51 protein-coding genes and 1 pseudogene are annotated in these 56,127 nt (G+C 74.0%); 23 read left to right on the plus strand and 29 right to left on the minus strand.

Annotated features, from left to right (window positions below):
• Positions 1-381: helix-turn-helix domain-containing protein (locus tag AB0K34_RS21075; RefSeq protein WP_364550379.1), on the plus strand; the 381-nt coding region annotated here is incomplete at its 5' end.
• A gap of 15 nt (positions 382-396) precedes the next feature.
• Here AB0K34_RS21075 and AB0K34_RS21080 read toward each other — a convergent pair.
• The 4 genes from AB0K34_RS21080 to iolB all read right to left on the minus strand — a co-directional run bounded on the left by AB0K34_RS21080 (position 397) and on the right by iolB (position 4,239).
• Entirely contained in the window at positions 397-1,212 is an 816-nt protein-coding gene (locus AB0K34_RS21080) for an ATP-binding cassette domain-containing protein (RefSeq protein WP_138637948.1), read from the minus strand.
• Positions 1,209-2,270, minus strand: a complete 1,062-nt coding sequence (locus AB0K34_RS21085; RefSeq protein WP_364550381.1) for an ABC transporter permease — start codon at positions 2,268-2,270, stop codon at positions 1,209-1,211. The genes AB0K34_RS21080 and AB0K34_RS21085 overlap by 4 nt, the downstream gene beginning before the upstream one ends.
• A complete protein-coding gene (locus AB0K34_RS21090) occupies positions 2,267-3,256 on the minus strand; it encodes a sugar ABC transporter substrate-binding protein (protein ID WP_138637946.1) in 990 nt (329 codons plus the stop codon). The genes AB0K34_RS21085 and AB0K34_RS21090 overlap by 4 nt, the downstream gene beginning before the upstream one ends.
• Positions 3,257-3,381: 125 nt before the next feature.
• Entirely contained in the window at positions 3,382-4,239 is an 858-nt protein-coding gene (gene iolB / locus AB0K34_RS21095) for a 5-deoxy-glucuronate isomerase (RefSeq protein ID WP_364550384.1), read from the minus strand.
• Positions 4,240-4,349: 110 nt separating this feature from the next.
• Between iolB and AB0K34_RS21100 the strand changes: the two genes are divergently transcribed.
• Positions 4,350-5,549: a transposase gene (locus AB0K34_RS21100; RefSeq protein WP_364550386.1), complete on the plus strand. Its 1,200-nt coding sequence runs from the start codon at positions 4,350-4,352 to the stop codon at positions 5,547-5,549.
• Between the two features lie 41 nt (positions 5,550-5,590).
• On the opposite strand, the gene iolC is transcribed toward AB0K34_RS21100, so the two are convergent.
• Positions 5,591-6,559, minus strand: a complete 969-nt coding sequence (gene iolC / locus AB0K34_RS21105; protein ID WP_364550388.1) for a 5-dehydro-2-deoxygluconokinase — start codon at positions 6,557-6,559, stop codon at positions 5,591-5,593.
• Complete coding sequence (locus tag AB0K34_RS21110; RefSeq protein WP_301177784.1) at positions 6,556-7,560, minus strand: Gfo/Idh/MocA family oxidoreductase; 1,005 nt, start codon at positions 7,558-7,560, stop codon at positions 6,556-6,558. The genes iolC and AB0K34_RS21110 overlap by 4 nt, the downstream gene beginning before the upstream one ends.
• A 178-nt stretch (positions 7,561-7,738) precedes the next feature.
• On the opposite strand from AB0K34_RS21110, the gene AB0K34_RS21115 reads away from it, so the two are divergent.
• A complete protein-coding gene (locus AB0K34_RS21115; protein WP_301177785.1) occupies positions 7,739-9,253 on the plus strand; it encodes a nitroreductase family deazaflavin-dependent oxidoreductase in 1,515 nt (504 codons plus the stop codon).
• Between the two features lie 138 nt (positions 9,254-9,391).
• On the opposite strand, the gene AB0K34_RS21120 is transcribed toward AB0K34_RS21115, so the two are convergent.
• Positions 9,392-9,865 carry a VanZ family protein gene (locus tag AB0K34_RS21120; RefSeq protein WP_364550390.1) on the minus strand — a complete coding sequence of 158 codons (474 nt, stop codon included), beginning with the start codon at positions 9,863-9,865 and terminating at the stop codon, positions 9,392-9,394.
• Positions 9,866-10,029: 164 nt separating this feature from the next.
• Positions 10,030-12,426, minus strand: a complete 2,397-nt coding sequence (gene lon / locus AB0K34_RS21125) for an endopeptidase La (RefSeq protein WP_301177787.1) — start codon at positions 12,424-12,426, stop codon at positions 10,030-10,032.
• 194 nt (positions 12,427-12,620) lie between these two features.
• On the opposite strand from lon, the gene AB0K34_RS21130 reads away from it, so the two are divergent.
• Positions 12,621-13,253, plus strand: a complete 633-nt coding sequence (locus AB0K34_RS21130) for a TetR/AcrR family transcriptional regulator (RefSeq protein WP_364550392.1) — start codon at positions 12,621-12,623, stop codon at positions 13,251-13,253.
• On the plus strand, positions 13,250-13,825 hold the full coding sequence (locus AB0K34_RS21135; RefSeq protein WP_364550394.1) for an SRPBCC domain-containing protein: 576 nt from the start codon (positions 13,250-13,252) through the stop codon (positions 13,823-13,825). Before AB0K34_RS21130 ends, AB0K34_RS21135 begins: the two co-directional genes overlap by 4 nt.
• Positions 13,826-13,835: 10 nt before the next feature.
• Here the strand turns inward: AB0K34_RS21135 and AB0K34_RS21140 are convergent, their stop codons facing one another.
• The 5 genes and pseudogenes from AB0K34_RS21140 to AB0K34_RS21160 all read right to left on the minus strand — a co-directional run bounded on the left by AB0K34_RS21140 (position 13,836) and on the right by AB0K34_RS21160 (position 17,840).
• Positions 13,836-14,609 carry a protein phosphatase 2C domain-containing protein gene (locus AB0K34_RS21140; RefSeq protein WP_364550396.1) on the minus strand — a complete coding sequence of 258 codons (774 nt, stop codon included), beginning with the start codon at positions 14,607-14,609 and terminating at the stop codon, positions 13,836-13,838.
• 665 nt (positions 14,610-15,274) lie between these two features.
• Positions 15,275-16,198 carry a helix-turn-helix domain-containing GNAT family N-acetyltransferase gene (locus tag AB0K34_RS21145; protein ID WP_364550398.1) on the minus strand — a complete coding sequence of 308 codons (924 nt, stop codon included), beginning with the start codon at positions 16,196-16,198 and terminating at the stop codon, positions 15,275-15,277.
• Positions 16,199-16,273: 75 nt separating this feature from the next.
• Positions 16,274-16,603, minus strand: a complete 330-nt coding sequence (locus AB0K34_RS21150) for a DUF3817 domain-containing protein (protein WP_138641226.1) — start codon at positions 16,601-16,603, stop codon at positions 16,274-16,276.
• Between the two features lie 64 nt (positions 16,604-16,667).
• Positions 16,668-17,027, minus strand: coding sequence for a hypothetical protein (locus AB0K34_RS21155; RefSeq protein WP_138641225.1), 360 nt, complete (start codon positions 17,025-17,027; stop codon positions 16,668-16,670).
• 48 nt (positions 17,028-17,075) lie between these two features.
• Positions 17,076-17,840: pseudogene (locus tag AB0K34_RS21160) on the minus strand (citrate/2-methylcitrate synthase).
• Between AB0K34_RS21160 and AB0K34_RS21165 the strand changes: the two are divergent.
• From AB0K34_RS21165 to AB0K34_RS21185, 5 genes are all read left to right on the plus strand, one after another.
• On the plus strand, positions 17,824-17,991 hold the full coding sequence (locus AB0K34_RS21165; RefSeq protein WP_364550400.1) for a hypothetical protein: 168 nt from the start codon (positions 17,824-17,826) through the stop codon (positions 17,989-17,991). The pseudogene AB0K34_RS21160 and the gene AB0K34_RS21165 sit on opposite strands and share 17 nt — an antisense overlap.
• A gap of 47 nt (positions 17,992-18,038) precedes the next feature.
• Positions 18,039-19,430, plus strand: a complete 1,392-nt coding sequence (locus AB0K34_RS21170; protein ID WP_364550402.1) for an SWIM zinc finger family protein — start codon at positions 18,039-18,041, stop codon at positions 19,428-19,430.
• Entirely contained in the window at positions 19,427-22,063 is a 2,637-nt protein-coding gene (locus AB0K34_RS21175) for a DUF6493 family protein (RefSeq protein WP_364550403.1), read from the plus strand. The genes AB0K34_RS21170 and AB0K34_RS21175 overlap by 4 nt, the downstream gene beginning before the upstream one ends.
• 123 nt (positions 22,064-22,186) lie before the next feature.
• Positions 22,187-22,729, plus strand: a complete 543-nt coding sequence (locus AB0K34_RS21180; RefSeq protein WP_301177730.1) for a methylated-DNA--[protein]-cysteine S-methyltransferase — start codon at positions 22,187-22,189, stop codon at positions 22,727-22,729.
• Between the two features lie 38 nt (positions 22,730-22,767).
• Positions 22,768-23,343: a TetR/AcrR family transcriptional regulator gene (locus AB0K34_RS21185; RefSeq protein ID WP_301177729.1), complete on the plus strand. Its 576-nt coding sequence runs from the start codon at positions 22,768-22,770 to the stop codon at positions 23,341-23,343.
• A 4-nt stretch (positions 23,344-23,347) separates the two neighbouring features.
• Here the strand turns inward: AB0K34_RS21185 and AB0K34_RS21190 are convergent, their stop codons facing one another.
• The 6 genes from AB0K34_RS21190 to AB0K34_RS21215 all read right to left on the minus strand — a co-directional run bounded on the left by AB0K34_RS21190 (position 23,348) and on the right by AB0K34_RS21215 (position 26,979).
• Complete coding sequence (locus AB0K34_RS21190) at positions 23,348-24,259, minus strand: oxidoreductase (protein ID WP_364550432.1); 912 nt, start codon at positions 24,257-24,259, stop codon at positions 23,348-23,350.
• A gap of 170 nt (positions 24,260-24,429) precedes the next feature.
• Positions 24,430-24,918, minus strand: coding sequence for a glutathione peroxidase (locus tag AB0K34_RS21195; RefSeq protein ID WP_138639461.1), 489 nt, complete (start codon positions 24,916-24,918; stop codon positions 24,430-24,432).
• A 51-nt stretch (positions 24,919-24,969) separates the two neighbouring features.
• On the minus strand, positions 24,970-25,125 hold the full coding sequence (locus tag AB0K34_RS21200) for a hypothetical protein (protein ID WP_171069267.1): 156 nt from the start codon (positions 25,123-25,125) through the stop codon (positions 24,970-24,972).
• Positions 25,126-25,293: 168 nt separating this feature from the next.
• Positions 25,294-25,452 carry a hypothetical protein gene (locus AB0K34_RS21205; RefSeq protein WP_171069266.1) on the minus strand — a complete coding sequence of 53 codons (159 nt, stop codon included), beginning with the start codon at positions 25,450-25,452 and terminating at the stop codon, positions 25,294-25,296.
• A gap of 85 nt (positions 25,453-25,537) precedes the next feature.
• On the minus strand, positions 25,538-25,831 hold the full coding sequence (locus tag AB0K34_RS21210) for a hypothetical protein (protein ID WP_138639460.1): 294 nt from the start codon (positions 25,829-25,831) through the stop codon (positions 25,538-25,540).
• A 41-nt stretch (positions 25,832-25,872) separates the two neighbouring features.
• Positions 25,873-26,979 carry an LCP family protein gene (locus AB0K34_RS21215; RefSeq protein ID WP_301177726.1) on the minus strand — a complete coding sequence of 369 codons (1,107 nt, stop codon included), beginning with the start codon at positions 26,977-26,979 and terminating at the stop codon, positions 25,873-25,875.
• Positions 26,980-27,239: 260 nt separating this feature from the next.
• Between AB0K34_RS21215 and AB0K34_RS21220 the strand changes: the two genes are divergently transcribed.
• Entirely contained in the window at positions 27,240-29,174 is a 1,935-nt protein-coding gene (locus AB0K34_RS21220; protein ID WP_301177725.1) for an ABC transporter ATP-binding protein, read from the plus strand.
• On the opposite strand, the gene AB0K34_RS21225 is transcribed toward AB0K34_RS21220, so the two are convergent.
• The gene (locus AB0K34_RS21225) at positions 29,171-32,737 is read right to left on the minus strand and encodes an AAA family ATPase (protein ID WP_364550405.1); all 3,567 of its coding nucleotides are present in this window, start codon (positions 32,735-32,737) and stop codon (positions 29,171-29,173) included. The genes AB0K34_RS21220 and AB0K34_RS21225 overlap by 4 nt on opposite strands.
• Before the next feature lie 200 nt (positions 32,738-32,937).
• On the opposite strand from AB0K34_RS21225, the gene AB0K34_RS21230 reads away from it, so the two are divergent.
• Entirely contained in the window at positions 32,938-33,261 is a 324-nt protein-coding gene (locus tag AB0K34_RS21230) for an STAS domain-containing protein (RefSeq protein ID WP_301178201.1), read from the plus strand.
• Between the two features lie 31 nt (positions 33,262-33,292).
• Here AB0K34_RS21230 and AB0K34_RS21235 read toward each other — a convergent pair whose 3' ends face one another.
• The 5 genes from AB0K34_RS21235 to AB0K34_RS21255 all read right to left on the minus strand — a co-directional run bounded on the left by AB0K34_RS21235 (position 33,293) and on the right by AB0K34_RS21255 (position 38,996).
• Positions 33,293-34,066 carry an SGNH/GDSL hydrolase family protein gene (locus AB0K34_RS21235; protein WP_138639455.1) on the minus strand — a complete coding sequence of 258 codons (774 nt, stop codon included), beginning with the start codon at positions 34,064-34,066 and terminating at the stop codon, positions 33,293-33,295.
• A 115-nt stretch (positions 34,067-34,181) separates the two neighbouring features.
• Entirely contained in the window at positions 34,182-34,781 is a 600-nt protein-coding gene (locus tag AB0K34_RS21240; RefSeq protein ID WP_138639463.1) for an ATP/GTP-binding protein, read from the minus strand.
• A gap of 40 nt (positions 34,782-34,821) precedes the next feature.
• The gene (locus AB0K34_RS21245) at positions 34,822-35,280 is read right to left on the minus strand and encodes a DUF742 domain-containing protein (protein ID WP_138639454.1); all 459 of its coding nucleotides are present in this window, start codon (positions 35,278-35,280) and stop codon (positions 34,822-34,824) included.
• A 30-nt stretch (positions 35,281-35,310) separates the two neighbouring features.
• Positions 35,311-35,760, minus strand: coding sequence for a roadblock/LC7 domain-containing protein (locus AB0K34_RS21250; protein ID WP_138639453.1), 450 nt, complete (start codon positions 35,758-35,760; stop codon positions 35,311-35,313).
• Complete coding sequence (locus tag AB0K34_RS21255; protein WP_364550408.1) at positions 35,757-38,996, minus strand: nitrate- and nitrite sensing domain-containing protein; 3,240 nt, start codon at positions 38,994-38,996, stop codon at positions 35,757-35,759. Before AB0K34_RS21255 ends, AB0K34_RS21250 begins: the two co-directional genes overlap by 4 nt.
• An 862-nt stretch (positions 38,997-39,858) precedes the next feature.
• Between AB0K34_RS21255 and AB0K34_RS21260 the strand changes: the two genes are divergently transcribed.
• From AB0K34_RS21260 to AB0K34_RS21300, 9 genes are read left to right on the plus strand one after another with little or no spacing between them, the layout of a single operon-like run.
• Entirely contained in the window at positions 39,859-40,842 is a 984-nt protein-coding gene (locus AB0K34_RS21260; RefSeq protein WP_138641604.1) for an ABC transporter substrate-binding protein, read from the plus strand.
• A 21-nt stretch (positions 40,843-40,863) separates the two neighbouring features.
• Positions 40,864-41,673, plus strand: coding sequence for an ABC transporter permease subunit (locus tag AB0K34_RS21265; protein WP_138641603.1), 810 nt, complete (start codon positions 40,864-40,866; stop codon positions 41,671-41,673).
• A complete protein-coding gene (locus tag AB0K34_RS21270) occupies positions 41,670-42,518 on the plus strand; it encodes an ABC transporter permease (protein ID WP_301178061.1) in 849 nt (282 codons plus the stop codon). The genes AB0K34_RS21265 and AB0K34_RS21270 overlap by 4 nt, the downstream gene beginning before the upstream one ends.
• Positions 42,515-44,116, plus strand: coding sequence for a benzoylformate decarboxylase (mdlC, locus tag AB0K34_RS21275; protein ID WP_301178060.1), 1,602 nt, complete (start codon positions 42,515-42,517; stop codon positions 44,114-44,116). Before AB0K34_RS21270 ends, mdlC begins: the two co-directional genes overlap by 4 nt.
• Positions 44,117-44,154: 38 nt before the next feature.
• Positions 44,155-45,141, plus strand: coding sequence for an ABC transporter substrate-binding protein (locus AB0K34_RS21280; protein ID WP_138640671.1), 987 nt, complete (start codon positions 44,155-44,157; stop codon positions 45,139-45,141).
• The gene (locus tag AB0K34_RS21285; protein WP_364550412.1) at positions 45,138-45,914 is read left to right on the plus strand and encodes an ABC transporter permease subunit; all 777 of its coding nucleotides are present in this window, start codon (positions 45,138-45,140) and stop codon (positions 45,912-45,914) included. The genes AB0K34_RS21280 and AB0K34_RS21285 overlap by 4 nt, the downstream gene beginning before the upstream one ends.
• Positions 45,911-46,768 carry an ABC transporter permease gene (locus AB0K34_RS21290; RefSeq protein WP_364550414.1) on the plus strand — a complete coding sequence of 286 codons (858 nt, stop codon included), beginning with the start codon at positions 45,911-45,913 and terminating at the stop codon, positions 46,766-46,768. Before AB0K34_RS21285 ends, AB0K34_RS21290 begins: the two co-directional genes overlap by 4 nt.
• 53 nt (positions 46,769-46,821) lie before the next feature.
• Positions 46,822-47,703: an ABC transporter ATP-binding protein gene (locus AB0K34_RS21295; protein WP_138640674.1), complete on the plus strand. Its 882-nt coding sequence runs from the start codon at positions 46,822-46,824 to the stop codon at positions 47,701-47,703.
• Between the two features lie 16 nt (positions 47,704-47,719).
• Positions 47,720-48,982 (plus strand): flavin-dependent oxidoreductase, encoded by a 1,263-nt coding sequence (locus tag AB0K34_RS21300; RefSeq protein WP_301174565.1) that lies wholly within the window; start codon positions 47,720-47,722, stop codon positions 48,980-48,982.
• Here the strand turns inward: AB0K34_RS21300 and AB0K34_RS21305 are convergent.
• The gene (locus tag AB0K34_RS21305; protein ID WP_301174564.1) at positions 48,948-49,580 is read right to left on the minus strand and encodes a TetR/AcrR family transcriptional regulator; all 633 of its coding nucleotides are present in this window, start codon (positions 49,578-49,580) and stop codon (positions 48,948-48,950) included. The genes AB0K34_RS21300 and AB0K34_RS21305 overlap by 35 nt on opposite strands.
• A gap of 113 nt (positions 49,581-49,693) precedes the next feature.
• Here AB0K34_RS21305 and AB0K34_RS21310 point away from each other — a divergent pair, with 113 nt between their 5' ends.
• Both AB0K34_RS21310 and AB0K34_RS21315 read left to right on the plus strand, forming a co-directional pair.
• On the plus strand, positions 49,694-51,094 hold the full coding sequence (locus AB0K34_RS21310) for an MFS transporter (RefSeq protein WP_301174563.1): 1,401 nt from the start codon (positions 49,694-49,696) through the stop codon (positions 51,092-51,094).
• Positions 51,091-51,777, plus strand: a complete 687-nt coding sequence (locus tag AB0K34_RS21315) for an SGNH/GDSL hydrolase family protein (RefSeq protein WP_240808442.1) — start codon at positions 51,091-51,093, stop codon at positions 51,775-51,777. The genes AB0K34_RS21310 and AB0K34_RS21315 overlap by 4 nt, the downstream gene beginning before the upstream one ends.
• Here AB0K34_RS21315 and AB0K34_RS21320 read toward each other — a convergent pair.
• The 3 genes from AB0K34_RS21320 to AB0K34_RS21330 form a co-directional block, all read right to left on the minus strand.
• A complete protein-coding gene (locus tag AB0K34_RS21320; protein WP_301174561.1) occupies positions 51,759-53,504 on the minus strand; it encodes a bifunctional 3'-5' exonuclease/DNA polymerase in 1,746 nt (581 codons plus the stop codon). The genes AB0K34_RS21315 and AB0K34_RS21320 overlap by 19 nt on opposite strands.
• A 143-nt stretch (positions 53,505-53,647) precedes the next feature.
• Positions 53,648-54,151, minus strand: coding sequence for a DUF4234 domain-containing protein (locus tag AB0K34_RS21325; protein ID WP_138641239.1), 504 nt, complete (start codon positions 54,149-54,151; stop codon positions 53,648-53,650).
• 160 nt (positions 54,152-54,311) lie between these two features.
• Positions 54,312-55,817, minus strand: coding sequence for a metallophosphoesterase (locus AB0K34_RS21330; protein ID WP_301174560.1), 1,506 nt, complete (start codon positions 55,815-55,817; stop codon positions 54,312-54,314).
• Positions 55,818-56,127 lie beyond the last annotated feature (310 nt).

Here is a 56,127-nt window from a genome sequence, read left to right on the forward strand (position 1 = left end):
CTGGCCGCCGCGCGCCGCCTCGCCGTCTCCGCGCTCGCCGCCGCCGAGGCGACCGGGCGGACCGGGGTGGTGCACATCGCCGAGGTGGCCGTGGTCGCGGCGGCGGCCGACCGCACCGACCTCGCCTCCGCGCTGCTCGACCGGTACCGGGTGGCCCGCGCGGACCTCGGCGCGAGCGCCGGGCCGGTCGCCCGCGCGGTGTGCGCCTGGCTGGAGGCGGGCCGCGACGTGACCGCCGCCGCGGAGGCCCTGTTCGTGCACCCCAACACGGTGCGGAACAGGGTCCGGCGGTTCGCGGAGGCCACCGGCATCGACACGTCCGACACCTTCGGCGGCGTCAACGCCTGGTGGCTGTGCCGCGCCTGGCTCGCCCCCGCCTGACCCTCGCGCCGTCCGCTAGGCGTCGGCCTCGGAGGGCGGGGAGGCCGGGGAGGCCGCCGCGTCCAGTTCGTGGGCCAGCTCCTCCAGTTCGGCGCCGCCCGCCATGAGGCCGGTCAGCTCCTCCCGGGTGATCGCGTCCTTGGTGCGGTAGCCGATGCTGCGGCCCCGGTTGAGGATCAGGAAGCGGTCCCCGACCGGGTAGGCGTGGTGCGGGTTGTGGGTGATGAACACGACCGCGAGGCCCCGCTCGCGCGCCTGGAGGACGTAGCGCAGCACCACCCCGGCCTGCTTCACGCCGAGCGCGGCGGTCGGCTCGTCCAGGACGAGGGCCTTGGCGCCGAAGTAGACGGCGCGGGCGATCGCGACGCACTGGCGCTCGCCGCCCGACAGCGTCCCGATGGGCTGGTCGACGTCGCGCAGGTCGATGCCCATCGCGGCCATCTCGGCGTGGGCGGTCCTGCGCATGAACCCGATGTCCAGCCGGCCGAAGCCCTTGCGCTTCTCCGAGCCGAGGAAGAAGTTCCGCCAGACCGGCATCAGCGGGACGACCGCGAGGTCCTGGTAGACGGTCGCGATGCCCCGGTCGAGGGCGTCGCGGGGCGAGCCGAAGGAGACCTCCTCGCCCTGCACCTCGTACGTCCCGGCGTCGTGCCGGTGCAGGCCCGCGACCACCTTGATGAGCGTGGACTTGCCCGCCCCGTTGTCGCCCAGCACGCAGGTGACCTCGCCCGCGGACACCTCCATGTCGACGTCCCGCAGCGCGATGACGTTGCCGTAGTTCTTGCCGACGCCGGCCAGCCGGAGCAGCGGCGCCGCCTTCGCGTCCGTCATGACGACCGCTCCACTCTGCGCCGCACGATCAGGTTCACCACGGTCGCGATCAGCAGCATCGCGCCGAGGAAGAACCGGAACCAGTCGGGGTTCCACTCGGCGTACACGATGCCCTTGTTCGTCATGCCGAAGATGAACGCGCCGATGGCCGCGCCGATCGCCGACCCGTAGCCGCCGGTCAGCAGGCAGCCGCCGATGACCGCGCAGATGATGTACAGGAACTCGTTGCCGATGCCCTCGCCGGACTGGACGGTCGCGAACGCGAACACCAGGTGCATCCCGGAGAACCAGGCGCAGAACGCGACCCCCATGAACAGGCCGATCTTGACCCGGTCGACCGGGACGCCGACCGCGCGGGCGCTGGCCGCCGCGCCGCCCGCCGCGAAGATCCAGTTGCCGGCGCGGGTGCGCAGCAGCAGCCAGGTCGCGATCGCGGTGAACAGCAGCCACCAGAACACGGTGATCTTCACGTTGACGCCGAGGACGTCCACGTCGGAGGCGAACACCGCGCGGGCGGAGCCGAAGCCGTCCATGTCGCGGACGGAGTCGCTGGCGACGTTGCCGGTGAGCGCCTTCGTCACGCCGAGGTTCAGCCCGGCGAGCATGAAGAACGTGGCCAGCGTGATGATGAAGCTCGGCAGCCTGGTCTTGATGTAGAGGATGCCGTTGACCATGCCGAGCGCCAGCGTCACCACGAGCGAGATCGCGACGCCGGCCCACACGTTCAGCGTGAGCTGGTAGGAGGTCAGCGCCGCGATGAGCGCCGACGACGTCACCATCACCCCGGCCGACAGGTCGAACTCGCCGCCGATCATCAGCAGCGACACCCCGACCGCCATGATCCCGAACGTGGAGCTGGCGTACAGCACGGTCGAGAACGACCCGGCGCGCAGGAACGCGTCCGCGACCGCCGAGAAGAACACGAACAGCGCGACGGCGCCGAGCAGCGCGCCGAGCTCCGGGCGGCCCAGCAGCCGCCGGAGCGGCGACCGCCGGGCCAGGCGCTCGTCGGAGCCGGGGCCGGCCACCGGGGGCGGCTCGGCGACCGCCTGCGTCATCGCGTCCCCCGGTTCGCGAACGCCTCCAGGTCGCCCGCGTTCTGCTTCGTGACGATCGCGGGGCCGGTCAGCACCGGGCGCCCGCCGCCGAGGACGTTGCCGTTGTTCTTCAGCAGCCACAGCTGGTCGACGGCCTCGTAGCCCTGCAGGTACGGCTGCTGGTCGACGGCGAACTCGATGGACCCCGCCTTGAGCGAGGCGATGAGGTCCTTGTTCAGGTCGAACGTGCCGATCTTGGCCTTGCTCCCGGTCTCCTTCACCGAGTCGACGGCGGTCGCGGCGAACGGCGCGCCGAGCGTCAGGATCCCGTCGATGGCCTTGTCCGACTGGAGCTTGGCGGTGATGGACGACTTGACGTCCGGCATGTTCGTGCCCTGGACGAACAGGTTCTCCAGGTCGCCGCCGAACGTCTTCTTCGCGCCGGCGCAGCGGGCCTCCAGCCCCACGTTGCCCTGCTCGTGGATGACGCACAGCGCCTTCTTCGCGCCGATCTCGCCGAGCTCGGTGCCGGCCGCCTCACCGGCGATCGACTCGTCCTGCCCGAAGTGCGCGACCGCGCCGAGCTTCACCGACTCCGCCGCGCCGGAGTTGATCGACACGACCGGGATCTTCGCGGCGGCGGCGCGCGCCAGCGCGTCCTTCATCGCGTCGGGCTTGGCGAGCGTGACGATGATCCCGTCGACCTTCTTGTCGATCGCCGCCTGGACGAGCTGCGCCTGCTTGCCGCCGTCCGGGTCCGCCGAGTAGAGGAACTCGACGTTGTCCTTGGCGGCGGCCGCCTTCGCGCCCTTCTGCACGATGTCCCAGAACGTGTCGCCGGCGCCCGAGTGGGTCACCATCGCGATCTTCAGCCGGGGGCCGGCGCCCTCGGGGGCCTCCTCGGACTTCTTCCCGCCCGAGCTGCTGCAGGCGCTCAGCGCCAGCAGCCCAGCGGCGGCCAGGACCGCGAGCCTCCGGGTCGACCCGCGCGCGACAACGCCTCTCATCGGCTGCTCTCCGTTTCTCCCCGAATGTGTCGGTGTGAGGAGTTGATCACAGATGAGGGCGGGCGTGCGCGCGATCCCGCTCACAATTCGGCACCGTCCGGGGGCCGCGGCGCGCGCCCGCCGCGTCAGCGGCGCCCGTCCGCCGAGGTCAGCGGGAGCCGCGGATCGGTCTCCTGCCCGGACCAGGTGTCGCGGATCCACGCGTGCGCGGGGTCGTCGCAGATCCGCCAGGCCCGCTCCGGGGACGGGCCGGCCATCACGTTCAGGTAGTAGAGGTCGTGGCCGGGCGGCGCCATCGACGGCCCGTGCCAGCCGTGCGGGATCAGCACCGCGTCCCCGGTGCGGACCTCGGCGAGCACGTCGATGGGACGCTCCGCCGTGCCGTAGACGCGCTGGTAGCCCATGCCGTCCCCGGCGACCTCGAAGTAGTAGATCTCCTCCAGCACCGACTCGCCGGGCCGGTCCTCGTCGTGCTTGTGCGGCGGGAAGGACGACCAGCACCCGCCCGGCGTGAGCACCTCGCAGGCGATCAGCTTCTCGGCGAACGGGAAGCCGTCCGGCGTGCCGAAGTTGTTGACCTGGCGGCTCGCCGCGCCCGCGCCGCGCAGCTCCAACGGCACCTTCTCGGCCGGGCCGTAGCGGGGCTCCAGCCGGTTCTCGCAGCGGGCGCCGGCCAGCGCGAACCGGCCGCTCCCCCGCACCGTGACCCGGGCGTCGCGCGGCACGTAGGCGAAGTCGCTGACCCGGCTGAACACGTCGTCGCGGCCCGCCAGCTCGAACCGCGCGCCGTCGCACTCCACCGTGCACGACCCGGCCAGCGGCAGCACGATCGTCTCGAACGCGCCGGTGCCGAAGGTGTGCTCGCCGCCGCCGGAGAGGTCGAGGACGCGCAGCGCGGAGTACGTCCAGCCGGCCGACTCGGGCGTGACGACGAGCCCGTAGGGGCCTTCTCCGGCGGTGCCGGCGGGCAGATGGTGGTTCATCGGATTCCTGCAGCGTGGGAACCCCGTCCTTCAGGGCGGGGAGGAAACGCGGAACGATGCGGCACAATGACTCTCCGGGTTGTGTCGGTGGCGGTCGGTATGGTGCGGGCATGTCCCGGTACCGGTTGTGCCCGACCCCCGCCCAAGAGGCGGGGCTGCTGGAGCACTGCTCGCACGCCCGATTTGTGTGGAACCTGGCCGTGGAGCAGCAGGCGTGGTGGACGCCGCGGCGGGGCCCGGCTCCGGGGTATGCCGCGCAGGCCCGGCAGTTGACCGAGGCGCGGGCTGCGTTCGGGTGGCTGGCGGCGGGGTCGCAGACGGTGCAGCAGCAGACGCTGAAGGACTTCGCGCAGGCGATGGCGAACTTCTTCGCGGGCACGCACCGGCGCCCCACCTGGCGCAAGGCGGGGGTGCATGAGGGGTTCCGGATTGTCGGTGCCCGCGGGCGTGCCTGGGATGTGCGGCGGTTGTCGCGCCGTACCGGTGAGGTGCGGGTGCCGAAGGTGGGGTGGGTGCGGTTCCGCTGGTCCCGGCCCGTCCCACCGGGGGTGAAGTCGTTCCGGGTGACCCGCGACCGCACCGGGCGCTGGCATGTCGCGTTCGCCGCCGTCCCCGACCCCATCCCCGCGCCCGGCAATGGTGCGGCGGTCGGTGTGGACCGGGGCGTGGTGGTGTCGGCCGCGCTGTCCACGGGCGAGACCAGCAGCGTGCCGGGCCTGACGGCCGGTGAGGCCGAGCGGTTGAGGCGGCTGCTGCGGCGCTTGGCACGCGCGCGCCGGGGGGCGAACAGGCGTGCCCGGGTCAAGGCCGCCATCGCCCGGTTGAAAGCGCGTGAGGCCGACCGCCGCAGGGACTGGGTGGAGAAGACCTCGACGGATCTGCCGCGCCGGTTCGACGTCATCGCCGTCGAGGATCTGAACATCGCCGCCATGACCCGGTCGGCGCGCGGCACCGTCGAGGCACCCGGCACGGGTGTGCGCGCCAAGGCCGCGCTCAACCGGGGCATCCTGGCCAACGGGTGGGGACAACTGGTCACCCGCCTGGAGCACAAGGCACCCGGGCGCCTGGTCCGGGTCGACCCGGCGTACACGTCGCAGACCTGCAACGCCTGCGGGCACCGCGCCCCGGACAACCGCGAGAGCCAAGCGGTGTTCCGATGCGTCGCCTGCGGGCACCGGGCCAACGCCGACATCAACGCCGCACGCAACATCAAAGACACCGCCGTGGGACGCACGGTGGCCGCGCGGGGAGGCTGGGCCCTGGCCCGGCCGGCGAACCGCGAACCTCAACCCACTCTCCTCTCTCCGTAGGGGACGGATTGGAATCCCTCGCCTTCAGGCGGGGGAGGACGTCAACCGGTCTCCTTGAGCAGTGCTTCGACCTCGTCCTGCGCGGGCATGGCGGCCGAGCAGGCGATGCGGGACGCGACGATCGCGCCGGCCGCGCCCGCGAACTCCACGAGCCGCCGCAGGTCCCAGCCGGCGAGGAGGCCGTGGCAGACGGCGCCGCCGAACGCGTCCCCGGCGCCGAGCCCGTTGGCGACCTCGACCTCGACCGGCGGGACCCGCACGCTCTCCTCCGCCGTCGCGGCGAGGACGCCGTCCGGGCCCATCTTCACGATGGCGAGTTCCGGGCCGCGTTCGAGGATGGCGCGGGCGGCGGCGTCCGGCTCCCGCTCCCCCACCGCGACCTCGCACTCGTCCAGGTTGCCGACGGCGACCTTCGCGTGCTCCAGGGCGCGGCCTGCCCAGTGCGGGGCCTCGGCGGGGTCGTCCCACAGCATCGGCCTGTAGTCGAGGTCAATGACGGTCTGCCCGGGGTGCTCGGCCAGCGCCGCCAGGGTCGCCTCACGGCTGGGCTCCTGGGAGAGGCCCGTGACGGTGCCCCACACGATGCGCGCCCGGCGGATCGTCTCCAGGTCCAGCTCGTCGCGGCGGATCTCCAGGTCGGGCGCCTTCGGATAGCGGTAGAAGTACAGCGGGAAGTCGTCCGGCGGGAAGATCTCGCAGAAGGCCAGTGGGGTCGGCAGGCCGGGGACGGCCGTGACGTACCGGTCGTCTACGCCGTAACCCTGGAGCGCCTTGTGGACGAACCGTCCGAACGGGTCGTCGCCAGTGCGCGTGATGACGGCGGTGCTACGGCCGTACCTGGCCGCCGCTACGGCGACGTTGGTGGGGCTGCCGCCGAGGTACTTGCCGAAGGACTCGACGTCCTCCAGCGGGACGCCGACCTGGTCGGGGTAGACGTCGACGCTCACCCGCCCCATCGTGATGAGGTCGAAGACCGTGGCGGGGTCGCCCGTGGTGGAGCTGAGGGTCATCGGCGCACTTCCTCGGTGCCGACGATCCTGCCCTCGCGCATCGACATCTCGCACGCCTCGGCGAGGTAGAACGCCTCCAGGGCGTCCTCGGGCGGGCACGGGTTGGTGCGGCGGCCGGCGACCATGTCCACGAACGCCTGGATCTCGGCGTCGTAGGCGTCGGAGAAGCGCTCCATGAAGCCGCTGTAGGCGGGCCTGGGCTCGGCGTCCTGTTCGGGCAGCGGAGTGGCGGGCGTACGGTCGTCCAGGCCGGCGACGATGCTGTCCTTGGAGCCGAACAGCTCCAGCCGCGCGTCGTAGCCCGCGGCGTTGTAGCGGGTGGCGGAGACGACGCCGAGCGTCCCGTCGTCGAGGACGAGCAGCGCCGAACCGGTGTCGATGTCGCCGCACTCGCGGAAGAAGTCGTCGCCGCGGTTGGCGCCCGCGGCCATCACCCGGACGACCTCGCGCCCGGTGACGAACCGGATGAGGTCCAGGTCGTGGATGACGCAGTCGCGGAACAGCCCGCCGGACGACGGGACGTACTCGGCGGGCGGCGGCGACGGGTCGAAGCTGCACGACCGGACGGTGTGCAGCCAGCCGAGCCGCCCGGACGCGAGCGCCTCCCGGGCCGCCGCGTTCCCGGCGTCGAAGCGGCGCTGGAACCCGACCTGCACCGACACCCCGGCGGCGGCCGCCGCCCGGACGGTCTGGAACGTTCCATCAACGTCCGCGGCGAGCGGCTTCTCGCAGAAGACGGGAGTTCGCGCGGCCACGGCCCGCGCCACCAGGGCCGCGTGCGCGTCGGTGGCGGCCGCGACGACCAGGCCGTCCAGCCCGGCCTCGAACAGCTCCCCGACGGTGTCCAGCGCCCGCGCCGGGGACGCGAGGCGGGCCGCGAGGTCGCGCGCGCGGGCGGCGTCCGCGTCGGCGATGAGCAGGGCGTCCACCTCGGGCAGTGCGCGGAGAGCGGCGGCGTGGCGCGCGCCGATGCGCCCCGCGCCGGCCAGTCCGATCCTCATCGATCCCCTCCCGGTCGGCGGTCAGGTGCGTCACGAGTGTGGCTGGACCGTTCCAGCGGCGTCAACGGCGGACCGTCCCCCGGCCGGTAATGAAGGTGTCCGAAAATACCGGCGCTACGCTGACCGGACGCCGCGAACGGGCTGTCGCCCAGGTCGGACCAAGCGCTAGTTTGTCCCCATGCGGATCTTCGTCACCGGCGCCTCGGGGTTCGTCGGTTCCCACACCGTCCGCGCCCTCCTCGCCGCCGGGCACCGCCCGCGCGCGCTCGTGCGCGACCCCGGCAAGGCGGCCGGGGTGCTCCGGACGGTCGGCGTCGCGGTCGAGGACGTGGAACTCGTCCAGGGCGACATGCTGGACGCGGACGCGGTGTCCGAAGCCCTCACCGGCTGCGACGCCGCCGTCCACGCCGCCGCCGCGATCGGCGTGACCGGCGGCGCCGGCGACCTGGTCGAGGTCAACGTCCGGGGCACCCGCAACGTGGTCGGCGGCGCCGTCGCCCAGGGCCTGTCCCCCGTGATCCACGTGTCCACGATCGGGGTGTTCGTCCCTCCGTCCGGCACGGTCATCACCGCGAGCGACGCGCTGGCGAACCCCCGCACCGACTACGGCAGGTCCAAGCTGGCGGCCGAGCGCTACGTGCGCGGCCTCCAGGAGGACGGCGCACCGGTGACGATCGTCTACCCGGGCGGCGTCTGCGGCCCCGACCAGCCCTCGCTCGACGCCCTGATGGAGGGGCTCGCCGCCGCGCTCGGCAAGGTGTGGCCGCTGCCAGGCGGCGGCGTCTCCGTCATCGACGTCCGCGACCTCGGCGAGGCGCTGGCACGTTCCGTCGAGGCGCGCCAGGGCCCGAGCCGCTGGGTCCTGGGCGGGCACTACCTGACCTGGCCGCAGTACGCCGACCTGTGCGACCGCCTCACCGGGGTGAAGTGCCGCCGTGTACGCGTCCCGTCCCGCGCCATGCTCGCGCTGGGCTCGGCGCTGGACGCGGCCAAGCGCGTCCGCCACTTCGACTACCCGCTCACCCGCGACGCGGCCGAGTTCATGGTCACGCTCGTCCCGACCGACGACCGCCCCATCCTGGAGGCGCTCGACCTCACGCTGCGCCCCGTCGAGGAGACCGTCGCCGACGGGCTGCGGTGGCTGGCGCGCAGCGGCCATCTGAACCCGCGCCGGGCCGGACGGCTCGCCGCCGCCGAGGAGAAGCCGATGCCGACCCTGATCCAGCGCACCTTCGGGCCCGTCTTCCACCGGGTCTCGGGCGCCGAATGGTTCGCCAAGGTGGGCCCGAAGGTCGTCCCGCCCGTGGACCGGGCCCTGCACAGGGCGACGGGCGGCCGGCTGATGCTCGGCCAGCTCCTCGTCCCGAGCCTCGTCCTCACCGCGACCGGCGCCAAGAGCGGCCTCCCCCGCCGGACGCCGCTCGCCTGCCTGCCCGACCCGGCGGGCGGCTGGTACGTCGTCGGCTCCAACTTCGGCCGCGAGAAGCACCCCGCCTGGACGGGCAACCTCCTCAAGAACCCCGCCGCCGAGGTCAGCTTCCAGGGCCGCACCGTCCCCGTCACCGCCCACCTCCTGGACGACAGGGAGCGCAAGGAGGTCTGGCCCCGCCTCACCGCCGTCTGGCCCGTCTACAACGACTACGTGGAACGCGCCCAACGCGAACTACGGGTCTTCCACCTGATCCCCGGCTGAGCCGAGGCCGGGCGCGGGCCGCCCTTCACGGCTGGGGGCGGGGGTCCAGGCGCATCTCGCGGCGCAGGTAGGCGAACGCGGCACTGGTCTTGCCTCCGACCAGGATCAGGATGCGGATCAGGCCGAGGACGAGAATTGCTAGGCGCCGCGGAGGGCCTTGGATAGGCGGCGGCCCAGGAAGAGGTAGGCCAGGACCACGCCGGACACGTTCAGGATGACGTCGTCTATGTCGAAGGCGCGTCCCACCACCAGGGCGCCCTGGATGGCCTCGATGGTCAGGGAGAGCACTCCGGTCAGGAGGGCCAGGCGTATGGGGCCGCGCAGTGTCGTCCAGACGATGGGCAGCAGGACGCCGAGCGGGGCCAGGAGCGCCAGGTTGCCGCCTATCTGGAAGACGGCCTCCTTGGTGGGGCGGTCCAGGTAGAAGCGCAGTGAGCGGCCGGGATCGGTGTTGCCGCCGGCCTGGCCGTTGTCTTGGACGGGCGTGAGCGTGAGCCTGAACGCGAAGTAGAAGAAGACGCCGAGAAGGCCCAGCGCCACCAGGACGACGAGGACGCGCAAGGCGACGATGTACCACGGGACCCGTTCGCCCGGCGTCGCGGGCTGCCACATTTCCACCAACACCCGGCGGCTGGTCCCCGCCCCGTCCCGGAGTATGCGCGGCCCCGGGTTACGGCCGGGACCGAATCCCGGCATGCGAACGCCCGCGCCGGATCGGCGCGGGCGTTCGGCCGTGCGTCAGGCGGTCGCCGTGCGTCGGGGGCGTCCGCCGTGCGTCAGGCCGCCACCGCGGTGGTGGCCGGCTCCAGGGCCAGGTCCAGCACCTCGCGGACGTCGCTGACGGTGAAGACCGTCATGTTCTCCAGCACCTCGGCCGGGACGTCCTCGAGGTCGGGCTCGTTCCGCTTCGGCACGATCGCGGTGGTGATGCCGAGCCGGGACGCGGCGAGCAGCTTCTGCTTCAGGCCGCCGATCGGCAGCACCCGCCCGGTCAGCGACACCTCGCCGGTCATCGCGACGTCCGCGCGGACCGGCCGCCCCGACAGCAGGGAGGCCAGGGCCGTCGTCATCGTGATGCCCGCGCTCGGGCCGTCCTTCGGGATCGCGCCGGCGGGCACGTGGACGTGGACGCCGCGGTCCTTCAGGTCGCCGACCGGCAGCTCCAGCTCCGCGCCGCGCGAGCGCAGGTAGGACAGCGCGATCCGGGCCGACTCCTTCATGACGTCGCCGAGCTGTCCGGTGAGCGTCACGCCGGTGTCGCCGGTCTCCTTGTCGGCCAGCGACGCCTCGATGTAGAGCACGTCGCCGCCCGCGCCGGTGACCGCGAGGCCCGTCGCCACGCCCGGCACGCCGGTGCGGCGCTCGCCCCGGCTCAGCTCGACCTCCGGGGTGAACCTGGGCCGGCCCAGGTAGTCCTTGAGGTCGGCCGCACCGATCGCGACCGGGAGCGCCGCCTTCTCCAGCGCCACGTTCGCGGCGACCTTCCGCAGCACCCGCGCGATCGAGCGGTCCAGGGACCGGACGCCGGCCTCGCGGGTGTACTCGGCCGCCAACAGCCGCAGCGCGTCGTCGCCGAACGCCACCTCCGACGCCTCCAGCCCCGCCTTGTCGAGCTGGCGCGGCAGCAGGTGGTCGCGGGCGATGGTGACCTTCTCGTGCTCGGTGTAGCCGTCCAGCTCCACCAGCTCCATCCGGTCGAGCAGCGGCCCGGGGATGGCCTCGACCACGTTCGCCGTGGCGAGGAACAGCACGTCGCTCAGGTCGAGCTCCACCTCCAGGTAGTGGTCCCGGAAGGTGTGGTTCTGCTCGGGGTCGAGGACCTCCAGCAGCGCCGCCGTCGGGTCGCCCCGGTAGTCGGCGCCGACCTTGTCGACCTCGTCCAGCAGGACGACCGGGTTCATCGAGCCGGCCTCGCGGATCGCCCGGACGATGCGGCCGGGAAGCGCGCCCACGTACGTGCGGCGGTGGCCGCGGATCTCGGCCTCGTCCCGGACGCCGCCCAGGGCGACCCGGACGAACTTGCGGCCCATGGCCCGCGCGACGGACTCGCCCAGCGAGGTCTTGCCCACGCCGGGAGGACCGGTCAGCGCCAGCACGGCGCCGCTTCTGCGGCCGCCCACGACGCCGAGGCCGCGGTCCTCGCGCCGCTTGCGCACGGCCAGGTACTCGACGATGCGCTCCTTCACGTCGTCCAGCCCGGCGTGGTCGGCGTCCAGGATCTCGCGGGCGCCCGCGATGTCGTAGGCGTCCTCGGTGCGCTCGTTCCACGGGATGTCGAGGACGGTGTCGAGCCAGGTGCGGATCCAGCCGCCCTCGGGCGAGGCGTCGGACGACCGCTCCAGCTTGTCGACCTCCTTCAGCGCCGCCTCGCGCACCTTCTCGGGGAGGTTCGCGGCCTCGATCCGGGCCCGGTAGTCGTCCTCCTCGTCGGCGGGGTCGCCGTTCAGCTCGGCCAGCTCCTTGCGGATGGCCTCCTGCTGCTGCCGCAGCAGGAACTCGCGCTGCGTCTTCTCCATGCCCTCCTGGACGTCCTTGCGGATCGTCTCCGCCACGTCCAGCTCGGCGAGGTGGTCGCGGGTCCAGCCGATGAGCAGCTCCAGCCGCTCGACCACGTCGACGGTCTCCAGGACCTCGATCTTCTGCTCGTCGGTCAGGTAGGGCGCGTATCCGGCGTTGTCGGCCAGCGTGGACGGGTCGTCGATCTGCTGCACCACGTCCACGACCTGCCAGGCGCCGCGCTTCTGCAGGATCGCGCCGACCAGGCCCTTGTACTCCTTGGCCAGCTCCTGCGCCCGCCCGGACGCCGGCGGCGCCTCGATCACGGTGCCCTCGACCCACAGCGCCGCGCCGGGGCCGGTCGTCCCGGTCCCGATCCGCACCCGGGACACGCCGCGGACGACCGCGCCCGGCTCGCCGCCCGGCAGCCGCCCCTCCTGCTCGACCACCCCGAGGGTGCCGACGTCGGAGTACCGTCCGTTCAGTCTGGGCACCAGCAGCACCCGCGGCTTGGCCGCCGACCGGATGCCCGGGCCCTTGGACTGCGACACCGCCCGCGCGGCTTCGATGGCCGCCCGGACCTCGCCGTTCTCGGAGAGGTCCAGAGGGACCACCATGCCGGGCAGAACGACCCCGTCTTCCAGGGGCAGCACCGGCAGCGTCAGGGTTTCGCTCATGCTCAGCTCCAAGTCCGTCATCGACCCAACCTCAAGTTGAGTCATACACACTCAAGAAAACGGAGCTGCATTTTGTTTCCGCAGCAACGTTCGCTCTGAGCGATCAAGTCCGAGTTTCGATACGGGCGTTGCGTAATCACGTCCCGCCGGGCTACCGTGGAATTACGAAACGCCCGTATCGAAAGGAGGGCCGGATGCCTCCCGCACGGCCGCGCCGCGGCCGACCCCGCGACCCGGGCGCCGACGAGCAGATCCTGCGGGCCGCCGAGGAGCAGCTCCTGGCGCACGGCTACGCCGCCTTCGCCGTGGACCAGGTGGCCCGCGCGGCGGCGGTCGCCAAGACGACGCTGTACCGGCGCTGGCCCACCAAGGACCACCTCGCCATCGCCGTCATCGCCCGGATGCAGGACGAGGTGCCGGTGCCCGACACCGGCGACCTCCGCGCCGACCTCGCCGACTACCTGGAGCAGATCGCGCTCGGCCTGAACCGGACGCGGAGCGCCGGCCCCGGGCACCCGCCCGGCGACCCCTCGTCCGGCCTCGTGGGCGAGCTGGTCGCCGCCGCCGCGCGGCACCCCGACATCGGAGCGCTCGTCCGCGCCGTGTTCGAGCAGCGCAACGCGCTGGCCATCGGGCTGATCGACCGGGCCCGGCGGCGCGGCGACCTGCGGCCCGACACCGACCCGGCGCTGCTGTTCGACCAGCTCGCCGGCGCCCTGTACTACCGGCTCCTGATCACCGGCCTGCCCATCGACCGCGCCTACGCCGAACACCTGGTCGACGCCGCCCTCCGCGGCGTCCTGCCCGTGAAGGAGAACCCGGCATGACCATCGCTCCGTCCATTCCCGCCCGCCCGGACCACGGCGAGCGGGCACCGCGCCGGAGACGGCGGCGCCTCCTGGCCGCACTCGCCGTCGTCGCCGCCCTGCTCGCGGGCTACACGGCCTGGACGAACCTGCGCCCCTTCACGCTGCGCACCTCGATCGAGCTGGACGCCACGCCCGAGCAGGTGTGGACGGTCCTGGCCGACCTGCCCGCCTACGCGCAGTGGAACCCGTTCATCGTCTCCTCCGAGGGCAGGCTGGAGAAGGGCGCCACCCTGCGCAATGTCCTGCGCGACCCGGGCGGCGACACCACCTTCACCCCGACCGTCCTCGCGGCCGACCCCGGCCGCGAGCTCCGCTGGATCGGCAAGATCGGCCCCGGCGGGCTCTTCGACGGGGAGCACCGGTTCCGCATCGAGCCCATCGCGCCGGGCCGCGTCAGGCTCGTCCAGAGCGAGGAGTTCAGCGGCGTCGCGGTGCCCTTCGTCCGAGGCCAGCTGACCGACCGGACGCTGCCCCAGTTCCACGCGATGAACAAGGCCCTCGCGCAGCGGCTCAAGGACGTCCGCTCCTGACCACGCTCGTTCAGCGCTGAGCCCGCTCTACGCGGATGACGAGAGCGGTGGTGTTGTCGCGGGTGCCCTCGTCCAAGGCGTACTGGACGAGGGCACGTGCGCCGTCGAGCGGGGCGTGGCCGCGCAAGTGCGCGCGCAGGGCGGCGGGGTCGGACACGTGACGCCACAGGCCGTCGGTGCACAGGAGCACGTGTCCCGCGCCCTGCGGACGGTAGCTGCGGGTCCGGGGGTGCGGGTCGCCGGCGTCGGCGCCCAGCCAGGCCGTCAGGACTTCCTGCGCGTCAACGTCGTCCTCGGTCAGGGCCATTCCCGGGCCCTCGTCGGGGAGCCAGTAGGCGCGGCTGTCGCCGACCCAGCTCGCCCAGACGCCGTCCGGACCGGTGACGGCCGCGACATAGGTGCAGGCGGGAGCCGCGTGGACCGAGGCGGCGAGAGCGGCCACGGCGCGGGAGGCGCGGAGAGCGGCCTCGTCCAGGGCGTGCTCGGGAAGGGCTCCCGGCAGGCGCGCGGCCAGGACGGCGGCGGCGGTGTCGGCGGCGACGCGCGCCGCGCGGTCGGCGCGGGGCGACATCGAGACCCCGTCGCAGACGGCGGCGATCGTCCACGGGCCCGCGGCGGCGAGGGCCGCGGCGTCGGCGTTGACGGCGCGGCCGGCGCGGTCGGTGACGGCGGCGGCGGTGGGGGTGGCGGTCTCCAGGTGGGCGCGGTAGGCGGGCTGGCGGGTGCCGCAGTCCCAGCAGTGGCCGTCCGGGGCGACCGTCCCGCCGCACGAGGTGCAAGGCATGACGCAAAGGATGCCGGAAGGCCGCCCCGGGCAATGCGGAGGCAAAGACCACTTCGCGATCTTGATTCTTTGCACGGAGCGCGTTTACGCGCACATGACGGCCGGGTACCTAACGCAACGAGATCGTGACACACGGTGAACGAAAGATCCTCGGGGCGGCAAAGTCCCAGGTCGGGAACCAGGAGGAGTCGAGATGCGACGCACCGGGCGGCCCCTTCCCGCGTTCCCCCTCCCCGGCGGCCCGGCCCGTACGGCCGAGGGCGTTCGCGGCGCGCTCCACGCCGGCGCGCGGCGACACACCTCGGGTTCTCGGCCGTACCCGGCCGGCTCCGCGCAGCGGCCTTCCCCGGGCCCCGGTGCCGCACGCCCCCGCGGCACCGGCACCCCCCGGCGACCGGGCCGGCGGCCACGTCCCACCGCGGCGCCGGCCCGGTCTCAGTCACCCGGGCGCCCTTCGGCGCCCTCCCCCCTTCGCCGGACGGGCCGTCACGCCCCCGGCCGGCGCGAGCGGAAGGGAGGTGAGAGCCAGCCCCCAGAAAGACCGGCACCACGCCGGTAGCACAGGCGGCCGGAACTCCGTCCGACCCCCGTCCCGGCCGCCGCCGCAGTTAGGGATCGCTGCGAGAACCGGGCCCGCGGAGGCGCGTCGCCTCCGCGGGCCCGGGTCACAGCTTCTTGCGCCACACCTGCCCGTGGACCACGTCGCCGAAGCGCTCCACGGGCGGCTCCTCGTCCTCGAGGACGAACCCGGCCCGCGCGTAGAGGCGGTGCGCCGGGCGCTGCAGCGCCGTCGTCCACAGCATGATCTCCCGGTAGCCGGCCTCGGCGGCGAAGTGCACGCAGGCGTCGACGAGCGCCGCGCCGACCCCCAGGCCCCGGGCGTCCGGCTCGACGTGCAGCAGCCGCAGCTGCGCGACGTCCTCGGCGCGCTTGACGCAGAACACCCCGCCGACCCGGACGCCGTCCGACTCGGCGATCCACGCGTTCTCCCGCTCCGGGTCGTGGTCGCGCACGTAGTCGGCCACCACCGAGGCGACGAGGGCCTCGTAGGTGCGGTCCCAGCCGCATTCCACGTCGTACAGCGCGCCGTTGCGCTCCACCACCCAGCCGAGGTCGCCGGGGCGCAGCGGGCGCAGAACGACGTCCTCCGCGCGCGGCCGGCCGCCGAGGACGCCCTGGACGGTGCGCATCGCGGCGAGCAGCCGGCGGCGGTCGCCGGCGTCGAGGCCGTCCAGCAGCCCGCGGATCTCGGCGATGGTCCGCTCGTCCAGCATGGCGAACACCTCGCGGCCCCGCGGGGTGAGCCGGACGACCTGGCGGCGGGCGTCGCCGGGCGCGCGCTCGCGCAGCACGAGCCCGTCGGCCTCGAACCGGGCCAGCATCCGGCTGAGGTAGCCGGCGTCGAGGTCGAGGGCGCGGCGCAGCGCGAGCACCTCGGTGTCCTCCCGCTGGGCCAGCTCGAAGATCACCCGCGCCTCGGTCAGCGAGTACGGCGACCGGACGAGCCCCTCGCCGAGCACCCCGATGACACCGGTGTAGAAGCGGTTGAACGCGCGGACCGTGCCGACGTCCTCCTCGGTCACCTCCATGGCGCCTCCAAACGTTTGACTGAGTCAAACGTTAGGCGATGAAGGGCCGCGGGCACCAGCCCCGGAGGGTGATCGTCAGGCGCTCGCGCCGGCCTCGGCCTTGGCGGCGGGCAGCGCACGCGCCTCGCGGACGATCTTGCGCTCCACGAAGAAGGTCATCAGCGGCACGACGCCGCCGAGCACGATCAGCACCATCTTGCCGATCGGCCAGCCCGTGCGCCGCCACATGTCGAAGGCGAACGCCACGTAGACCATGTAGAAGAGGCCGTGGATCGGCGACACGATGCCCGCCATCTCCGGCATGTCGGTCGGCCCGTACTTGAGGACCATCCCGATCGCCAGCAGCACCAGCAGGGTGCCGACGATCAGCGCCAGGATCCGGTACCTGGTGACCGCGCCTTCCACAGGAAACACACCTTTCGTTCGGCGGACGGGGGGCGCCACCGCGCCGCGCGCCCGCACGCGGGGGTCAGCGGCGGCCGCGCGCGTTCTCGGAGTTGAGTCGCGCGAGGTAGCGGTTGTAGGCCGCGAGGGCGGGGTCCTCTTCCTCGTGCTGCTTGATGAGCTCCCGCTTGACCTCGGCCTCCGCGGGCTCCTCGATGACCGTGGGCGCGGGCTTCACACCGGCCCGCTCGTCCCGGATCATCTTGATCCACATCACGATCACGAAGATCGCGAAGATCGGCCATTCGAACGTGTACGCCCAGCTGCGGTCGTTGCCGGACTGGGCGCGGTCGAACTGCCACCAGCCGAACCCGAGGAACGCGCCGCACAGCACGATCGCGAGCGCGTGCAGCCCGAGCCAGCCTGGGGTGAGGAACCGTCGCACGTCACCGAGCCTACCCCCGGTTCGGCGAGGTGCCGCCGCGACCCCGCCTCAGCGGACCGGCGGGCCGGTGTAGACGGCGCGGGGCCGCAGCGGGCCGCGCCGCGCGTACTCCTCCAGCGCGTGCGCGAGCCATCCGGCCGTGCGGGCGACGGCGAACACCGCCTCCCCGGCCCCCGGCACGAGACCGGCGACCGCGCCGAGCGCCGCCAGCGCGAAGTCGATGTCGGGCGCGGGCAGGCGTCGCCGCTCGGCCTCGGCGAGGACGGCGGTGGCGGCGGCGAGCCGCTCGTGGTCCGGCGCGGCGGCCCTGACGAGGTCCATCAGCAGGACGGCGCGACCGTCGCCCGCCTTTTAGACGCTGTGCCCGAACCCCGGGACGCGCTCGCCGCCGCGCAGCCGCTCCCCCAGCACCCGGGACGCGGACGCCGGGTCGGCGACCTCGGCGAGGAGCCGCTCCGCCCCGTAGGACGCGCCGCCGTGCAGCGGGCCGCTCAGCACGCCGAGCCCGGACGCGACGACCGCGTACGGGTCGGCGCGCACGGACGCGGCGACCCGGGCGGCGACCGTGGACGCCGCCAGCTCGTGGTCGGCCAGCAGGATCATGGCGCCCTCGAACGCGCGCAGCAGGCCGTCCGGCTCGGGCGGGCGCGGGCACAGCCGGCTCCAGAGCCGCTCGGCGAGCCGCCCCGCCGACGCGGGGCCGCCGGCGGACGGGAGCGCCTCGACGAGGCCGGCGATCAGTGACCGCCCGGTCGCGATGACGCCCTCGTGGTCGAGGTGGTGCCGCAGGGGGTCGGTGGCGGCGAGCGCCACCGCGATCAGCTGGAGCCGGTCGAGCGGGAGCAGATCGGCGGGCAGTCCGGACTGGGCGGCGACGGCCGCCGCGACGCCGTCCGCGCGGGCCTCCCACGTCCCGGCGTCGCCGTCGTCGCGGCTGCTCCTCTTCCCCGGCCAGCTCGGCTGACCCGGGAATCGGAGGATTTGTCCGAGGCGGACTCTACGTTCTCGGGCATGGCGAGCAGGACAGTGGCGGCCGGAGCCGCGCAGTCGTACACGTACACGCGGCCCTCGGGGCTGGACGCGGGGCTTCTCGGCCTGTCGACGTCCGGCGGGACGACGAGCAGCGGGCCGAGCGCGCACCCGCACTTCTTCAGCGGCGTGCTCACCCAGGCGGCGCCGGCCGCGGCGGCGCTGCTCGCCCTGGCCGACGTCGCCCAGACCCGCTACTTCCAGCCGCGCCCGACGTCCTTCCGCGACCCGGTCGTCACCTGCAACGGTGACCGGATCCGGATGGAGTCGTTCTCCGCGTGCGGCGGCGTGTACGCCCGGCTGGACGTGCTGGAGCCCGCGCTGGACGGCGACGTCCACGAACGGGGCACGACCAACGTGGACGTCAACGGCCCCCTGCGGGAGGCCCTCGCCCGCGTCGGCGGGTCCGATCCGCTGCACCTGGCGGTCGGCGCCGAGGAACTGGCCGTCACCACGATGGACGGCGCGGTCGTGGAGAAGAAGGTGCCGCTGCCCGACCGGTGGCTGCGGGGGTTCGCCGAGGTGCAGGTCATCACGGCCGGGTTCGACCCGCGCGGCGAGCTGGACGGGCCGAGCGCCGTGCGGTTCCTGCGCACCCTGCCGCGCGCGCAGCGCGAACCCCTGTGGGCCGTGCCCGCCGGGAGGACGCTGCGGGTCACGTCCCGTCCGGCGCCCGGCGCGGTGTGCCTGGCGGGCCCGGACCGCCTGCGGACGATGCTGCCGCTGCTCCGCTTCGCCCGGGCCCTGCGCGTCTACGGGCCGCCCGTCACCCATGGCGGCGGGCCCGTGTCGAGCGTGTGGGAGCTGGAGCTTCCCGGTATGAGGTACGTCCTCACCCTGTCCCCCCGGCATTCGCGCGGCTTCTCCGGTGAGGGCGCCGTGCTGGAGGACATCGCGACCGACGAGGCCGCCGGGGACGCCGACCTGCTCGGCGCGCTGCTGTCCTTCGAGCCGCGCGTCGAACCCGGCCTGCTCGCCGAGCGGTCCGGCCTCGACCTCGCCCGGACGCGGGCCGCGCTGACCCAGCTCGGCACGTCGGGACGCGTCGGCTTCGACGCCGCCGAGGCCGCCTTCTTCCACCGCGAACTCCCCTACGACCCGGCGCGCGTGGCCGGCCTCAACCCGCGGCTGCGGTCGGCGCGGGCGCTCGTCGAGGACGGCACCGTGCGGTTCACCTCCGCGGGCACGGCGATCGTGCTGAGCGGCGGCGGTGAGCGGGAGGTCCGCTTCGACGGCGACCGCGCCGCCTGCACGTGCCCCTGGTGGTTCGACCATCGGGGCGAACGCGGGCCGTGCAAGCACGTCCTCGCGGCGCGCATCGCCCTCCGCGCGGCCGAGGAGACGGCCGAGGAGACGGCGGAGGCCGGGCGATGAGCACCTGGACCGAGCTCCGGAAGGCGATCGAGGCGGGCGGCATGGAGGCGACGGCGCGCGCCGTCAGGGGCCTGGACGAGGCCGAGCGCCGCACCGCCGCCGCCGAACTCCCCGGGCTGCTGAAGGAGCTGCGCGCCCGGACGCGGTACGGGTTCCTCGACAACGAGGGGATCAGCCGCCTGCTCATCGCCGGCGCCGGCGTGATCGGCGGCCCGGCGGCGGCCGCGACCTGGCTGTGCCGCACCGACCTGCGGCTCTGGTCGTGGAGCGAGTACACCACCCGGCTGCTGGTCGAGGTGACGGCGGACCGCCCCGCGGAATGGCGCGCCGAGGTCGCGCGCCGGATCGGCGACCGGCTGCGGGTCTCCGACGAGGAGTGGTCGCGCTGGCACACCGCGGCGGCGCTCGCCACGTCGGCCGGTGCCGCGCCCCCGGTGACGGACGGCTTCGTGGTCGGCTGGGTCACCGGCGCGGGCAACGCGGACGGGCTCGCCGACGACCCCTTCCTGGACACCCTCCTCCCGAGGCTGTTCGAGGCGGACGGCGTGGGCGCCGCCCTCGCCAACGACGCGAACTGGGTCCAGTGGGACAAGGCCCGCAAGAGCACCTGGGCCGACTCCCTGACCGGCCTGGCCCGTACCGGACGCGTCGAACGCGAACTCCTCCTGGACGGGTGCGTCAGCCGCTTCCTGCGCGGCGGCACCGCGCACACCCTGCGCTGGTTCGTCCAGCTCCACGACGCGCTCGCGCCCACCGACGACGAGACCACCGCCCGCGTCCACGACTACGTGCGGCTCCTGCCCGCCGCGCCGCCGACGGTCGCCGACCTCGCGCTGCGGCAGGTGCGCCGCGCCGACGACCTCGGCCGGCTCGACGCGGCACTGTTCGCCGAGGCGGCGGACGCCGTGCTGTTCCGGCCCGAGCGCAAGCTCGTCCGGGCCGCGCTGACCTGGCTCGACCGGACGGCCCGCAAGCGCGGCCGGGTCGAGGCCACGCTGCGCGCCCTCACCGCGGTGTTCCCGTCCGACGCGGTCGACCTGCGCGAGCGCGCCGTGAAGATCGCGGCCAAGCACGCCGCCCACGCGGGCGAGAGCGTCCGAGCGGAGGTCCGGGACGCGGCCGCGGTCCTGCCCGCCGGGCCGCGTGCGGTGATCGCCGACGCGTTCGGCGCGGTCGAGGCCGTCCCCGAGCCCGCACCGCCGGGCCCGCCGCCCTACGTCCCCCGGTCGATGCCCGCGCCCGTCGGCTCCCTCGCCGAACTCGCGGACGAGTTCGCCGTCCGGCTGCGCTCCGACGAGGAGTGGGCCCCGGCGGAGCGGTTCCTGGCCGCGCTCATGGAGTCCGCCCACCGCGACCCCGACGGGACCCGGGAGGCGCTCCGGAAGGTCGCCGGCGACATCGCGCCGTGGATCACCAAGCCGGACGACCGCTCGTACATGCGCAACCTCGTCCGGGAGAGCTGGATCGCGCTCCCGGCGCAGAACCTGCTGCTCCAGCGCCGGTCGCGCGCGGCCGGCCTCCGCGCCGCCCTGACCCTGCGGCGCCTCCGTCCCGCCGCGGAGGCGTCCGGGCCGCCGCTGGCACGGTTCCTGGCGTGGCGGCTCCAGGAGATCGCCGCCGCCGTCGGGACGGTGCCGCTCCTGCTCGCGGCCCCGACCGAGGCGAGCGGGCACATCGACCCGGACGTCCTCGTCGGCCGCCTCGAACGCCTGGAGGAGGCGGGCGCCGCGCCGGGACGGGCCGAGCTCGCGCAGGCGATGCTCCGCGTCCCGCGCGAGATCGACCCGGCGGCCGCGGCGCGGGCGAAGGGGCTGGCGTCCGAGGCGGGCCGGGCCGTCGCGTCCTGGCTCGCCGCGGGCGGGCTCCCCGACCCCGTGGTCACCTGCACGGTCCTCGGCCGGCCGGGCGCGGCCGCCGAGCGCCCGGCGTGGCGCGCCCCGTCCCCGGTGCGCGCCACGGTGGCCATGACCGGCGACACCGATATCGACCACGCGTGCGCCCTCCCCGCGACGGGCGGGCGCAACGGGGAGTCCTGGCGCTTCCTGGAGCGGATCGGCCACTGGCCGGCCGTCCTGCCGTCCCACCGCGAGGTCGCCGCCGCGCACCTCGTCCGCTACGTGGCCGGAATGGGGGACGACGGATGGCAACCGGGCGCCGCCATGCTCGGCGTCGCCGAGGCCGACGGGCCCGCGGGGGTCGCCACCGGCACCCTCCTCGCCTGCACGCTGGCCGACAAGGACCAGCGCGACAGGTCGAACGCCGTCGACGCGCTGGTCACGCTCAGCTCGCGGGGCGCCCTCCCGGCGGAGGAGACGGGCGCCGCGCTCGGCCGACTCGCCGCGCTGGGCCGCATCCCGCTGCCGCGCACCCTCAAGGCCCTCACGGCCGCCGCCGACGCGGGCGCCCACGCCGGCGTCTGGACGATCCTGGCGACCGCGCTCCCGCGCCTCCTCCCCGCGCCGGGCGAACGCGCGCCCTCCGGCCTCCCCTCGCTGGTCGCCCAGGCCACCCGGTTGGCCGAGCTCACCGGCGCCAAGGGCCCCATCCTGGAGGTCGCCGAAGCGGCCTCACGCGCCGGCTCCGGCCGCCTGGTCACCGAATGCGCCCGCCTCCACAGCACGCTCGCAACCTGAAGCCACGTCCCGGTGTTGAAGGAGAAAGGACCAGCACCGGCACGTGGACCCTGCGAACCCAGCACGGGTGGGGGTGTCGGTGGGGCGTGGGAGGCTGGGGGCACCGGGAAGGAGCATCGCACGATGACCGAGACCCTCGCGTTCGGCACGGTCGAGACCGTGCTCGGGCGCCTGCTCGTCGCCGAGACCGGGACGGGGGTCGCCGCGCTGCACTTCCGCGACACCCCCGCGGCCCGTGCGCGGACCGCCAAGGCCGCCGGGCTGCCGGTCGTGGACGCCCCCGGCCGGGTCGCCCCGGTCCTCGCGGCGCTGCGCGACTACTTCGCCGGCGACCTGAAGGAGTTCGAGGTGCCGATCGACTGGCGCCTCACCTCCGACGCCCAGCGGCAGGTGCTCACGACCCTGTACGAGTCCGTCCCCTACGGGAGGACCGTCACCTACGGCGAGCTGGGCGACCGCAGCGGCACCGGCGTGCACGCCCAGGTCATCGGGCAGATCATGGGGAGCAACCCGATCCCGCTGATCGTGCCGTGCCACCGGGTCGTCGCCTCGACCGGGCTGGGCGGCTACAGCGGCGGGTCCGGCGTCGAGGTCAAGCGCTGGCTGCTCACGCTGGAGGGCGCCCTCCCCGCGACCCTCGACTGGGACATCGGCCGGGCCCCGTGAACATACCGACGAGGAGTCGGGAAGCCTAGAATGTGCGGGTGCCGAAGATCAGTGAGGCGACCGTCGCGGAGCACCGGGCCCGGCAGCTGCGGAACCTGCTGGACGGGGCGCGGGCGCTGGTGGCCGAGGAGGGCATCGAGGCGCTGACGCTGGCGGCGCTGGCGCGGCGGGTCGGGCTGTCCCGGCCGGGCCTGTACGAGTACTTCCGGTCGAAGGACGACCTCGTCGCCGCGATCCTGGACGAGGAGCTGCCGCGCTGGGCGGCGCTCGTGGAGCGCGCCCTCGGCGGTGCGGACGGCCTGGACGGCAAGGTCGCCGCCTACGTCCGCTGCCAGCTGGAGGTCATGACGGACGGCCGGCACGCCGCCGCCGTCGCGCTGGCCGAGCACGCCCTCGCCCAGCCGGCCCTCGACCGCATCCGGGCCGGGCACGCGCAGCTGCTGCGGCCGCTCGCCGCCGCGCTGGAGGCGGGCGGCGTCCCGGAGCCGGAGCTGCGGGCCGAACTGATCCAGGGGCTGGTCGACGCGGCCGCGCGGCTCGCGCAGCGGCGGCCGTCCGGTGCCGGGGCCGTCGTCGACGCGACGGTGGCGCAGGCGGTGCGGGGGCTGTCCTAGCGGGTCAGGTCCGCGCGTGCTCGTAGGTGACGCCCGTGAGGGACTCGGAGACCTCCCAGAGGCGCTCCCCGAGGCCGGGGCGGTTCGCCTGCGGGGGCGTGACCACCTTGGCGGGGGCCCCGCGGTACTGGAGCAGCCGGGGGCCGTAGCAGGCGCCGCCCTCGACGTCCGCCGTCGCGGCGTACAGGGACGGCAGCGCGCCCGCCGCGGCGGACTGGGCGATCAGCGCGTTCCCGATGCCGGTGGCCTTCTCCATGAGCGTGTTGCCCTGCATCCTCGGCCCGGTCTGCTGGAGGTTCGTCGCGGCGTAGCCGGGGTGGGCGGCGACGCTCGTCAGCTCCGGGAAGCGCCGGTCCAGCTCCTTGGCGAAGAGGAGGTTGGCGAGCTTGGCCTGGCTGTAGGCCGCCCACTTGCGGTACCGGCGCTCGCCCTGCAGGTCGTCGAAGTCCAGCCGGCCCGTCCAGGCGAAGCCGGAGGTGACGGTGACGACGCGGGCGGACGGGGCGGAGCGCAGCGCGGGCAGCAGCAGGCCGGTGAGCGCGAAATGGCCGAGGTGGTTGGTGCCGAACTGCATCTCGAAGCCGTCGGCGGTGGCGCGGCGCGGGATCGCCATGACGCCCGCGTTGTTGACGAGGACGTCGAGGGGCTCGGCGCCGTGCCGGTCCGCGAACGCCCGGACGGACGCCAGGTCGGCGAGGTCGAGCGAGCCGAGCGCGAGGTCGGCGCCGGGCGCGGCGGCCCGGATCCGGTCGAAGGCGGCCTGGCCGCGTTCGGCGCTGCGGCAGGCCAGCACGACGGACGCGCCGTGCCGGGCGAGCTGGAGCGCGGTGTGGTAGCCGATGCCGCTGTTGGCGCCGGTGACGACCGCCCGCCGCCCGGACAGGCCGGGGATGTCGTTCGCCGTCCATCCGCGCATGGGCACCTCCACGTCGTCGCGCGGGACTCGCGTCGCCGCGCGGGACTGCCAAGTTAGACGGGTCATCGAATAGAGGGCAACCAGGCCGCGGTGTGGCGCGATTCACACCGCCCGCGTCGCCCCCGCCCCGCGCCGGCGCGCCCTCCGGAGCGCGGAGGGCGCGTCCGGGATCAGGCGGGCAGGTTCTTCTCGATGGCGCCGGTGACCTCGTCGGTCTCCGGCTCGGTCTGCGGCGCGAACCGCGCGGCGACCGCGCCGTCCGGGGCGATGAGGAACTTCTCGAAGTTCCACCGGATGTCGCCGGCGTACCCCTCGGCGTCGGGGACGTCGACGAGGCCCTGGTACAGCGGGTGCCGGCCGTCCCCGTTGACCTCGACCTTCTCGGTCATCGGGAAGGTGACGCCGTACGTCGCCGAGCAGAACTCGGCGATCTCGTCGGCGGTGCCGGGCTCCTGGCCCATGAACTGGTTGCAGGGCACGCCGAGGACGGTGAAGCCGCGTTCCGCGTAGCGCTCCTGCAGCCGCTCCAGGCCGGAGTACTGCGGGGTGAGGCCGCACTTGGACGCGACGTTGACGACGAGCACGGCCTTGCCCCGGTACTGCGCGAGGTCCGCGGAGCCGCCCCGCAGACCGTCGATCTCTACGTCGAAGACAGACATGAGGCCGATCTTAGGAGATGCCTCCCCCGACCGGCCCCGGCCGTCGTCGTCCTAGCCCAAGGCGTTCACGAAGGCGGCGAGCTGGTTGCCCGCGTTGCCCAGCTCGTCGAGGGCGTTGTTGACCACGCCCGCGGCGTCCGTCGGGGAGCTCAGCAAGTAGAAGATGACGAAGGCGATCGCCACATAGCGCAAGTTCTTCTTGTTCATTACGCCCGTCCCTGGTTGTAGCGCGCGACACAACTGACCCGATCCAATTGTGCCCAGCGGCGTCTGCCCGCAAAGCGGGATTTTACTGTGACGCGCGCGCCACCGCTTGGTCGCCCGGACGCGAAGAAGCCCCGCACCGCCGGGGGTACGGGGCCCGGGAGCCGTCGGTCAGCTCGGGATGGCGCTCATGAACTGCGACAACGACTCCGCCGCGCTCCCGAGGCCGCTCAGGGCGTTGTTCACCAGAGTCGCCGCCCCCTGGGGCCTGCTGATGACGTACCACGCCACGAAGGCGATGGCGGCGATCTTCATATGCTTCTTGTTCACTTCAACCACCCTCTGCGGTCGCTTGCCTACGCAGAGTGATTCCCAGGGGCGGCGGAACAGAGATCAAGAGAGGGCAAAGAGACGGTCAGGTCCGGTTGGCGTGCTCGGCGAGGTAGCCGATGTAGAGCGGCCGGAGCGCCTCGCCGACCTCGCCCTCCCCCGCGTGCGTGAACTCCTCCAGCAGCGACAGGCCGTGGAACAGGTCGAACTCGGCGCGGTCGACCTCGCCCGTCGCCGCCGCGGCGGCCGGGATCGCGCGCAGCAGCTCCCACAGGAAGCCGACGTCCCGCCGCCGCCTGGCCAGGTCCATCGCCCGCTCGTACAGCTCCTTGGAGGACAGCTCGTCCAGGTCCGCGCCGTCCGGGGTCACATCGGCCATAATCCGACTGTAGCCAAGGAGCGCCGGCGGGCGGCTCCCCGTCACTTGGTGATGACGTCCTGCGGGATGGGCTGGTCCTGCTTGAGGGCGTCGAACAGCTTGGACGCCTTGGCCCTGTCCCAGGTGATGTACGAGCCGGCCGCCGCCGAGCTGCCGCTGCCGCCGATCGGGACCGTCGTGGTCACGCCGCTGCCGCCGCTCACGCCCTTCATCGCCCACATCATGCGGACCAGGTCGTACAGGTGGTCGTTCTCGTCCACCAGGAAGTTGCTGGTGGCGTTCATCGCCAGCGGGACGCCGCGGAACGGGTTGAGCATCGTCCCCGGGCTCGTGGCCTTCTTCATCAGCGCGGCGAAGAACTGGCGCTGGTGCTCCACGCGCTCCAGGTCGGCGCGGGCGAACTTGCGGGTCCGCACGTAGCCGAGCGCCTGGCCGCCGTCGAGCGTCTGGCAGCCGGCCTTGAGGTCGAGCCCCGCCTTGGGGTCCTTGATGTCGTCCTTGACGCAGATGTCCACGCCGCCGACGGCGTCGACCACGCCCACGAAGCCGCCGAAGCCGATCTCCGCGTAGTGGTCGACGCGGAGGCCGGTGGCCTTCTCCACGGTCTGCACGAGCAGCTTGGGGCCGCCGAACGCGAAGGCCGCGTTGAGCTTGTTCGACCCGTGCCCCGGGATCGGGACGTAGGAGTCGCGCGGCAGGCTGATCAGGGACGTCCCGCCGGAGCCGTAGTGCAGCAGCATCATCGAGTCGGTGCGGCGGCCGCCGGCGAACCCGGTCGCGAGCCGCTTCTGGTCGTCCTTCGACAGGCCCTCGCGGCTGTCGGAGCCGACGACCAGCCAGGTCGTGCCCGGGGTGTCGGCGACGCGGCCGGGGTAGTCGACCAGCACCGACTCGCGCTTGAGCCGCGAGTCCATGTAGAAGTAGCCGCCCACGACGACCAGCAGCAGCACGACCGCGACGGCGCCGAGCACCCGCGGCCAGCGCCGCCGCCGGCGGCGCCGGACCGGCGCGCCGTCGTACGGCCCGCCCCGGTCGTGCCGCCCACCGGCGAGCTGGTCACCCGCGTACGGGTCGTCGTACGGGTCGTAGCGGTCCCCGTACGGGTCCCGTCCGTAGGCGGCTTGCTGGTGCGACCGGCCGTCGTTCATGCGTAGACCTTAGACAACCCGGAGGGTGCGGCGCGTCCCTCCGCCGCATGATTGTCCACTTGAACAAATCACCGCGCTCTGTGACGAATGAAGCGGACACCATCCCCCTTAAGGCGCACACTGCCCCCGGCGGGGAGTAATCCGGCGGGACGCGCGGAGGGCGGCGCATGGGTGCGGGACGGCGTTTATCCAGGCGGTTCACGCTGCGCGGGAGGAACCGGCGCCGCCGGGCGGCCCCCGCCGACCCGGGGCTTCCGGAGGTGATCCTCACCTGGCACGCGCGTGACAAGGAACTCACCGAGACGGGGCTGGGCACGATCGCGCGGCGGTTCCCGGCCACGCTCGCGCAGGCGGCGCGGCTCGCGTGGCGGGCGAGCCGGGCCGACACGATCACCACGGTCTCGCTCAACGTCGCCGCCGGGTTCTTCACCGCGTTCTGGCTGCTGGCCACGACCGGGGTGCTCACCGCCCTGTTCAGCGCGGCGCCGACGCCGTCCCGGGTCCGCGACGCGCTGCCGTCGCTGGCGCTCGTCGCGGGCGCGGTGGCGCTGCGGGCCGCGCTCCAGGCCGGCGCCGGATGGGCGCAGGCGCGGCTGGAGCCGCAGGTCGAGCGGCTGGTCGAGCTGCGCCTCTACGAGGCGACGACCGCGGTGGACATGACCGCGCTGGACGACTCCGACTTCCTGGACGACCTGAAGCGCGCCCAGGGGCGCGGCATGGTGTCGGCGCCCATGGTCGTCCAGCACGCCGTGGACGTGCTCACCGGCGCCATCGGCATGGTCGCCGCCGCCGGGACGCTCGGCGTGCTGCACCCGCTGCTGCTGCCGCTGCTCCTGCTGACCGCCGTCCCGGAGGGGTGGGCGTCCCTGCGCAGCGCGCGGATGCGGTACGTGATGATGCTGTCCCTCATCGGGGTGACGCGGCGCAAGTGGATCCTGTCGGAGCTGATGGTCGACCGGCAGCACGCCGCCGAGGTGCGGTCGTTCACGATGCGCGGCTTCCTGCTGGACCAGTACGACAGGTCGGCGTCCTACCAGCGGAGCGTGGAGCTGGACGTGGCGCGCCGCCAGCTGGTCGTGAAGGTCACCGGCGACATGCTGAAGGGCGCCGCGACGGCGCTCGTCTACGTCGCGCTGGGGTTCATGCTGTGGAAGGGCGCGGTGCCGCTGGCGGTCGCGGGCACGGCGGTGCTCGCGATCCGGACGGGCCAGTCGTCCCTGGCCAACCTGGTGTTCGCCGTCAACCGGTGCTACGAGGAGGGCCTGTACTTCGGCGACTACGTCGCGTTCTGCGCCGCCGCCGAGCGGCGGATCCCGCACCGCGCCCTCGCGCCCGCCCCGGCGGAGGAGCGGCGGCGGCCGCCGGACGACTTCGCGCACATCCGCGTCCGCGACGTCGTGTTCACCTACCCGGGCGCGGACGCGCCGTCCCTCAACGGCGTCTCGCTGGACCTGCGCAGGGGCGAGGTGGTCGCGCTCGTCGGCGAGAACGGCTCCGGCAAGACGACCCTCGCCAAGATCATGGCGGGCCTGTACGACCCGGACTCCGGCGAGGTGCGGTGGGACGACGTGCCGCTGACCGACGTCCCCCCGCAGGACGTCTGGGAGCGCATCGCCGTCATCGCGCAGGACTACACGCACTGGCCGATGACCGCCCGCCAGAACATCACCATGGGCCGGGGCCGCGACCGCGCCGCGAACGGGGGCGGCGAGAACGGCGAGGACGGCGGCGGCGAGGACCCCGCGATGCTCGCCGCCGCCCGCGCGTCCGGCGCCGACGAGGTCGTCGCGGAGCTCGCCCGCGGCTACGGGACGCTGCTGGACCGCCGGTTCAAGGGCGGCGCCGACCTGTCCGGCGGGCAGTGGCAGCGGCTCGCGGTCGCCCGCGGCTTCTTCCGGGACGCGCCGCTGCTGATCTGCGACGAGCCGACCGCGGCGCTGGACGCGCGGGCCGAGCACCAGCTGTTCGAGCGGATCCGCACGCACGCCGACGGCCGGACCGTGCTGCTGATCACGCACCGGCTCGCCAGCGTCCGCCACGCCGACCGGATCTACGTCCTGGAGCGCGGCGAGGTGAGCGAGGAGGGCGACCACGCCGCGCTGATGGCCCGCGGCGGCCTCTACGCCGACCTGTACTCGCTGCAGGCCGCCGCCTACGGCGCCGGCGGCCCGCAGGAGACCGCGCAGGCGGGCTAGATGTAGAGGCCGTAGCCGCCCTCGTCCGCGCGGGGCGGCGCGTCGGGCAGGTCCTCGGACCGCAGCAGCACCACCTCCGCCGGGTCGACCTCGCGGCCCGCGTCGTCGCCCGCGGTGATGCGCTGGGCCTGCCGGGAGATCGCCGCCTCCAGCAGGTTGCGGACGAGCCGGGCGTTGCCGAACGAGGAGCCGCGCGGCTGCGCGGCGACGCGCTCGCGCAGCGCGTCCAGCACCCCGGGCGCGAGCGCGAACCCGGCCTCCGCCGCCATGAACTCGAAGATCGTGACGAGTTCGTCGTCGGTGTAGTCCGGGAAGCGGAGCTTCTTCGGGAACCGGGACGCCAGGCCCGGGTTGGCCTCCAGGAACCGCTCCATCTCGGCGTCGTAGCCGGCGACGATGACGACCAGGTCGCCGCGGTGCTCCTCCATCAGCCGCAGCAGCTCGGCGATCGCCTCGTGGCCGAAGTCGCGCCGGTCGCCGCCCGCCGACGACAGCGCGTACGCCTCGTCGACGAACAGGACGCCGCCGAGGGCGCGCTCGACCGCGCCCCGCACCCGCGGCGCGGTCTGCCCGACGAACTCGGCGACGAGGTCGGCGCGGGTGACCTCCACCAGGTGCCCGGACGACAGCAGGCCGAGCCGGGCGAAGACGGCGGCGATCAGCCGCGCGATCGTCGTCTTGGCCGTGCCGGGGTTGCCGCTGAACACCATGTGCCGGGCCGGGGGCGCCGGCGACACCTTGGCGTCGCGGCGCAGCTGCTCGGCGCGGACCTCGGCGACGAGCGCGGCCACCTCCCGCTTGATGTCGGCGAGCCCGATCAGCCGCTCGACCTCGGCGAGCGGGTCGCCGGGCACGTCGTCGCGGCCGCGGGTCAGCGTGTCGGGGACGTCCTCCAGCAGGATCACGTCGAGGGACTCGGTCTCGTCCACGATGCCGTCGGCGAGGACGCGGCGGCCCTGCATCGCGACGGCCCGGTCCAGCAGGTTGGTCATGATGCGGACGTTGCCGAGGCTCCGCTCGTGCGGCGCCGCCTCGACCAGCGCGCGGACCTTGTCCAGCACGCCGGGGGCCAGCTCGAACCCCGACGCGGCGGCCTTGGCCGCGAACACCTGCACCAGCTCGTCGTCGGTGAGGTCGGCGAACCGGATCGTGCGGGGGAAGTGGGCGGCCAGCTCGGGATGCGCCTTGAGCAGCCCGTTCATCTCCGCGTGCGGGCCGGTCAGCACGACGACGAGGTCCTCGGTGTGGGCCTGGACGCTGGTCAGCAGGACGTCGAGCACCTCCCGGCCGCGCGCCGCGTCCGCCGACACCGACACCAGCGCGTGCGCGTCGCGGACCAGCAGGACGCCGCCGTGCGCCTGCTCCACCGCGCGCCGCACCCGCAGCACGCTCTCGCTGGCGTATTCGCCGAGCAGGTCGGCGCGCTCCACCTCGACGAGGTGACCGGACGACAGCACGCCGAGGTCGGCGTAGATCCGGCCGAGGATCCGGGCGACCTTGCCCTTGCCGGTGCCGGTGCTACCGGTGAAGACCAGGTGCCGGGGGCGGGCGCGCGCCGTCATGCCCGCCTCGCGGCGCAGCCGCGCGGCCTCGGCCTCGGCGATCAGGGCGTCGACCTCCCGCTTGACGGGGTCGATGCCGACGCAGGCGGCCAGCTCGGCGAGCGGGTCGGTCTCGGCGGGGCGGCCCGCGACGAGGCGCTGCGGCAGGTCGGCGGCGGTGACCTCGACCCCGTCGGCGCCGGTGTCCGCCGCCCGCGCGCGGGCCGCGGCGACGGCCTGGCCCGCCATGTGGTCGGCGAGCCGGGCGCCGCGCAGGTTCCGCAGCGGCGGCGTCCGGCGCAGCAGCGCGCCCGCGGCCGCCGCGGCCTCCGGCGCGGTGCGGCCGCCGCGCCGCGCGACGGCGAGCGTGAACAGCTCGGCGAAGTCGTCCTCGCCGAAGTCGCGGGTGCGGGCGACGTCGAACGCGCGCACCAGCGCCGGGTTGGCGTCGAACAGCCGGCGGTCGCCGCCGGGCCGGCACAGCGCGACGACGTCGAGGGACGGCGCGCGGGCCATGAGCCGCCGCAGCTCCTCCACGGCGGCGGCGCCGCAGCGCTCGCTCGCGGCGAGCTTCTCCAGGTCGTCCACGACGAGGAGCATGCGCCCCTCCAGGCAGTCGCGGACGCGGGCCTGCAGCCACAGGACGGCGTCGCTCACGCCGAGCGACGCGAACACCTGGTCGGAGATCCACAGCGCCTCGCGGACGGCGCCGCGCGCGGCCAGCAGCTCCTCGACGGCCTCGGCGGCGGTGCCCTTGCCGGTGCCCTCGGGACCGGTGACGAGCAGCCGGACGGCCCGCTCGCCCGCCAGCCGGGCCGTCACCGCGTCCCGCAGCACCCGGGTCAGCTCCGGCTGCCCGACGAGCCCCGGCTCCGGCGGCGCGGCGCGTCCGGGGCGCTCCGCCGCGGCGTCCGCGTCCTTGTCGCCGGTCCCGAACGACGGCACGTGGAGGATGCGGCGGGCGGTGAACAGCCGGCGCAGGTCGGCCTGGAAGGGGCGCACCGGGACGCGGCACTTCGGCGTGACCGGCGCGTCGGGCAGCCCCTGCACCGCGCCGGTGACGCGCACGGCCATGTCGAGCCAGGCGCGGGCGGCGTCGGCCTCCCCCGCGACGAGGCCGCGCGCCAGCCAGGCGCGCACGTCGCCCTGCCACGCCTCCGCCGAGAACCCCTCGCGCGCCGCGCGGAACCGCTCCTCCACGTTCTCGTAGCGTGCGGTGCCCAGCACGACCGCCAGCTCGGCCGGGACGACCTGCGCCTCGGCCGCCAGCAGCAGCCGGGCCAGCGCGGCGTCGGCCTCCTCCCCGTCGGCGACGGATCCGGCGAGCCGCTCGTGCGCGGCGTCCAGGCCCTGGCACGCCCAGCCCAGGTACCCGACCGGGCCCGCCAGCTCCGGCAGGACGGCCAGCTCCGCGTCGGTCAGCCCGGCGGTCCAGGCGTCCTCCAGCCGCCGGTTGGGGACGGCCATGTCCGCCTCGCGCAGCTCCGGGTCGGCGGCGCGCCGGTCGAACAGCTCGGCCAGCGCCGCGCGGCGCCGCTCCACCGGCTCCAGCCCCGCGAAGACGTCCAGCCCGGCCCGCGCCAGCTCGAACATCACCGTTCGGCGCTCGGGGTCGTCCCCGGCCGGCTCGGGCAGCCACAGGCCGGGCGGCCGCCACCGCCCGCCCTGGGTGAACCAGGCCAGCGGGTCGCGCACCGCCGGCTCCGGCGTCGCCAGGAAGTCCGACAGCAGCTCGTAGTCGACGTCGCCCCGCGACCCGCCGCGCACCGCCGACGCCCCCAGCAGGAACGTCAGCAGCGACCACTGCTCGGCCCCCGCCGCGCTGGTGCCGTCCCCGTAGAAGTCGCTGAGCCGCCGGGTCAGCACGACCGCGCGCTTGTCGGTGTTGTAGGCGACCGCCCGCTCGCGGATCTCCTCGTACAGGCCGTCCGGTACGCGCCAGGGCCCGTACGCGTACACGTCCAGTACGGGTTCCTCGGTGAGCAGCACTTCGAGATGGTCCGGCAGCCGGGGGGCACTCAAGTCGCGTCTCCTGTACAGCGGCGGGGGCGATCACGTCCGACAGCACCCTATGACCCGGCACACACGGACACACCCCCGTCGCGGCGGGTTGGCAGGCGCGCGACCGTCGGTGATAGTTGTCAGATGGAAAGCATCCGCCGGACGGCCCTCCGCCGGACGCTGGGCTCACAGGAGGGGAACCCCCCGTGCCACCTTGGGAAGTGACCACGCGCGCCGACGGCGGGCGAGCCGTCGTCCGGCTGCGCGGGGAACTCGATATCGCCTGCTCGGAAGACCTCCGCAGGGAGCTGAACGAGGCCCGCCGCGAGCACGGCGAGCACCTCGTCCTCGACCTCGCCGAACTGGAGTTCATGGACTCCAACGGCCTGTCGGTCATCGTCGCCTGCTACAAGGCCGCGACGGCCGCCGGCGGCAGCCTCACCCTCGCCGGCCCCCGCCCGATCGTCCGTCGCGCCCTGGAGATCACCGGGCTGCACCGCCGGATCCCCGTGACCGAGACCCTGCAGGAGGCCCTCGCCGGCTGACCGGAGCGCCCGGCCCCCGGGGGGGACGGCCCTACAGCGGGAGGGCCGTGGGGCGCTTCGGGGCGCGGCCGTCGCCGGACGAGCGGCCGGTCGCGCGGCGCCCGATCCACGGGACGAGGTAGGTGCGCGCCCAGCGGACGTCCTCGCGGCGCATGGTCAGCCAGTCGGCGCGGTCCAGCGGCGGCCAGGGCTCGCGCCAGTCCCCCTCGACCGGGACGCCGATCGCCCCGGCGACCAGCAGCGCCATGCGGCGGTGCCCCTCCGGCGACAGGTGCAGGCGGTCCTCGTGCCAGGCGCGGGGGTCGTCGAACGCGCGCAGCGGCCACAGGTCGACGACGTCGCAGCCGCGGCGGTCGGCGATCGCCCGCAGGTGCATGTTGTAGGTCGCCGCCTTGCCCCGGATCCGGTGGCCCGAGCGCAGGCCGCGGGTGTCGAAGCCGGTGAAGACCACGACCCGGGCGCCGGTGGCGCGCAGCCGGCGGACCGCGTCGTCGAACACGACCGCGAGCGCGTCCGGGTCGGCGCCCGGCCGGATCATGTCGTTGCCGCCGGCGCACAGCGTGACGAGGTCGGGGGCGAGCTCGACGGCGCGCGGCACCTGGTCGTCCACGATCTGCCGGACGAGCTTGCCGCGGACGGCGAGGTTGGCGTAGCGCAGGCCGGGGCTGTGCGCGGCGATGTGCTCCGCGAGCCGGTCGGCCCACCCGCGGAACACGTCGTCCTCGCCCGGATAGGGGTCGTTGAGGCCCTCGGTGAAGCTATCGCCGATGGCCACGTACGTCCGGATCCGCTCCACTTCGCTCATCGCAAACCCCCCACACGCGTCAACATGATCGAACACGACCATTAATCATGCATCGTGCATACGACCTACGCGACCGTAACCCGGCGCCCGCGCCCCCGGCGGGCGGCGCGGGCGGCTAGGTCCAGCTCGGGGAGGTGGAACCGGGCTGCGGGGCGGGCGCGGCGGCGGGCGCACCGCCGGAGTGCACCGTCATCGCGTGCTTGACCAGCGTGATCAGCACCTGCTTCGTGGACTCGCGGCTGCGCGCGTCGCACTGCACGATCGGCACGTGCGCGCTGATCGACAGCGCCTCGCGGATGTCCTCCACGGCGTACTGGAACTCGCCGTGGAACCCGTTGACGCCCACCACGAACGGCAGGCCGAGCTCCTCGAAGTAGTCCACCGCGGCGAAGCAGTCCTCCAGCCGGCGGGTGTCGACCAGCACGACGGCGCCGATCGCGCCGCGGACCAGGTCGTCCCACATGAACCAGAACCGGTGCTGCCCGGGGGTGCCGAACAGGTACAGGATCAGCTCGCTGTCGAGCGACACGCGCCCGAAGTCCATCGCGACCGTCGTGGTCGTCTTGTCCGGCACGGCCGACAGGTCGTCCACGTCGGCGCTGGCCGCGGTCATCACCGCCTCGGTGGTGAGCGGCATGATCTCCGAGACGGAGCCGACGAACGTGGTCTTCCCGACGCCGAATCCGCCACCGACGACGATCTTGACCGAGGTCAGCTCGGCCTCTCCGCCGTGCGGCCCGGGGGGCGGGACCTGGTCAGAGCTTCCGAAGGCCACTGAGCACCCTTTCTAGCAAGCGGATGTCCGGCTGTCCGCCGGCGGTGGTTGCGGGCTGCGACTGGTGCAGCCGCAGCAGGCCCTCGACGGCCATGTCGGCGACGAGCACGCGCGCCACGCCGAGCGGCAGGCGCAGCAGCGCGGACACCTCGGCCACCGAGCGGGCGGACCGGCACAGATCCATGATCGCCCGGTACTCGGGGGTCAGCACGGCCACGTCCCGGGGCGGGTAGGGCGCGGCGGTGACCAGCGCCTCGATGGCCAGGTCGTAGCGCGGCTTCGTGCGCCCCCCGGTGACGGCGTAGGGGCGCACCAGCGAACTGCCCTCGCCCTCGTCCCGCTCGGGCGGGCGGCCCGGCGCCCGGCCCTGGTCACCGGGCCAGCGTCCGGAGCCGCCCGGCCCGCCGGGGGCGCCTCCGTAGTGACTGCCTCGATCCATGTCGCCGACCTCCGTCAGAGTCAGTCACGATCAATAGCGGGCGGGGCCTGCGCCCATCTCGGTCACGGACGGCCCGGAGTAGGGCGGCTGCTGCTCCTGGGTGCGCAGCGCGGGGGTCAGCGCCCGGCCCACCCGCTCGACCAGCAGCGTCATCTCGTAGGCGACCAGCCCGAGGTCGCAGTCCGGGGCCGCCAGCACCGCGAACACCGACCCGTTCGTGATGGACATGACGAACAGCAGCCCGCGGTCCATCTCGACGACGGTCTGGTTCACCCCGCCCGCGTCGAAGATCTTCGCCGCGCCCTGGGTGAGGCTCATCAGCCCCGAGGCGATCGCCGACAGCTGGTCGGCGCGCTCGGGCGGGAACCCCGACGAGTACGCCATCGGCAGCCCGTCCGAGGAGACCACGACGGCGTGCGCGACCTTCGCGACACGGTCGGCGAAGTTCGTCACCAACCAGTTGAGATCCTGCCCGCTCACCGCGTGCCTCCTGTCTCGCCGTCACCCTGTGACGGCGCCTCACCTGAAGTTCCTGTGCCTCGAGCCTCGTTGCGTCCCCGGTGGACGCCGCGCTGCAGGCTCGCGAAACGGCTGCGTACCACGTCGGCCGACTGGCCGGGACCCTCCTGGCCGGGGATTTGCGGTCCCTGCGGCGCCGGGGGCCGCTGTCCCTGCACAGACTGCACCGGGCCGGTCCCGCCCGGCAACGGGCCTCCCTGCGGCGGCGCCGCCGGCGGCGGCGCGGCCCCCGCGGGGGTGCGGCCGACCGCTCCGGGCACGCGGTTCTTGCCGGGCACCCGCTTCGGGAGCCCCACGTTCGTTCGGGACGTCGCCACCGGCCGCCGGGCGGCCTCGGCGGCGCGGAACCCCGCGTCCGCGGGCGATTCCCAACCCTTCACCGGATCCTCCCCGGACGACCCTCCGGACCTGCGCTGGAACCATTCGGACTGCATCGCGTCGAAGATGGGCGACCGCTCGGGCATCCGCGGCGGACCCGCCGGCTCGGCCGGCGGCGCCGCGGCCCGCATGGCGGGCTCGGGAGCGGGCGGCTCCGGCGCGTACTCCTCCATCGGGGCCGGCGCCGCGCCGTCGGAGTAGGCGTAGCCGTCGGCCGCCGGGAGCGACTCGACCGGCAGCGGCCCGGTCTCCCACGGGATCTGGCGCGCGGAGCGCGGCTCCGGCACCGCCGGCTGCGCCTCCGGGACGACGGACTGCGGGCCGGTGCGGCCGCCCGGCCGGTAGCCGGCGCCGTTGCTCCCGGCCGTGCCGGGGGCGGGGGCGGCGGGCGCGGCGGGCTCCTGCGGGCGCTCGCCGCGCGGCTGGAACAGCCCGTTCGGGGCGCCGTCGTCGGACGGGCGGTCGGGCAGGTTCGCCCCCGGCTCGCGGATGGGCAGCTCGCCCGGCCGGCGCGGCGGCTGCCGGTCGCCGGGCTGGTAGGGGTCGTCCGCCGGCGGGCGGGTCTCCTGCGCCCGGAGCCGGTCGCGCGGCGGGCGCCGCTCGATGGGCGGCGGCACCGCCGGCTGGGCGTCGGTGCCGGAGAAGCCGCCGACCGGGATCGGGCCGGTCTCGCCGATGATCGGCTGGGCGTCGGTGCCGCCGCGGAGCGAGCGCAGCGGCCCGGTGCCGCCGCCGACCATGGGGTGCCCGCCGGTCCCGCCGGACGGGGCGCCCATCGGCGACCCGGCGGCCCCGTAGCCGTCCTGCCGGAACGCGCCGCCCGCCGCGGCGGGCCGGTCGGCGGCCGTCGCGGTGAGCGGGGAGAGCTGGCCGTGCGAGCCGGACTCGCGGGGCCCGAGCCCGCGGGCGCCGATGCCGCCGGACTCGCCGGCGCTGATCGCGGCGTCCGGCAGCACGACGAAGGCGGTGAGCCCGCCGCCCTGGGCGGCGCGCAGCTCGACCCGGATGCCGTGCCGGACGGCCAGGCGGCCGACCACGAACAGGCCCATGCGGCGGGCCGCGGAGAAGTCGATGACCGGCGGGTTCGCGAGCCGCCAGTTGGCCTGCTCCAGCTCCTCGGGCGACATGCCCACGCCGTTGTCGGTGATCTGCAGCATGCAGCCGCCGCCGCTGAGCATCTGCCCGGAGACGGTGACCTTGGTGTGCTCGGAGGAGAACGCGGTGGCGTTCTCCACCAGCTCGGCCAGCAGGTGGACGAGGTCGTTGACGACGGGGCCGGTGACCGCCATGTCGCCTTGAACCCGCAGCGCGACCCGTTCGTACTGCTCCACCTCGGACAGCGACGCCCGGACGACGTCGATGAGCGGGACGGGCTTGTTCCAGCGCCGCACCTGCTCCTGGCCGCCGAGGACGAGGAGGTTCTCCGAGTTGCGCCGCATGCGGGTCGCCAGGTGGTCCAGCCGGAACAGGCTGGCGAGCTGCTCCTCGTCGCGCTCGCTCTGCTCCAGCTCCTCGATCAGCCGCAGCTGGCGCTCGATGAGCGACTGGCTGCGCCGGGAGAGGTTGACGAACATCGCGTTGATGTTGCCGCGCAGGACGGCCTCGTCGGCCGCGAGCCGGACCGCCTCGCGGTGGACCTCGTCGAAGGCCCGCGCGACCTGGCCGATCTCGTCGGTGGAGTCGATGTCGATCGGCTCGACCTCGATGCCGCCGGCGGCGGCCTCCGGATCGCGCAGCCGGTCGACCAGCCCGGGCAGCCGGGTGCTGGCGACGTCCAGCGCGCCGACCTGCAGCCGGCGCAGCGGCCGCACCAGCGACCGCGCCATCACGACCGTGATCAGCAGCACGATGGCCAGCAGCGCGGCGATGATGACCGCGTCGGTGATCGAGGACGTCCGGGCCGCCGCGCCCCTGTCGTCGCTCCTGGCCCTGATGTCGCTCGCCAGCCGCGTCTCGACCTCGCGCATCTTGTCGATCATGCTGGTCATCGAGTCGCGGAGCAGCTTGGGCGAGCGCGCGGTGCCGAGCGTGCGCGACAGCGGCCCGCCGGTGGTGGCGACGCCGGAGATGACGCGCTGCCGCAGCAGCCGGGCCTGGTCGATCTTGGTGCCGACGACGGTGTCCTCGTACAGCTGGACCTGCTCCAGCGTCGCGGAGTCGCGGAAGGCGGCGAGCTCGCTGTCCTCCTGCGCGCGCGCCGCCCGGAGCTCGTTCAGCTCGTCGGCCGCCAGCTGGCGGGACCGCGCGCCGACGAGGAGCAGGGCCCGCTCGCGCGAGACCGCCTCCTTGGCGCGGGCGAGGGCGCCGAGGGCCCGGCTCGCCTCCGCGAGCCGGTCGTCGGCCGCGTTCTGGGAGATACCGTCGAGGACCGCGATCAGCTCGTTGGCGGCCCCGGTGTACTTCTGCAGCACGATGAAGGCCGGCACCTTGGTACCGACGACCAGGGAGCGCAGGGCCGTGATCCCGTCCAGCCGGCTGAGCACCGCGCGGGCGTCGCGGACGGCCTCCGAGCCGTAGGAGCCGTCGATCGCGTTCGCGGCCGACCGCACCGCCGCGACCTGGGCGTCGGTCCGCCGCTCCTGGGCCTGCAGCTCCGGCAGCAGCGCGCCGGCGCGGCCGGCCGCGCTGTACTCGACGGCCATGTCGCGCTCGGCCGCGAACTCCTGCACGAACCGGGTGATCCCCTCGCCCAGCTCGGCCATCTGCTCGACCCGCCCGTACGCCTCCGCCTCGCTGAGGGAGCTGGAGATGCGCACCCCGGCGAGCACGACGGCGGCGACCGTCGGAACCAGGACCAGCACGATCAGCCGCTGTGGCACACGCCAGTTCCGCAGGCTCAGCCTGCTGCCTGACCGTGTCGAACGGTCCGACTGAACCTCGACGTTACCTGGTCGAGGACCGTCGCGACCTTCGTCGCTTGGTTGCATCCGCCGCTAACACCCTCTCCACACGATGTCGCACTCTCCGTGGCCTCATAGGCGCGCAGGGTTAAAGCGACCTCACCTCCACCCTCGGCGCACGACATTGCAGCACATTCCCGGATAGGCCGCAAAGGACCATAGGTCAGCGGTTATAGACCAATGGAGCGATCGTGACTTTATACCCATATGTCCGTTTTCCTGAGCATGGACGATCACGGACGGTGTCGGCGCGTACCGCAATACACCGGTCACGCACCGTAACATCGGCTGATGACTCCATTCCTTTCGGTGAACGGAAGGGGAAAGTACATCGCAACCGGACCGTGACCAGTTACTCTCCGAATTGGAATGGCGCTGGATTGTCACCGGCGGCGTCCAATCAGGCCCTCCGGGAATGCCCCGGTGACTTCGGCGCGCCATTGGACGCCATATTCGACAACGCGGGAACCCGCAGCCCTGCGGGGTTCCGGGCGTCCCGGCGCCCGCGGCCGGGACGTCCGCCGGCGGGCGGCGGCGGCTCGACCAGGGGACCCTTCCCGGCGGCCGGGGAGCGGCGGGAGCCGTCCGGACACCGGCCGCCAGGACACAAGAAAGTCACGCAATTCGGAGCCAAACCACTCAAGTCGCACACTTCGCGATACCCTCCCTCGAACGTGATCTTCAGGCGTGGCGGTGCGGTGGCTACAGTCGTTCCCCTGGCTCACAAGTCCCGACCGGCGGCCCCGCCGAAGCAACTTCCCCCGCGAGTTAAGGAGTGCCCATGCGGCAATCCCTCCGTCTTTCAGCACTGGTCAGTGCCTTCGCCCTGGTCCTGTCCGCCGCGGCGGGCTGCGGCGACTCCGACGACTCCGCCTCGGGCGGCCAGGGTCTGGAGAAGGACACGATGACGGTGGCGGCCCTCCCGCTGGCCGACAACGTGGCGGTCTACATCGCCCAGAAGCAGAAGCTGTTCGAGGCCGAGGGCCTCAAGGTCGAGATCAAGCCCGTCCAGCAGAGCACCCAGGCCATCCCGGCGCTGATCAAGGGCGACGTGAACGTCATCGCCGGCGCCAACTACGTGTCGTTCCTGCAGGCCAACGAGAAGGGCACGCTCAAGCTGAGCGTGGTCGCCGAGGGCGCGACGCTGGCCTCGCACACCTTCGACCTGCTGGTCAAGTCCGACTCCAAGATCAAGACCCCCAAGGACCTGGAGGGCAAGAAGGTCGCGGTCAACATCCTGAACAACATCCAGTCGCTGACGCTGGACGCGATCCTGAAGGCCAACAACGTCGACGCCTCCAAGATCGAGTACGTGCAGGTGCCCTTCCCGCAGATGGCGACCGCCCTGGAGAAGGGCCAGGTCGACGCGATCCACGCCGTGGAGCCCTTCACCTCCGACACCGAGAAGAAGCTCGGCGCGCGGGTGGCCGTCGACGGCGGCTCCGAGCCGGTGACCGACCTGCCGATCAGCGGCTACGTCAGCACCCAGGAGTTCACCCAGAAGAACCCGAAGACGGCCGCGGCGTTCCAGCGGGCCATCATCAAGGCGCAGAAGCTCGCCACCGGCGACCGCAAGGTCGTCGAGCAGGCGCTGCCCACCTACACCAAGATCGACGCGAAGGTCGCCGGCGTCATCACGCTGCCGGGCTACCCGACCTCGCTGAACACCACCCGCATGCAGCGGACCGTGGACCTCATGCTGACGGCGGGCCTGCTCAAGCAGAAGCCCGACATGAAGTCCGTCCTGTTCCAGCCGACGTCCTGACCGGCGAGCACTGATTCCCCCATGGCACACCAGACGACGCCACCCCGTGGCCTCTCGCGTCCCGGCAAGTGGGCGCGGGGGGCCGCCGGGGTGGCGGTCCTGTTCCTGGCGAGCGAGCTGCTCGGCAGAGCCGGGATTGTGGACCGTTCCTATCTGCCGCCGGCCTCCACCGTGACCGCACGCGCGGTCGAGCTGTTCGGCGACTCCGACTTCCTGTTCAACGTGCGCGTCACGCTCACCGCGTGGGCGCTCGGCATGCTGATCGCGATCGCCATCGCGGTCCCGCTCGGGCTGCTGCTCGGCAGCGTCCCCGCGGTGAACACCGCGGTCCGGGCCATCGTGGAGTTCCTGCGCCCGATCCCGTCGGTCGCGCTCATCCCGCTGGCCGGGCTGCTGCTCGGCTCCGGCCTCAGCATGGAGGTGCCGCTCATCGTCTACGCCTCCAGCTGGCCGATCCTGTTCAACACCATGTACGGGCTGCACGACGTCGACCCGACGGCGAAGGAGACGCTGCGCACCTTCGGCTTCAGCCGGTGGCAGGTGCTGCTGAAGGTCTCGCTGCCGAGCGCCGCCCCGTTCATCGCGACCGGCGTGCGGCTCGCCGCGGCGATCGCGCTGATCCTCGCCGTCAGCACCGAGATCCTCTCCGGGTTCGGCGACGGCCTCGGCATGTTCATCGCCCAGGCCGGCACCGTGCCGGACGGCAACACCGACGTCCTCGCCGGCACCGTGTGGGCCGGCACCATCGGACTGATCATCAACATGGTGCTGGTGCAGGCCGAGAACCGCGCGTTCCGGTGGCACAAGGCACAGGGGAGTGGTGCATCGTGACGGCGGCCGCCCTCACCGTGCGGGCCGCGCGCCCGCGCGGCGTCGCGGGCCGGCTGGTCCGCGGCCTGCTGCACCGCGCGCTCCCGCTGGCGGTCCTCATCGCCGGCTGGGAGGCCGCGACCCGGATCGCCGAGAGCCCGTTCTTCCCGCCCCCGTCCGACATCGTCGGACGGATGCGGGAGATGTGGTTCTCCGGCCCGGCCGCGCACCTGTACTTCGGCGGGGACGCCGGCGACTCCATCGCGCCGAGCCTGAGCCGGATGGCCGTCGCGCTGCTGCTGTCGGTGGTGGCCGGCGTCGTGCTCGGCATCGCCATCGGCCGGTCCGAGCGCGTGCTCGCCTACCTCGACCCGATCCTGCAGTTCGCGCGCGCGATCCCGCCGCCGACGGTGGTGCCGGTCTTCATCGTGCTGTTCGACCTCGGCACCCAGATGCAGATCGCCTCGATCGTCTTCGGCGCCGTCTGGCCCGTCCTGCTCAACACCGTGGACGGGGTCCGCAGCGTGGACAAGACGCAGGCCGCCACGGCCGAGGTGTTCCGGCTGTCGGCCGCGGAGCGGATCCGGTTCCTCATCATCCCCGCGGCGCTGCCGAAGATCTTCGCGGGGCTGCGGCTGGCGCTGTCGCTCGGCCTCATCCTGATGGTCTTCTCCGAGCTGCTGCCGGGCACCTCCGACGGGCTCGGCTTCGAGCTGACGAACGCGCAGAGCCAGTCCGACCTCCCGACCATCTGGTCGGTGATCGTGCTGCTCGGCATCCTCGGCTACCTGTTCAACACCATCCTGCTCGCGGTGGAGCGGCGCACGCTCCGCTGGCACCGCGGGGCGCGAAAGGCAGATGAATGACGACGGAACTCACGGTCCGGGACGCGGTGTTCGACTACTGCCGGCGGGTCGGGATGACGACCGTCTTCGGCAACCCCGGCTCCACCGAGCTGCGCATGCTGCGCGACTTCCCCGCCGACTTCGAGTACGTGCTCGGGCTGCAGGAGATCGTGGCGGTGGGCGCGGCGGCGGGCCACGCCATCGGCACCGGCAACGCCGCCCTGGTCAACCTGCACTCCGCCGGCGGGGTGGGCAACGCGCTCGGCGCGGTCTTCACCGCCCACCGCGACCGGGTGCCCCTGGTCATCGTCGCGGGGCAGCAGACCCGCGCGATGCTGCCGACCCGGCCTTTCCTCGGCGCCGACGAGCCGGAGCAGTTCCCCCGCCCGTACGTGAAGTGGAGCCGGCAGCCCGCCCGCCCCGAGGACGTGCCGGCCGCGCTCGCCGAGGCGTACCGGACGGCCATGACGCCGCCCCGCGGCCCGGTCTTCCTGTCGGTGCCGGAGGACGACTGGGACCGGCCCGCCGAACCCGTCCCGCACCGCGAGATCCGGGGCGGCTTCACCGCCGACCCGGCGGCGCTCGCCGAGACGGCCGACGCGCTGAACGGCGCCGAGCGGCCCGTCATCATCGTCGGCTCGGGCGTCGAGGACGAGGACGCGCTCCCGCTCGTGGTCGACCTCGCCGAGCGCGTCGGCGCGCCGGTGTGGATCAGCCCGCTGTCGGGCCGGTCCGGCTTCCCCGAGGACCACGCGCTGTTCCAGGGCTTCCTGCCGCCCGTCCGCGACCAGCTCGCCCGGCGGCTGGAGGGGCACGACGTCGTGCTCGTGCTCGGCGCGCCGGTGTTCAACTACCACGTGCACAGCGAGGGGCCGTTCCTGCCCGAGGGGACGCGGCTGTTCCACTTCGACTGCGACCCCGACCAGCTGGCGTGGGCCCCGGTCGGCGTCGGCGTCCTCACCACCCTCCGGACGGGGATCACCGGCCTGCTCGAACGGGTCGACAAGGCCGACCGGCGGGCGCCGGAGCCGCGGCCGCGCCTGGCGAAGCCGCCGGTCTCCGACCCGATGGACGCGTCGCTGGTCATCGAGACGCTGCGGGAGCGGATGCCCGAGGACGCCGTCGTCGTGGAGGAGTGCCCGAGCCACCGGGACATGTTCCACGCGCGGCTCCCCGTGACGCGGCCCGGCGGGTTCTACACGATGGGCAGCGGATCGCTCGGCTGGAGCCTGCCCATGGCGGTCGGGCGCGCCCTGGCCGGATCCGGCGAGCGGATCGTCTGCGTCCTCGGCGACGGCGCGATCATGTACTCGGTGCAGGCGCTGTGGACGGCCGCCCAGCACCGGCTGCCGATGACGGTGATCGTCCTCAACAACGGGGGCTACGGCGCGGTCCGGGCGCTCGGCCGCCGGATCGGCATCGAGGACATCGTCGGCGCCGACGTCACCGGCATCGACTTCACCGCCGTGGCCCGGGGGCACGGCTGCGCGGGACGGGCCGTCACGAGTGCCGCCGACCTGGACGCCGCGATGGCCGAGGCGCTCGAGTACGACGGTCCGTTCCTTCTCGATGTGAGTGTCATGGCAGACAATTCCGCAATGTACGGGTCTACTCCTTAGCGGACCTCCATCACCCCCGTCACATTGGAGCAACCCCCATGTCCGTACCCCACCCCCGACGCGCGGTGCTCGGCGGCGCGCTCGCCGCCGTGCTCGCCCTCGCCGCCGCGGCCTGCGGCGGCTCCGACGAGCCGAAGTCCGCCAACGGCCTGGAGCAGTCCGAGATCACCCTCGGCACCATGACCGTCGCCGACACCGCGCCGGTCCAGCTGGCCATCGACAAGGGACTGTTCAAGGCCGAGGGCCTCACCGTGAAGACGCAGGTCATCCAGGGCGGCGCGGCGGGCATCCCGCTGCTGAAGAGCGGCCGGCTCGACTTCAGCTTCGGCAACTACGTCTCCCTGTTCACGGCCGGCACCAAGGACCCGGGCTTCAAGCCGAAGATCGTCGCGGAGGGGTTCCGGAGCGCGTCCAAGACCCACACGCTGATGGTGCGCGGCGACTCCCCGTACAAGACGATCAACGACTTGGCGGGCAAGAAGATCGCCGTCAACACCAAGCGGAACATCAGCACCCTGCTGATCCGGGCGGCGGGGACGCCGGCGGGGGTGCGGTTCGACGAGGACAAGGAGTTCGTCGAGGTCGCGCCGCCGGCGATGGAGCAGGCGCTGAAGTCCGAGAGCGTGGACGCCGTCCAGGCGATCGAGCCGTTCGGCACCCAGATGGCGGAGTCGATGGGCGCGCGGATGGTCGCCGACCTCGCCACCGGCAAGACCGCCGACCTGCCGATCGCCGGGTACGCCGCGACGGAGAAGTTCGTCAAGGAGAACCCGAAGACCGTCGCGGCGTTCCAGCGCGCGCTCCAGAAGGCGCAGGGCATGGCCGCCGACCGCAAGGTGGTCGAGGCCGTCCTGCCGACCTACGCCAAGGGCATCAACGCGAAGGTGGCGGCGTCGATGAGCATGGGGACCTACCCGACGTCGCTGGACGCCGCCGCCCTGCAGCGCGTGGCCGACCTGATGAGCGAGTTCCAGTACGTGGACAAGCCCATCGACGCCACGTCGTTCATCGCGCAGACCCCATGAGACCCCGCAGGATCGTTCTCGGTGCCGCCGGGGCGGTCGGCGTGGCCGCCGTCATCGAGACCCTGAGCCGTACCGGTCTCGTCGACCCGGCCGCGCTGCCCCCGGCGACCACCATCCTGCGGGAGGCGGGGCGGCTGGCGGTGGACGGGGAGTTCCTGGTGGACGTCGGGGCCACGCTGCGGGCGTGGCTCGGCGGCCTCGCGCTGGCGGTGCTCGTGGCGGTGCCGCTGGGCGTGCTGCTCGGCTCGGTGCCGCTGCTCGGCACCGCGGCCCGGGTCCTGGTCGAGCTGATGCGGCCGATCCCGTCGGTCGCGCTGATCCCGCTCGCCCTCATCCTGTTCGCGGACCCCACCCGGATGAAGATGTCGCTGATCTTCTACGCGTGCCTGTGGCCGATCCTCATCAACACCCTGTACGCGCTCCGCGACGTCGACCCGCTGGCCAAGGACAGCCTGCGCGCCTTCGGGTTCGGGACGCCGGCCGTCCTGTGGCGGGTGTCGCTGCCGAGCGCGGCGCCGTTCATCGCCACCGGCGTCCGGATCGCCGCGTCCGTCGCCCTCATCGTCGTGATCAGCACCGAGCTGTACGCCGGCGGGGTCGACGGGGTGGGCATCTACCTGAGCGAGACCCAGTCCGGCGGAGGCCGCACCGACCTGCTGCTGGCGGGGGCGTGCTGGGCGGGCGTCCTCGGCCTGCTCGCCAACGCGGGCCTGCTCGGCCTGCAGCGCGTCGCGTTCCGCTGGGACTCCGCCCGCGCGGAGGCCGCCGCATGAGCGCCGCGAGCACCGAGGCGCGCGCGGTGCGCCCCGCGCGGAGGCCGGGCGCCGGGGCGGCGCGGGCGGCGCGCGGGTTCGCCGAGCGCGTCTGGCTGGTCGCCGTCGCCGCCGTGCTGTGGGAGGTCGGGACGCGGGCGGTGGAGGAGACCTACTTCCCGCCGCCCACGACGATCGCCCGGACGCTGCGCGAGCTGTGGTTCGGCGGCCCCGCGTCGCACCTGTTCCTCACCGACCAGGCGATGGACGACTTCGCCACGAGCCTGACCCACCTGTTCATCGGGTGGGCCGCCGCGGGCGCCGCCGGCGTCGCGGTCGGCGCGGCGATCGGGCGCTCGGCGGTCCTCAACGACCTGCTGAACCCGGTGCTGGAGTTCCTGCGGGCGGTGCCGCCGCCGACGCTGGTCCCGTTCTTCATCATGGTGTTCCAGCTCGGCGCGACCATGCAGGTCGTCACGATCGCGTTCGGCGTGGTGTGGCCGGTGCTGCTCAACACCGCCGAGGGGGTCCGCACCGTGGAGCCGCTGCAGCTGGACACGGCCCGCGTGTTCGGCGTCGGGCCCGTCCGCCGGCTGCTGACGATCGTGCTGCCGGCGGCGGCGCCCAAGATCTTCGCGGGGCTGCGGGTGGCGCTGTCGTTCGCGCTGATCCTCATGGTCCTGTCCGAGCTGTTCGGCAGCACCGCGGGCATCGGCTCCGAGCTCATCGACGCCCAGCGCGGCTTCGAGCTGCCGCGGATGTGGGCGGCGATCGTGATGCTCGGCATCCTCGGCCTCCTCTTCAACGCCCTCTTCATGCTGCTGGAACGGCGCCTGCTGGCCTGGCACACGGGTGCGCAGAGGCTCGCCGGCTGAACCGCACCGACTGACGAACCGCACTGGAAAAGACACAGAAAAGGCCCCTTGAGATGCTTCAGATAACCGGCCTCACCCACTCCTACGCCGACGGGCACCTGGCGCTCGACGGCCTCGACCTCACCGTCCCGGACGGCGAGCTGCTCAGCATCGTCGGGCCGTCCGGCTGCGGCAAGTCCACCCTGCTGCGGTGCATCGCCGGGCTGATCGCCCCGTCCGGCGGGACGCTCTCCCTGGACGGCGCGCCCATCAACGGCGTGCCCGACGACCTCGCCGTCGTCTTCCAGGACTACAGCCGGTCGCTGTTCCCCTGGCTGACCGTCCGCGACAACGTGGCGCTGCCGCTGCGCCGGCGCGGGATGGCCCGCGCGGAGCGGCGCGCCGCGGCGGAGCGGGCGCTGGAGTCGGTCGGGCTGCCGGACGCGGGGCGCAAGTACCCCTGGCAGCTGTCCGGCGGCATGCAGCAGCGCGTGTCGATCGCGCGGGCGCTGGCGTACCGCCCGTCGCTGATGCTGATGGACGAGCCGTTCGGTTCCGTGGACGCCCAGACCCGGGAGGACCTGGAGGACCTCGTCCTCCAGGTGCACCGCAACGAGAAGATGACGATCCTGCTGGTCACCCACGACATCGACGAGAGCGTCTACGTCGGCGACCGCGTGGTGGTGCTGAACCGGGCCCCCGCCCGCGTGCACGCCGACCTGCGCGTCGAGCTGCCGTCGACCCGCGACCAGATCGAGACGCGGGGGCTGCCGGAGTTCGTCCGGCTCCGCGCCGAGGTGGGCCGGCTGGTCCGCGGCGGCGCCAAGGTGCCCGGGGCCGCGCCCGCCGCCACGACGGCCGCGGCGGAGGGGCCGGAAGCGGACGCCGGCTCCGAAACGGCGGCCGGAGAGGAGATCATGACCAAGGCGGAGCCGGGCAGCAAGCCCGCGCGGTGACGGCGGAGGGTGATCGATGCGCGTACTCGTGGCAGGGGGCGGGATCGGCGGGCTCACCACCGCGCTGAGCCTGCACGAGGCGGGCATCGAGGCGCTCGTCGTCGACTCGGCCGCCCGGCTGCGGCCGCTCGGCGTCGGCATCAACCTGCTCCCGCACGCCGTCCGCGAGCTGACCGAGCTCGGCCTCGGCGGCGCGCTGGCCGAGCTCGGCGTCCCGACCGGCGAGATGGTGCACTTCGACCGGTACGGCGGCCGGATCTGGGGCGAGCCGCGCGGCCGCGCGCTCGGCTACGACTGGCCGCAGTACTCCATCCACCGCGGCGAGCTGCAGATGGCGCTGCTGGAGGCGGTGCTGGCGCGCCTCGGGAAGCGGTCCGTCCGCACCGGCACCGCCCTCGACGGCTTCGAGCAGGACGGCGCGCGGGTGCGGGCGCGGCTGCTCGACCGCGCGTCCGGCACGGCCGAGACCGTCACGGCGGACGTGCTGGTCGGCGCGGACGGGCTGTACTCCGCGGTCCGCCGCGGGCTCTACCCGCACGAGCCGGCCCCGCTGTGGAACGGCATCCGGATGTGGCGCGGCCTGACCGAGGGCGAGCCGTTCCTCACCGGGCGGACGCTGGCCGTGGCGGGCAGCAACACCGCGGCCAAGATCGTCGTCTACCCGATCTCGATGCGCGCGGAGCGGCGGGGCCGGGCGCTGCTGAACTGGGTCGCCGAGGTGAAGGTCGCCGGCGACGGGGCGGCGGGCGCCGCCGACTGGAACCGGACCGGGCGGCTCGGGGACGTGCTCCCCCACTTCGCGGACTGGCGGTTCGGCTGGCTGGACGTCCCGGCGATGCTGGCCGGCGCGGCGGAGATCCTGGAGTACCCGATGGTCGACCGGGACCCCCTCGACCGGTGGACCTTCGGCCGGGTCACCCTGGTCGGCGACGCCGCGCACCCGATGTACCCGATCGGCTCCAACGGCGGGTCGCAGGCCGTCCTCGACGCCCGCGTCCTGGCGCACGAGCTGGCCCGGTCGGACGACCCCGCCGACGGGCTGCTCGCGTACGAGAAGGAGCGCCGCGAGACGGCCAACGCGATCGTCCTGGCGTGCCGGGACATGCCGGCGGACCGCATCCTGCACACCGTGAGCGAACGCGCGCCGCGGGGCTTCGAGCGGATCGAGGACGTCCTGTCCCCCGCGGAGCTGAGCGCGATCACCGGCGCCTACCGGCAGACGTCGTTCTCCGACGTGGCGGCGCTCAACGCGCGCCCGTCGTACTCGCCGGCGGGCTGACGGCGGCGAGGCGGGCGTCCATGGCCCGCGCCGCGCGGTCGTGGTAGGCGGGCTCGTCGTACAGGAGCGCGTGGGCCGCGCCGGTGCGGCAGAGGGCGTCCAGTTCGAAGGCCAGCTGCGGGACGTCGGTGGAGGCGGCCAGCTCGCCGCGGTCGCGCGCCTCGCCGAGGCAGCGCTCCAGGAAGGCCCCCCAGTCGCGCTGGGAGGCCGCGATGGCGTCGCGGACGCGGCCGGGCCGGGCGTCGAACTCGGCCATCGTCGAGTGGAAGAAGCAGCCGCCGGGGAAGACGGGCTCGCGCTGGTAGCGCTGCCAGGCGTCCAGGAGCGCGCGGACGCGGGGCAGGCCCTCCGGCGCGGCGAGGGCGGGCTTGACCACGTGCTCGCGGAACAGCTTCACCGCCTTGCGGACGGTGGCGAGCTGTAGCTCCTCCTTGGAGCCGAAGTGCGTGAACACCCCGCTCTTGCTGATCCGCAGCTCGGTCGCCAGGCGGCCGATCGACAGCCCTTCCAGGCCCTCCGCCGAGGCGATGTCGGCGGCCCGGCAGAGGATCTCGTTGCGGGTCTGCTCGCCCTTCAGGAGCCGTCCGTCCGTCGTCACCCGATAAATCTGCACGACCGTTCGTGCAAAGTCAAGGCGCCCGCCCCCTTGACGGCGGGGGCCCGGAGAGAAGAGTGTACGACCGTTCGTTTATTTTTCTGGAGAGGACCCCCATGACCGCCGACACCACCGCGGCACCGCCCCGCGCGGCCGGCGCGCGGCGGGACGTGCCCTGGCTGGCCGCCGGGGCCACGTTCCTGGCCATGCTGGACGCCACCGTGGCGAACCTGGCCGTCCCCGACCTGCACGCCGACTTCCCGGGCAGCTCGCTGACCGGCCTCACCTGGGTGATCACCCTGTACGCGGCGCTGTTCGCGGCGCTGCTCGCCCCCGCGGGCCGGCTCGCCGACCTGGTCGGCCGGCGGGCGCTGTACCTGTGGGGCGCCGGGCTGTTCACGCTCGCCTCGCTGGCCTGCGCGCTGGCGCCGAACGTGCCCGTGCTGCTCGCGACGCGCGGCGTCCAGGGCGCCGCGGCCGCCGCGCTGATCCCCGCGTCCCTCGCCCTGCTGCTGCACGACACCCCCGCCGACCGGCGCGCGGGCGCCATCGGCCTGTGGAGCGCGGCGGGCGCGTTCGCCGCCGCGATCGGCCCCGGCCTCGGCGGCGTCCTCGTCGACCAGTTCGGCTGGCGGTCGCTGTTCGTCATCAACCTGCCGGTCGGCCTGGCGATGCTGCTCGGCGGGCTGCGGCTGCCGCGCGCCGCGCGCGGCGCCGGACGGCTCCCCGACCTCGCCGGGACGGTCCTGCTCGGCGCCGGCATCGGCGGCGTCGCGCTCGGCGTGACGCAGACCCAGGACTGGTCCTGGACGGACGCCCGCACGCTCGCGCTGCTGCTCGGCGGCGCGGCGCTCGTCGCGCTGGCGCTCTGGCGGTCCGCGCGGCACCCGGTGCCGGCCCTGGAGATCTCGCTGTGGCGCAACCGGCAGTTCGCCGTCGCGAACGCCGCCTCGTTCCTGTACGGGACGGCCCTGTACTCGTGGCTGCTGCTCGGCGTGCTGTACCTGACCTCCGAATGGGACTACTCGATCCTGAAGGCGGGCTTCGCCTCGACGCCCGGCGCGTTCACCGCCACCGCGGCGGCGATCCTGATGGGCCGCCTCACCGGCCGCATCGGCGTGCGGCCCGCCGTGGTGGGCGGCGCGTCCATCATGGTCGCGGCGGGGATCTGGACGGTCGTGTCGCTGCCCGCCGACCCGCACTTCCTCACGTTCTGGCTCCCCGTCGGCCTCCTCGTCGGGACCGGCATGGGGATGCTCACCACCGGCACCGCCTCGGCCGCCGCGCTGTCGGTCGGCCCGCTGCGGTTCGCCGGCGCCACCGGCCTCAACACCACCGCGCGCCAGCTCGGCGGCGCGCTCGGCATCGCCGTGCTCGCCGCGATGCTGCCCGCTCGGGCGGTGCACGACGACTACACCGCCGTCTACCTGTTCTGCACGCTGGCCGCCGCCGGCGCGGTCCTCGCGGGACTGCCGCTGACCCTCCGGAGCGGCGCCTCACCGAAGGAGACCTCATGACCGAGACCGTGCTGTCGGAGTGGACCGACCCGGCCGTCCTGCCCGCCGCCGAGGCCGCCGCGATGCTGGCCGGCGCGCCGTGGCGGCGGATGGTGACGATCGGGGACAGCGTCGCGCAGGGCGTCCGCGAACCCGTGCCCGGCTACCGCGACCTGTCGTGGACGGACCGCGTCGAGGAGGCGCTGGGCGCGGTGGCACCGGGGTTCACCGCGCTCAACCTCGGCCGCCGCGACCTGGTCGCCGCCGAGGTCCGCGCCGCGCAGCTCGAACCGGCGCTGGCGTTCAAGCCCGACCTGGCGTTCGTGGTGGCCGGCGGCAACGACATGCTGCGCCCCGAGTTCGACGCGGACGGGGTGCGGCGCGAGCTGGCCGCGATGATCTCCGCGTTCCGCGCGGCGGGGGCCGACGTCGTCACGATCGGGCTGCTGGACATCACGGTCGCCGGACTCGGCCCGGCCCGCTACCGGGAGGTCATGTCGGCCCGCACCCGCCGGCTGGCCGCGCTGACCGCCGACGTCGCCGCCGAGCTGGGCGCCTGCCACGCGCACAACCCGCCGGACCACCCGGTCGCCGCCGACCCCGGCATCTACAGCTCCGACCAGCTGCACCTGAACGCGCGGGGGCACGCGTTCGCCGCGGCCAACACCGTCCGCGCGCTGGCGGCTCACTTGGCGTCGGCGTAGCGGTCGACCACGGCGATCTCCATCGGGAAGACGACGGGGGTGTCGCCGAACAGCAGCCGCCGCGCCTCCCCCGCCGCCGCGTGCACCGCCTCGGCGACCTCGCCGGCCAGCCCGGCGGGCGTGTGCACGATGACCTCGTCGTGCTGGAAGAACACCAGCCGGGGAGCGCCGGTGCCGGCGGACGCCGCGCCGAGGGCGGTGAGGCGGCGGCGGAGGGAGCCGAGCAGCGCGAGCGCCCAGTCGGCGGCCGTGGCCTGGACGACGAAGTTGCGGGTGAACCGGCCCCGGCTGCGCAGCGCCTGCGCCGCCGCGCCCCGCCGGTCGCCGGGCTCCTCGCCGTCGCCGTCGCCCGCCGCCGTCAGCTCCCGCCACCCGGCGGACGGCGGCGGGCAGGTGCGGCCGAGCCGGGACCGGACGAGCCGCCCCCGCTCCCCCGCCCGCGCCGCCGCCTCCACGTACTCGAACGCGTCGGGGAACCGGTGCTTGAGGACGGCGAGGAGCTGCACCGCCTCGCCCGTCCCGCCGCCGTACATCGCCGACAGCAGCGCGAGCTTGGCCTTGGCGCGCGCGCTGAGACCGCCGTCGCCGTCGTCGTGGAAGGCGTCGGACAGGGCCGCGTAAAGGTCGCCGTGCGCGGCGGCCTCGGTGAACGCGCGGTCGCCCGCGAGGGCGGCGAGCACGCGGGGTTCGAGCTGGGCGGCGTCCGCGACGACCAGCGACCAGCCGGGGTCGGCGACGACGGCCCGGCGCAGCACGCGCGGGATCTGCAGCGCGCCGCCGCCGCTCGTCGCCCACCGCCCGGACACCACGCCGCCGACCACGTACTCGGGGCGGAACCGGCCGTCCTTCACCCAGGTGTCGAGCCAGGCCCAGCCGTGCGCGGTGTGCAGGCGCGACAGCTCCTTGTACTCCAGCAGCAGCGGGACGGCCGGGTGGTCGAGCCGTTTGAGCACGTGCGCGCGGGTGGACGCGATCGGCAGCCCCGCGCTCGCGAACGCCTTGATGATCTGCGCCGGGGAGTCTGGGTTGACGTGGACCCGGGCGCCGAAGGCGGCGCTGATGCGGTCGGCGAGTTCCTGCAGTCTGCGGGGGCGGAGCCCGCCGGTGGGGCGCGGCCCGAGCAGCTCGGTGAGCAGCGCGTCGTGCTCCTCGGCCGACCAGGGCAGCCCGTCGTGCCGCAGCTCGGCCGCCACCAGCGCGCCCGCCGACTCGGCCGCCGCGAGCAGCGCGAAGCCGTCCAGCCCGGCGATGGCGCGCTGCTGGGCGGCGTGCACCGCGACGACCTGCGCGATGTCGTCGGCGGGCGCGTCGCGCCCCGCCCGCCGGCCGAACGGCTCGCCGTCGAACAGCTCGTCGTCGAACAGCGACGCCTGCGGGGCCGGCTCGTCGGGGGGCGGGCGGTCCGGCGGGACGGGCTCGCCGCGCAGCCGCGCCCAGGCCGCCCGCACCGAGCACGGCTCCCCGTACCGCCCGGCGTGGCCGAGGAGCAGGCTCTCCACCAGTTCGAGGTCGTGGCAGCGGGCCACCCGCACGCCCGCGTCGAGCAGCCGCGGGTAGAGCCGGGCGGTGGCCGGCCACACCCAGCGCGGCGCGGCGGCCCGCTCCTGCTCGGCGATGGCGGCGACCAGGTCAGGGACGTCGCGCGCGGGTGCGGCGGGCGCCCCGTCCTCGCCGAGCGTCCGCAGCGTGCCCCCGCCGCCGGCTCCGGCGGCGACCGCGATCCTCACCCGCTCATTGTGCTCGCCCCCACCGACAGAACCGCGCACGCGGAACCGCGCACGCGAAGGACCCCTCCGCGACGGGTGCGCGCGAAGGGGTCCCGCGAGTCTCGCCCGGACGGCCAGGGCCGTAGCCGTCCGGGTTCACATGCTTAAGCGACCAGGGAGACCTGCTGGCCGGCCGGGGTGTCGCCGTAGCGGTCGACGACCTTGTTCAGCTGGATCTGGTAGTACAGCACGCCGAACCCGAAGATGCCGAGCAGGAAGCCCATGCCGCCGCTGCAGCTCGGCTGGAGGCCGGCGGCGCGCTGGGCCTCGGCGATGCGGCCGCCGAGCTTGACGTACATGATCAGGGGCCAGATGCCGAGCGTGATGGCGCCGAACAGCATGGACAGCAGCGCGTTGGTGGCGGCGTTGTCGATGCGGCGGTCGAAGCGGTGCAGCTCGTCGTGGACCTTGAAGAACCAGACCAGGCCGTAGATGCCGAAGGTGATGATGGGCAGGCCGAGCCAGGCTCCGACCGGGTTGCGGCGCTTCATGTTGAGGCCCGCGCCGACGGCGGCGGGGGCGCCGCCCTGCTGCGCCGGTGCGGGCGCGTAGCCGCCCTGGTAGGCCTGCTGCTGCGGCTGGCCCTGGCCCTGCTGGGGGTAACTCATCGAGTTCGCTCTTCCTGTGGGACGCGGTCGTTTTCCGGCCGACCGTCCGTTACCGTTCACCCGTAAGGCTGAGCCCAAGACTGTAACGGCATTGGGCCACGTCGCGGGAGCAAATCGCCGACTTTGGCCACTTTGCGGGCGACTTCTCCAGATTTTCGGGCTACCGCAGCGGAATCGTCACCTCGTCCTCGCACGGCGGGTCCGTCTCGTGGTCGCCGCAGCCCGTCGCGGCGAAGCAGCGGATGCGCAGCCGCGACTCCGTCACGTCCAGGCGCAGGAAGCTCTTGAAGAAGGGCGGCCTGTCCCAGTCGGCGAGCTCGGAGCGGAAGCGCTGCGGGAGCCGGTGCACCGGCAGCCGCAGGATCCCGGGGCGGCGGCGGCCGTCGCGCGGGACGCCCAGGACGGCCGCGACGAAGCGAGCGCGGCGGGGCGGCCGAGCCTCGTCCCGGGCGGCCTTGTAGCCGCGGCCCGGCCTGATGCCGAGCCGGTACCGGACGGCGGCGGTGGCCTCCTCCGGAGTGAGCTCGAACAGCTTCGGCAGCCGCAGCCACCGCCCGTAGAGCTTGCTGTAGCGGGAGAGGGAGTCGCCGCGCAGCGGGTAGCAGCGGAACTCGTTCTCCTCGACGACGTGCGTGCGCGGGATCGTGTGGGTGGCGTGCATGAACGCGCCGCCGCCGCCCGAGACGATGTACTGGATCGTGCGGCCGTCGCCGGTCCGCAGCGGGTAGCGCTGGTAGTTGTGGATGTCGCCGCCGATCGCGGCGACGTAGTGGTGGGCCGGATCCCGGACGATCTCGTCGACCGTCCCGCCGCCCTCGATCGCCCCCGGCCGGTGGTCGTCGTCCACGTACAGCGGCTTCCCGGTCACCAGCAGTTTGGGCTTCGGGCCGCCGGAGACCTCGCGCAGCCAGCGGCCCTGGTCGCGGTCGAGCACGCCGGTGATCCCGGTGTCGATGCCGATGATGCGCAGCGACGGCGTGTCGATCGCCCAGTACGGTCCCGGCTGGACGGCGTGCTGGCCGGGCGCGCCCCGGTACTCGCGGCGGGCCGCGGCGACCGCGGCGGCGTCGACCTCGCCGGGGCGCCGCCACAGCAGCCGCGGGACGAACCCCAGCGCGCCGCGCCAGGGCGGCGGCGTGCAGTCGGCGTCCAGGCCGCAGAAGACGTGCAGGAAGCCGCGCAGGCCGTCGTACCAGTCGTGGTTGCCGGGGACGGCGAAGATCGGCGCCGGGTAGTCGCGGTAGGGGCGGAAGAACTTGTCCGGGTACTGCGCGCAGTCGCCGGTCGGGTAGATCACGTCGCTGGCGACGATCATGAAGTCGGTGCCGGCGGCGGCGTGCAGCAGCGGGGGCACCACCGCGTACTGCGAGCGGTCGCCCTCCCCCGTGTCGCCGAGCAGCGCGAACGAGAACTCCGGGGCCGAGCGGTGCACGGTGAACGCGGCCGGGGTGCCGCGCTCGCGCAGCGCGGCGACGCAGCGCCGGCGGATCGCGTTGGACGGGTCGCCGAACAGCTTCGCCAGCACGTCGTTGCGGGACCGCCACAGCACCGAGGGGCGCCGCCAGGAGAAGTCGGGGACGCGCTCGGGCAGCAGCTCGTTGAAGGTGCCGGGCCTCCCGCAGACCCACCCCGCGCCCGCCTCGGACGTACGCGAGTTGTCGGGCACGGGGGATTCCTCGGACACGAAACGCCTCCGGCAGCGGTGAGGGGATCCTCACAGCCTGTCCGGAGGCGGTCGCGGCGTCAAGCAGACGCGCGCGTGCGCGTGGTGGACGCCGGCGCCACCCCCAAGGACGCCGGCGCCACCACGTCGGGGGCGTCCGCGAACACCATGAGTCCCCCCAGAACGGCGAGCGTGCAGTCGCCTCTCATGATGCCTCCGCAGGACGGCCCCAAGGTCCCGAAAGCGGGACGTAACTGACGCTATACGGAGAGCCGTAATGCGGGCGTAAACCGCCCCAAACAGCAGGCAAAAC

Origin of the sequence: Actinomadura sp. NPDC049382, from assembly GCF_040677125.1 — a bacterium.
In the GTDB taxonomy this organism is placed as follows: domain Bacteria; phylum Actinomycetota; class Actinomycetes; order Streptosporangiales; family Streptosporangiaceae; genus Spirillospora; species Spirillospora geliboluensis.

Excerpts from the sequence above, each read along its gene's own strand:
- AB0K34_RS21290 (WP_364550414.1), top strand. The coding sequence starts at position 45,911 with ATGAGCGCCGCGAGCACCGAGGCGCGCGCGGTGCGCCCCGCGCGGAGG.
- AB0K34_RS21175 (WP_364550403.1), top strand. The coding sequence starts at position 19,427 with ATGAGCACCTGGACCGAGCTCCGGAAGGCGATCGAGGCGGGCGGCATG.
- AB0K34_RS21135 (WP_364550394.1), top strand. The coding sequence starts at position 13,250 with ATGACCATCGCTCCGTCCATTCCCGCCCGCCCGGACCACGGCGAGCGG.
- iolB (WP_364550384.1), bottom strand. The coding sequence starts at position 4,239 with ATGAACCACCATCTGCCCGCCGGCACCGCCGGAGAAGGCCCCTACGGG.
- mdlC (WP_301178060.1), top strand. The coding sequence starts at position 42,515 with ATGACGACGGAACTCACGGTCCGGGACGCGGTGTTCGACTACTGCCGG.
- AB0K34_RS21260 (WP_138641604.1), top strand. The coding sequence starts at position 39,859 with ATGCGGCAATCCCTCCGTCTTTCAGCACTGGTCAGTGCCTTCGCCCTG.
- AB0K34_RS21300 (WP_301174565.1), top strand. The coding sequence starts at position 47,720 with ATGCGCGTACTCGTGGCAGGGGGCGGGATCGGCGGGCTCACCACCGCG.
- AB0K34_RS21090 (WP_138637946.1), bottom strand. The coding sequence starts at position 3,256 with ATGAGAGGCGTTGTCGCGCGCGGGTCGACCCGGAGGCTCGCGGTCCTG.
- AB0K34_RS21145 (WP_364550398.1), bottom strand. The coding sequence starts at position 16,198 with ATGGAGGTGACCGAGGAGGACGTCGGCACGGTCCGCGCGTTCAACCGC.
- AB0K34_RS21245 (WP_138639454.1), bottom strand. The coding sequence starts at position 35,280 with ATGGATCGAGGCAGTCACTACGGAGGCGCCCCCGGCGGGCCGGGCGGC.
- AB0K34_RS21295 (WP_138640674.1), top strand. The coding sequence starts at position 46,822 with ATGCTTCAGATAACCGGCCTCACCCACTCCTACGCCGACGGGCACCTG.
- AB0K34_RS21195 (WP_138639461.1), bottom strand. The coding sequence starts at position 24,918 with ATGTCTGTCTTCGACGTAGAGATCGACGGTCTGCGGGGCGGCTCCGCG.
- AB0K34_RS21110 (WP_301177784.1), bottom strand. The coding sequence starts at position 7,560 with ATGAGGATCGGACTGGCCGGCGCGGGGCGCATCGGCGCGCGCCACGCC.
- AB0K34_RS21190 (WP_364550432.1), bottom strand. The coding sequence starts at position 24,259 with ATGCGCGGATGGACGGCGAACGACATCCCCGGCCTGTCCGGGCGGCGG.
- AB0K34_RS21115 (WP_301177785.1), top strand. The coding sequence starts at position 7,739 with ATGCGGATCTTCGTCACCGGCGCCTCGGGGTTCGTCGGTTCCCACACC.
- AB0K34_RS21215 (WP_301177726.1), bottom strand. The coding sequence starts at position 26,979 with ATGAACGACGGCCGGTCGCACCAGCAAGCCGCCTACGGACGGGACCCG.
- iolC (WP_364550388.1), bottom strand. The coding sequence starts at position 6,559 with ATGACCCTCAGCTCCACCACGGGCGACCCCGCCACGGTCTTCGACCTC.
- AB0K34_RS21170 (WP_364550402.1), top strand. The coding sequence starts at position 18,039 with ATGGCGAGCAGGACAGTGGCGGCCGGAGCCGCGCAGTCGTACACGTAC.
- AB0K34_RS21285 (WP_364550412.1), top strand. The coding sequence starts at position 45,138 with ATGAGACCCCGCAGGATCGTTCTCGGTGCCGCCGGGGCGGTCGGCGTG.
- AB0K34_RS21120 (WP_364550390.1), bottom strand. The coding sequence starts at position 9,865 with ATGTGGCAGCCCGCGACGCCGGGCGAACGGGTCCCGTGGTACATCGTC.
- lon (WP_301177787.1), bottom strand. The coding sequence starts at position 12,426 with ATGAGCGAAACCCTGACGCTGCCGGTGCTGCCCCTGGAAGACGGGGTC.
- AB0K34_RS21140 (WP_364550396.1), bottom strand. The coding sequence starts at position 14,609 with ATGCCTTGCACCTCGTGCGGCGGGACGGTCGCCCCGGACGGCCACTGC.
- AB0K34_RS21265 (WP_138641603.1), top strand. The coding sequence starts at position 40,864 with ATGGCACACCAGACGACGCCACCCCGTGGCCTCTCGCGTCCCGGCAAG.
- AB0K34_RS21080 (WP_138637948.1), bottom strand. The coding sequence starts at position 1,212 with ATGACGGACGCGAAGGCGGCGCCGCTGCTCCGGCTGGCCGGCGTCGGC.
- AB0K34_RS21130 (WP_364550392.1), top strand. The coding sequence starts at position 12,621 with ATGCCTCCCGCACGGCCGCGCCGCGGCCGACCCCGCGACCCGGGCGCC.
- AB0K34_RS21100 (WP_364550386.1), top strand. The coding sequence starts at position 4,350 with ATGTCCCGGTACCGGTTGTGCCCGACCCCCGCCCAAGAGGCGGGGCTG.
- AB0K34_RS21235 (WP_138639455.1), bottom strand. The coding sequence starts at position 34,066 with ATGAGCGAAGTGGAGCGGATCCGGACGTACGTGGCCATCGGCGATAGC.
- AB0K34_RS21200 (WP_171069267.1), bottom strand. The coding sequence starts at position 25,125 with ATGAACAAGAAGAACTTGCGCTATGTGGCGATCGCCTTCGTCATCTTC.
- AB0K34_RS21310 (WP_301174563.1), top strand. The coding sequence starts at position 49,694 with ATGACCGCCGACACCACCGCGGCACCGCCCCGCGCGGCCGGCGCGCGG.
- AB0K34_RS21210 (WP_138639460.1), bottom strand. The coding sequence starts at position 25,831 with ATGGCCGATGTGACCCCGGACGGCGCGGACCTGGACGAGCTGTCCTCC.
- AB0K34_RS21280 (WP_138640671.1), top strand. The coding sequence starts at position 44,155 with ATGTCCGTACCCCACCCCCGACGCGCGGTGCTCGGCGGCGCGCTCGCC.
- AB0K34_RS21315 (WP_240808442.1), top strand. The coding sequence starts at position 51,091 with ATGACCGAGACCGTGCTGTCGGAGTGGACCGACCCGGCCGTCCTGCCC.
- AB0K34_RS21180 (WP_301177730.1), top strand. The coding sequence starts at position 22,187 with ATGACCGAGACCCTCGCGTTCGGCACGGTCGAGACCGTGCTCGGGCGC.
- AB0K34_RS21085 (WP_364550381.1), bottom strand. The coding sequence starts at position 2,270 with ATGACGCAGGCGGTCGCCGAGCCGCCCCCGGTGGCCGGCCCCGGCTCC.
- AB0K34_RS21325 (WP_138641239.1), bottom strand. The coding sequence starts at position 54,151 with ATGAGTTACCCCCAGCAGGGCCAGGGCCAGCCGCAGCAGCAGGCCTAC.